General features: G+C 56.7%; 52 protein-coding genes. 39 read left to right on the top strand and 13 right to left on the bottom strand.

The features are described from left to right. The first annotated feature begins 10 nt into the window (after positions 1 to 10). The 4 genes from BEN30_RS18085 to BEN30_RS16025 all read left to right on the top strand — a co-directional run bounded on the left by BEN30_RS18085 (position 11) and on the right by BEN30_RS16025 (position 4,447). A protein-coding gene (locus BEN30_RS18085; protein WP_211563440.1) for an IS5 family transposase occupies positions 11 to 768 on the top strand; the annotation gives its coding sequence in 2 pieces (ribosomal slippage) (positions 11 to 344 and positions 344 to 768; 759 coding nt in all). A gap of 366 nt (positions 769 to 1,134) precedes the next feature. Continuing rightward, the gene (locus BEN30_RS16035; RefSeq protein ID WP_069959326.1) at positions 1,135 to 2,694 is read left to right on the top strand and encodes an AmpG family muropeptide MFS transporter; all 1,560 of its coding nucleotides are present in this window, start codon (positions 1,135 to 1,137) and stop codon (positions 2,692 to 2,694) included. Positions 2,695 to 2,817: 123 nt separating this feature from the next. After that, positions 2,818 to 3,351, top strand: a complete 534-nt coding sequence (ppa, locus tag BEN30_RS16030; RefSeq protein WP_069959325.1) for an inorganic diphosphatase — start codon at positions 2,818 to 2,820, stop codon at positions 3,349 to 3,351. 127 nt (positions 3,352 to 3,478) lie between these two features. Next, a complete protein-coding gene (locus tag BEN30_RS16025; RefSeq protein ID WP_069959324.1) occupies positions 3,479 to 4,447 on the top strand; it encodes a hypothetical protein in 969 nt (322 codons plus the stop codon). A 68-nt stretch (positions 4,448 to 4,515) separates the two neighbouring features. On the opposite strand, the gene BEN30_RS16020 is transcribed toward BEN30_RS16025, so the two are convergent. The 4 genes from BEN30_RS16020 to BEN30_RS16005 all read right to left on the bottom strand — a co-directional run bounded on the left by BEN30_RS16020 (position 4,516) and on the right by BEN30_RS16005 (position 9,736). Continuing rightward, the gene (locus BEN30_RS16020) at positions 4,516 to 6,159 is read right to left on the bottom strand and encodes an inorganic phosphate transporter (protein ID WP_084005647.1); all 1,644 of its coding nucleotides are present in this window, start codon (positions 6,157 to 6,159) and stop codon (positions 4,516 to 4,518) included. Positions 6,160 to 6,326: 167 nt separating this feature from the next. Then, positions 6,327 to 6,884 carry a pyridoxamine 5'-phosphate oxidase family protein gene (locus BEN30_RS16015; protein WP_069959323.1) on the bottom strand — a complete coding sequence of 186 codons (558 nt, stop codon included), beginning with the start codon at positions 6,882 to 6,884 and terminating at the stop codon, positions 6,327 to 6,329. A 31-nt stretch (positions 6,885 to 6,915) separates the two neighbouring features. Continuing rightward, positions 6,916 to 9,180, bottom strand: coding sequence for an NADP-dependent malic enzyme (locus tag BEN30_RS16010; protein WP_069959335.1), 2,265 nt, complete (start codon positions 9,178 to 9,180; stop codon positions 6,916 to 6,918). 64 nt (positions 9,181 to 9,244) lie between these two features. After that, a complete protein-coding gene (locus BEN30_RS16005) occupies positions 9,245 to 9,736 on the bottom strand; it encodes a hypothetical protein (protein ID WP_069959322.1) in 492 nt (163 codons plus the stop codon). Between the two features lie 185 nt (positions 9,737 to 9,921). Here BEN30_RS16005 and mutS point away from each other — a divergent pair, with 185 nt between their 5' ends. Continuing rightward, on the top strand, positions 9,922 to 12,600 hold the full coding sequence (mutS, locus tag BEN30_RS16000; RefSeq protein WP_069959321.1) for a DNA mismatch repair protein MutS: 2,679 nt from the start codon (positions 9,922 to 9,924) through the stop codon (positions 12,598 to 12,600). Here mutS and BEN30_RS15995 read toward each other — a convergent pair. From BEN30_RS15995 to BEN30_RS15985, 3 genes are read right to left on the bottom strand one after another with little or no spacing between them, the layout of a single operon-like run. Then, the gene (locus tag BEN30_RS15995) at positions 12,584 to 13,336 is read right to left on the bottom strand and encodes an MBL fold metallo-hydrolase (RefSeq protein WP_069959320.1); all 753 of its coding nucleotides are present in this window, start codon (positions 13,334 to 13,336) and stop codon (positions 12,584 to 12,586) included. The two genes, mutS and BEN30_RS15995, sit on opposite strands and share 17 nt — an antisense overlap. 12 nt (positions 13,337 to 13,348) lie before the next feature. Then, the gene (locus BEN30_RS15990; RefSeq protein ID WP_069959319.1) at positions 13,349 to 14,002 is read right to left on the bottom strand and encodes a glutathione S-transferase; all 654 of its coding nucleotides are present in this window, start codon (positions 14,000 to 14,002) and stop codon (positions 13,349 to 13,351) included. Continuing rightward, the gene (locus BEN30_RS15985) at positions 13,999 to 15,504 is read right to left on the bottom strand and encodes a hypothetical protein (protein ID WP_069959318.1); all 1,506 of its coding nucleotides are present in this window, start codon (positions 15,502 to 15,504) and stop codon (positions 13,999 to 14,001) included. Before BEN30_RS15985 ends, BEN30_RS15990 begins: the two co-directional genes overlap by 4 nt. A 188-nt stretch (positions 15,505 to 15,692) precedes the next feature. On the opposite strand from BEN30_RS15985, the gene BEN30_RS15980 reads away from it, so the two are divergent. Together BEN30_RS15980 and BEN30_RS15975 are read left to right on the top strand one after the other, a co-directional pair. After that, a complete protein-coding gene (locus BEN30_RS15980) occupies positions 15,693 to 18,476 on the top strand; it encodes a [protein-PII] uridylyltransferase (RefSeq protein ID WP_069959317.1) in 2,784 nt (927 codons plus the stop codon). A 74-nt stretch (positions 18,477 to 18,550) separates the two neighbouring features. After that, complete coding sequence (locus BEN30_RS15975) at positions 18,551 to 19,732, top strand: YbfB/YjiJ family MFS transporter (protein WP_069959316.1); 1,182 nt, start codon at positions 18,551 to 18,553, stop codon at positions 19,730 to 19,732. A gap of 15 nt (positions 19,733 to 19,747) precedes the next feature. On the opposite strand, the gene BEN30_RS15970 is transcribed toward BEN30_RS15975, so the two are convergent. Beyond that, positions 19,748 to 20,848, bottom strand: coding sequence for an NAD(P)/FAD-dependent oxidoreductase (locus BEN30_RS15970; RefSeq protein ID WP_069959315.1), 1,101 nt, complete (start codon positions 20,846 to 20,848; stop codon positions 19,748 to 19,750). 162 nt (positions 20,849 to 21,010) lie between these two features. Here BEN30_RS15970 and murJ point away from each other — a divergent pair, with 162 nt between their 5' ends. The 4 genes from murJ (at position 21,011) to BEN30_RS18080 (ending at position 25,812) form a co-directional block, all read left to right on the top strand. Further along, complete coding sequence (murJ, locus tag BEN30_RS15965; protein ID WP_281201849.1) at positions 21,011 to 22,585, top strand: murein biosynthesis integral membrane protein MurJ; 1,575 nt, start codon at positions 21,011 to 21,013, stop codon at positions 22,583 to 22,585. 117 nt (positions 22,586 to 22,702) lie between these two features. Next, on the top strand, positions 22,703 to 23,704 hold the full coding sequence (trpS, locus tag BEN30_RS15960; protein ID WP_069959314.1) for a tryptophan--tRNA ligase: 1,002 nt from the start codon (positions 22,703 to 22,705) through the stop codon (positions 23,702 to 23,704). Positions 23,705 to 23,804: 100 nt separating this feature from the next. Continuing rightward, positions 23,805 to 24,353 carry a NifU family protein gene (locus BEN30_RS15955; protein ID WP_069959313.1) on the top strand — a complete coding sequence of 183 codons (549 nt, stop codon included), beginning with the start codon at positions 23,805 to 23,807 and terminating at the stop codon, positions 24,351 to 24,353. A 376-nt stretch (positions 24,354 to 24,729) separates the two neighbouring features. Beyond that, positions 24,730 to 25,812: a glucosaminidase domain-containing protein gene (locus BEN30_RS18080; RefSeq protein ID WP_084005644.1), complete on the top strand. Its 1,083-nt coding sequence runs from the start codon at positions 24,730 to 24,732 to the stop codon at positions 25,810 to 25,812. Between the two features lie 2 nt (positions 25,813 to 25,814). Here the strand turns inward: BEN30_RS18080 and BEN30_RS15945 are convergent, their stop codons facing one another. Beyond that, positions 25,815 to 26,615: a hypothetical protein gene (locus tag BEN30_RS15945; RefSeq protein ID WP_069959312.1), complete on the bottom strand. Its 801-nt coding sequence runs from the start codon at positions 26,613 to 26,615 to the stop codon at positions 25,815 to 25,817. 103 nt (positions 26,616 to 26,718) lie between these two features. Further along, positions 26,719 to 27,786, bottom strand: a complete 1,068-nt coding sequence (locus BEN30_RS15940; RefSeq protein ID WP_069959311.1) for a polysaccharide deacetylase family protein — start codon at positions 27,784 to 27,786, stop codon at positions 26,719 to 26,721. A gap of 168 nt (positions 27,787 to 27,954) precedes the next feature. On the opposite strand from BEN30_RS15940, the gene BEN30_RS15935 reads away from it, so the two are divergent. Next, positions 27,955 to 28,542, top strand: a complete 588-nt coding sequence (locus BEN30_RS15935) for a malonic semialdehyde reductase (RefSeq protein ID WP_069959310.1) — start codon at positions 27,955 to 27,957, stop codon at positions 28,540 to 28,542. Positions 28,543 to 28,553: 11 nt separating this feature from the next. Here the strand turns inward: BEN30_RS15935 and ddpX are convergent, their stop codons facing one another. Further along, positions 28,554 to 29,114, bottom strand: a complete 561-nt coding sequence (ddpX, locus tag BEN30_RS15930) for a D-alanyl-D-alanine dipeptidase (RefSeq protein ID WP_069959309.1) — start codon at positions 29,112 to 29,114, stop codon at positions 28,554 to 28,556. Between the two features lie 93 nt (positions 29,115 to 29,207). Here ddpX and tsaB point away from each other — a divergent pair, with 93 nt between their 5' ends. Together tsaB and BEN30_RS15920 are read left to right on the top strand one after the other, a co-directional pair. Continuing rightward, on the top strand, positions 29,208 to 29,912 hold the full coding sequence (gene tsaB / locus BEN30_RS15925) for a tRNA (adenosine(37)-N6)-threonylcarbamoyltransferase complex dimerization subunit type 1 TsaB (protein ID WP_084005643.1): 705 nt from the start codon (positions 29,208 to 29,210) through the stop codon (positions 29,910 to 29,912). Further along, positions 29,909 to 30,427: a GNAT family N-acetyltransferase gene (locus BEN30_RS15920; protein WP_084005642.1), complete on the top strand. Its 519-nt coding sequence runs from the start codon at positions 29,909 to 29,911 to the stop codon at positions 30,425 to 30,427. Before tsaB ends, BEN30_RS15920 begins: the two co-directional genes overlap by 4 nt. A 19-nt stretch (positions 30,428 to 30,446) precedes the next feature. On the opposite strand, the gene BEN30_RS15915 is transcribed toward BEN30_RS15920, so the two are convergent. Further along, positions 30,447 to 30,716 (bottom strand): sulfurtransferase TusA family protein, encoded by a 270-nt coding sequence (locus BEN30_RS15915; protein WP_069959308.1) that lies wholly within the window; start codon positions 30,714 to 30,716, stop codon positions 30,447 to 30,449. A 141-nt stretch (positions 30,717 to 30,857) separates the two neighbouring features. Between BEN30_RS15915 and BEN30_RS15910 the strand changes: the two genes are divergently transcribed. The 24 genes from BEN30_RS15910 (at position 30,858) to BEN30_RS18435 (ending at position 55,710) form a co-directional block, all read left to right on the top strand. After that, the gene (locus BEN30_RS15910; protein ID WP_069959307.1) at positions 30,858 to 31,310 is read left to right on the top strand and encodes a MucR family transcriptional regulator; all 453 of its coding nucleotides are present in this window, start codon (positions 30,858 to 30,860) and stop codon (positions 31,308 to 31,310) included. Positions 31,311 to 31,457: 147 nt separating this feature from the next. Then, positions 31,458 to 31,919, top strand: a complete 462-nt coding sequence (locus BEN30_RS15905) for a Fur family transcriptional regulator (RefSeq protein WP_069959306.1) — start codon at positions 31,458 to 31,460, stop codon at positions 31,917 to 31,919. Between the two features lie 135 nt (positions 31,920 to 32,054). After that, complete coding sequence (miaB, locus tag BEN30_RS15900) at positions 32,055 to 33,410, top strand: tRNA (N6-isopentenyl adenosine(37)-C2)-methylthiotransferase MiaB (RefSeq protein ID WP_084005641.1); 1,356 nt, start codon at positions 32,055 to 32,057, stop codon at positions 33,408 to 33,410. Beyond that, positions 33,407 to 34,492: a PhoH family protein gene (locus tag BEN30_RS15895; protein ID WP_456085420.1), complete on the top strand. Its 1,086-nt coding sequence runs from the start codon at positions 33,407 to 33,409 to the stop codon at positions 34,490 to 34,492. Before miaB ends, BEN30_RS15895 begins: the two co-directional genes overlap by 4 nt. Then, complete coding sequence (ybeY, locus tag BEN30_RS15890; protein WP_069959303.1) at positions 34,489 to 35,016, top strand: rRNA maturation RNase YbeY; 528 nt, start codon at positions 34,489 to 34,491, stop codon at positions 35,014 to 35,016. Before BEN30_RS15895 ends, ybeY begins: the two co-directional genes overlap by 4 nt. Positions 35,017 to 35,076: 60 nt before the next feature. Beyond that, on the top strand, positions 35,077 to 36,048 hold the full coding sequence (locus BEN30_RS15885) for a hemolysin family protein (RefSeq protein WP_245649073.1): 972 nt from the start codon (positions 35,077 to 35,079) through the stop codon (positions 36,046 to 36,048). A 12-nt stretch (positions 36,049 to 36,060) separates the two neighbouring features. Then, positions 36,061 to 37,656 (top strand): apolipoprotein N-acyltransferase, encoded by a 1,596-nt coding sequence (gene lnt / locus BEN30_RS15880; RefSeq protein ID WP_084005640.1) that lies wholly within the window; start codon positions 36,061 to 36,063, stop codon positions 37,654 to 37,656. Between the two features lie 169 nt (positions 37,657 to 37,825). Next, positions 37,826 to 38,320, top strand: a complete 495-nt coding sequence (locus tag BEN30_RS15875; RefSeq protein ID WP_069959302.1) for a helix-turn-helix domain-containing protein — start codon at positions 37,826 to 37,828, stop codon at positions 38,318 to 38,320. Positions 38,321 to 38,541: 221 nt separating this feature from the next. Beyond that, on the top strand, positions 38,542 to 39,729 hold the full coding sequence (gene metK / locus BEN30_RS15870; RefSeq protein ID WP_069959301.1) for a methionine adenosyltransferase: 1,188 nt from the start codon (positions 38,542 to 38,544) through the stop codon (positions 39,727 to 39,729). 13 nt (positions 39,730 to 39,742) lie between these two features. Then, entirely contained in the window at positions 39,743 to 40,444 is a 702-nt protein-coding gene (gene trmB, locus BEN30_RS15865) for a tRNA (guanosine(46)-N7)-methyltransferase TrmB (protein ID WP_069959300.1), read from the top strand. Between the two features lie 200 nt (positions 40,445 to 40,644). Continuing rightward, positions 40,645 to 41,142: a ribosome maturation factor RimP gene (gene rimP, locus BEN30_RS15860; RefSeq protein ID WP_069959299.1), complete on the top strand. Its 498-nt coding sequence runs from the start codon at positions 40,645 to 40,647 to the stop codon at positions 41,140 to 41,142. Next, on the top strand, positions 41,139 to 42,707 hold the full coding sequence (gene nusA, locus BEN30_RS15855; protein ID WP_069959298.1) for a transcription termination factor NusA: 1,569 nt from the start codon (positions 41,139 to 41,141) through the stop codon (positions 42,705 to 42,707). The genes rimP and nusA overlap by 4 nt, the downstream gene beginning before the upstream one ends. A 28-nt stretch (positions 42,708 to 42,735) precedes the next feature. Continuing rightward, a complete protein-coding gene (locus BEN30_RS15850; protein WP_170827095.1) occupies positions 42,736 to 43,404 on the top strand; it encodes an RNA-binding protein in 669 nt (222 codons plus the stop codon). A gap of 1 nt (position 43,405) precedes the next feature. After that, positions 43,406 to 46,048: a translation initiation factor IF-2 gene (gene infB, locus BEN30_RS15845; RefSeq protein ID WP_069959296.1), complete on the top strand. Its 2,643-nt coding sequence runs from the start codon at positions 43,406 to 43,408 to the stop codon at positions 46,046 to 46,048. 109 nt (positions 46,049 to 46,157) lie between these two features. Beyond that, positions 46,158 to 46,601 carry a 30S ribosome-binding factor RbfA gene (rbfA, locus tag BEN30_RS15840; protein WP_069959295.1) on the top strand — a complete coding sequence of 148 codons (444 nt, stop codon included), beginning with the start codon at positions 46,158 to 46,160 and terminating at the stop codon, positions 46,599 to 46,601. Positions 46,602 to 46,732: 131 nt separating this feature from the next. Beyond that, positions 46,733 to 47,683, top strand: coding sequence for a tRNA pseudouridine(55) synthase TruB (truB, locus tag BEN30_RS15835; RefSeq protein ID WP_069959294.1), 951 nt, complete (start codon positions 46,733 to 46,735; stop codon positions 47,681 to 47,683). A gap of 15 nt (positions 47,684 to 47,698) precedes the next feature. Then, entirely contained in the window at positions 47,699 to 47,968 is a 270-nt protein-coding gene (rpsO, locus tag BEN30_RS15830) for a 30S ribosomal protein S15 (protein WP_069959293.1), read from the top strand. Between the two features lie 246 nt (positions 47,969 to 48,214). Then, entirely contained in the window at positions 48,215 to 50,350 is a 2,136-nt protein-coding gene (pnp, locus tag BEN30_RS15825) for a polyribonucleotide nucleotidyltransferase (RefSeq protein WP_069959292.1), read from the top strand. A gap of 155 nt (positions 50,351 to 50,505) precedes the next feature. After that, on the top strand, positions 50,506 to 51,906 hold the full coding sequence (locus BEN30_RS15820) for an NAD(P)H-dependent flavin oxidoreductase (RefSeq protein WP_407655977.1): 1,401 nt from the start codon (positions 50,506 to 50,508) through the stop codon (positions 51,904 to 51,906). A gap of 199 nt (positions 51,907 to 52,105) precedes the next feature. After that, complete coding sequence (irrA, locus tag BEN30_RS15815; RefSeq protein ID WP_069959291.1) at positions 52,106 to 52,513, top strand: iron response transcriptional regulator IrrA; 408 nt, start codon at positions 52,106 to 52,108, stop codon at positions 52,511 to 52,513. Positions 52,514 to 52,667: 154 nt separating this feature from the next. Then, complete coding sequence (locus BEN30_RS15810; protein ID WP_069959290.1) at positions 52,668 to 53,084, top strand: rubrerythrin family protein; 417 nt, start codon at positions 52,668 to 52,670, stop codon at positions 53,082 to 53,084. 106 nt (positions 53,085 to 53,190) lie between these two features. Beyond that, the gene (locus BEN30_RS15805) at positions 53,191 to 54,549 is read left to right on the top strand and encodes a (Fe-S)-binding protein (RefSeq protein ID WP_069959289.1); all 1,359 of its coding nucleotides are present in this window, start codon (positions 53,191 to 53,193) and stop codon (positions 54,547 to 54,549) included. Between the two features lies 1 nt (position 54,550). After that, positions 54,551 to 55,159 carry a DUF3501 family protein gene (locus BEN30_RS15800; protein ID WP_069959288.1) on the top strand — a complete coding sequence of 203 codons (609 nt, stop codon included), beginning with the start codon at positions 54,551 to 54,553 and terminating at the stop codon, positions 55,157 to 55,159. 368 nt (positions 55,160 to 55,527) lie between these two features. Beyond that, positions 55,528 to 55,710, top strand: a complete 183-nt coding sequence (locus tag BEN30_RS18435; RefSeq protein WP_139135083.1) for a hypothetical protein — start codon at positions 55,528 to 55,530, stop codon at positions 55,708 to 55,710. A 65-nt stretch (positions 55,711 to 55,775) separates the two neighbouring features. Here the strand turns inward: BEN30_RS18435 and BEN30_RS15795 are convergent, their stop codons facing one another. After that, positions 55,776 to 56,348, bottom strand: coding sequence for an SH3 domain-containing protein (locus BEN30_RS15795; RefSeq protein WP_084005638.1), 573 nt, complete (start codon positions 56,346 to 56,348; stop codon positions 55,776 to 55,778). A 275-nt stretch (positions 56,349 to 56,623) separates the two neighbouring features. On the opposite strand from BEN30_RS15795, the gene BEN30_RS15790 reads away from it, so the two are divergent. Further along, a complete protein-coding gene (locus tag BEN30_RS15790; protein WP_069959287.1) occupies positions 56,624 to 57,610 on the top strand; it encodes a 2-hydroxyacid dehydrogenase in 987 nt (328 codons plus the stop codon). Positions 57,611 to 57,671: the final 61 nt, after the last annotated feature.

Below are 57,671 nucleotides of genomic sequence, written 5' to 3'. Positions count from 1 at the left end.
TTTTCAGGCTATGAAGTGCAATTTCTGGCTCTCTGACGAACAATTTTCACTGATTGAACCGCATTTACCTTACCGTGCCGCCGGCAAGCGTCGCAAGGATGATCGGCGCATTATCAGTGGTATCATTCATGTTCTGCAATCCGGTTGCCGTTGGCAGGATTGTCCGCCGGAATACGGACCATCGACGACGGTTTACAACCGTTATAACCGCTGGTCGCAGAAAGGGATCTGGCAGTACATGTTTGCGGAACTGACGGCAGCCCTGTCGGGAACACCAGAACAAATCTCCATCGACGCCTCTCATGTCAAAGCCCACCGTTGCGCTGGCGGCGGAAAAGGGGGGCTTCTGCTCAGGCCATCGGTCGCACAAAAGGAGGTCGCAACACCAAGGTTCATGCCATAAGCGACGAGCAATGCCGCCCTCTGGCCTTTTACCTGACACCTGGTCACGTCCACGATATCAAGGGCGCTGTCATGCTCGGCGCATCACTGCCAAACACCCGATACCTGCTCGCCGATAAAGCCTATGACGCCGATCATTGGAGGGACTACCTGAAATCCCAACGTATCCTGCCGGTGATCCCAAACAAGTCCAACAGAAAGCAGCCGCACCCGTTCAACAAGGCCCGATACAAAGGACGCAACGTCATTGAGAGAATGTTTGGCCGTCTTAAGGACTTCCGTCGCATTGCCACGCGATACGACAAGAATGCTGAAAACTTTCTCGCTGCACTATGCCTCGCAGCACTCATTTGCTACTGGATTTGAATGAGTCTGGACCCTAAATTGTGTCCACAGCTTTTCCACATAAAGATGCACAATTTGATTAGAAAGACAGAAAGCAGCATTGAATCTTTATCCGGGATTCGCAAGAGGTTATTTGCTAATTAAAGGGCATAAATCATTGTTTTTGAATCTCTTTTTGAATCCAACCTCTTAGGCTAGATAATATCAGAAATATGAATTTGGAATACTTAGTACTTACGGTTTATTGCACCTATCTTTAGCAAAGGACTCGTTATGGATGTGGGTTCTGACGGGGAATCGGCACACTTTATACTCCTGCCCCTTAACCCGATTTCAACTCCCGCCATCGCACACTGACTTTTTTGCACCATTAAGGACGCCGCTTAGATGACGGATGGGCTTGAATTATTGAATGATAAGCCGCGCCGGTCTTGGGCGGAAAGTGCCCGTGCGTTTTTGCACCCAAAGGTTTTGGCGCTGTTATTTTTGGGCTTTTCGGCGGGGGTTCCGCTGTATTTGGTGTTTTCCACGCTTTCCGTGTGGCTGCGCGAGGCGGGCATCGAGCGCGCCACCATCGGCTTTTTCAGCTGGGCGGCGCTGGCTTACGGTTTTAAGTTTGTGTGGTCGCCGCTGATCGACCGCCTTCCGGTGCCGGTGTTGGCCCGGTGGTTGGGGCGCAGACGGGCGTGGTTGTTGGTGGCGCAGGCGGGCATCATCGGGGCGCTGAGCTTTATGGCGTTGACCGACCCGTCCGGTTCCGAGACCCATTTGGTGGCCATGGCGCTGGGCGCGGTGGGGCTGGCATTTTGTTCTGCCACCCAAGACATCGTTATTGATGCTTACCGCATCGAAAGCGCCGACGAAGATCTGCAAGGTTTGATGTCGGCCACATACATTGCCGGCTATCGATTGGGCATGCTTGTGGCGGGCGCGGGGGCGTTGGAGCTGGCGGGGTTCCTGGACCACGTTCAAGGCTATGACTACGCGGCGTGGCGGGGGACCTATTTCGCCATGGCGGGTGTGATGGGCATCGGCATCCTCACCACGTTTGTCATTTCAGAGCCGCCCTACGTCAAACCCTTGGGCGTGGTGATGGACAAGGGCGAAGATTATCTGCGCTTCATCGTCTTGTTTGGATTGGTTGCGGCGGCCTTCGCCGGGGGCTTTATCGTGATGCCCGATGTGTCCGCAGGGCTAACGGAGCCGTTGGGCGAAGCGTTGGCCGGGTTTGTCTCCGGCGCCTTGCGTCTCAGCGGCGCGTTGGCCGCAGCGGTGGTGGCGGGTGTGGCACTGGTGCAGCTGGGATTGGTCGCCAAGGATATGGCGTATGAAACTTACGTTGCCCCGTTTGCCGATTTTTTCACCCGTTATGGCCGCACCGCGTTGGTCATTTTGGCGCTGATCATGACGTACCGCATTTCCGACATTGTCATGGGTGTCATGGCAAACGTGTTTTATTTGGATTTGGGTTTCGACAAGGAACAGATCGGCCTCATCTCCAAGGGCTTTGGCTTGGGGGCCACCATTGTCGGCGGTTTCATCGGCGGGCTGGTGACGGTGCGCTACGGCGTGATGAAGACCATGTGGATGGGCGGCATTTTGGTGGTGGCGTCCAACGCGTTGTTCGCGGTCATGGTCGGGGTCAGCCCGCACATCTGGGTGTTGATGGCGGTGATCAGCGCTGACAATTTATCGGGCGGCATTTCGTCGGCGGCGTTCGTGGCTTACCTGTCAGGTCTGACGTCAAAAAGCTTCACCGCCACTCAATATGCGTTGTTCAGTTCCCTGATGATGTTGCTGCCCAAATTGATTGCGGGCTATTCCGGGGTTGCCGTGGATGCGTTTGGTTATGTGGCGTTTTTCATCGGCACCGCGTTGATGGGGCTGGTGCCGCTGGTGCTGATCTTGGTGGTGGCGTGGAAAGGCCGTGCCGCGTTGCAACGCTAAAATCGGTCTAAAAAACTAGACGCCCCCGATAATCCGTGGCATATAGCCATTTGTGCGCTGCAGCATACATGCAGCCTGCCTTCGAAATCCCCTCAGAACCCACCAGAAGAGCGGCATAAAATCATGGACATCACAAAGCTTTCCATCGGCGAAAACGCCCCCGACGAATTCAACGTAATCATCGAAGTGCCCATGGGCGGCAACCCGGTGAAATACGAAATGGACAAAGAATCTGGCGCCATGTTTGTCGACCGCTTTTTGCACACCGCCATGCATTATCCGTGTAATTACGGCTTTATCCCCCACACGCTTTCTGACGATGGCGACCCCGTTGACGCCGCCGTGCTGGGTCAGCACACGGTTGCCCCGGGCACCGTCATTCCGTCGCGCCCCATCGGTGTGTTGATCATGGAAGACGAAAGCGGCATCGATGAAAAGATTCTCTGCGTGCCGGTGCACCGCTTGCACCCTTATTATGAAAACGTTGAATCTTATACCGACGTGCGCCCCATCTTGGTCGAACAAATCGCCCACTTTTTTGCCCACTACAAAGATTTGGAAGAAGGCAAATGGGTGAAGGTGACGGGCTGGGAAGGCCCCGAGCGCGCCAAAGCTTTGATTGTTGAAGGCATTGAGCGCGCCAAAGCCGAAAAATAGCGCGTGTTCTCGATCTGCTAAAAAGGCGGTACCTTGTGGGGCCGCCTTTTTTTTGGGGTCCATTTTTTTGGCCGTTTCTCGTCAAGGCTTGCTAAACTTCCCAAAACCAATCGGGAGTTTTTCGCCTATGACCAAATCCACCCTGCGCCGTCTTTTGATCTCCACCTCCTTTATGGCTGTGTTGCCCGCGTTGTCGGCTCTGCCCGGTCCCGCCTTGGCTGATAGTCGCTATACAGCGTGGACGCCGCCAACGGCGGGAACGCAGGCCCAAACGGAGGGCTTGTTGAAAGACCTTAAAGCCCTGGTGGATGAGGCCGAAAAGGCCCGTGCTGCGGATGGCGTGTTTTTGCGTGACTTGCGCGATTTGATGGCGCGGTATTCGGTCACCGGTGCGGCGACCCCGCAAACCATGCAAATCCTGATCGACGATTTTTCCGATGGCGACATCACCCGCAACCCCACCTGGACGATCCAATCGGGTGAATTCTGGGTCCAGCAGGGCTACGGCTTGCGCTCTAAAATGAGCGAAACCGCAGCGGCTCAACCGGAACCGCAAAAAGTCTCCAAGGAACAACTGGCCCTGTCGATCTTGGGTGCGGTGCTGCAAGGGCGGAACAAAAACACCAACGATACGGCTCCGGCGACCACCACGACCAACGCGGAACCCGCCGCCCCCGCCGTGCTCAGCGCCGGGGCCCGTGTCTCCAACGCCTTTGCGTTGACCTCCACTTTTTCGTCATGGACAGGAATGGGCAGCTTTGCTTACGGCGTCGCGCAAGGCACCTCGGGGGCTGGATACCGGGTGGTCTACGGCCCCAAACAAACCGCCCGCGCCGCAACCTTGCAGTTGGTGCGCTTCACCAGCCGCGGTGAAAGCACGCTCGACAGCGCCTCCATCACCGAACTGGAAGATCAGAAAAACCATAGCTTGGAATGGATGCGCGATAAGTACGGCCAGATGCAGGTAAACCTGGACGGCAAAAAAATCCTCAGCTCCCGCGATACCTCCTTCCGCGATCCGTTCGACGCCGTCACCCTGCACAACTCAGGCGCCGACGTTATCGTGCAAAAAATCGAAGTCACAGGAACAAACTAAACCTAAGCGCAGGGCGCTTAACCTCGGTTGTTTATGTGGGGTCTGGTGTGGGGTGGTGAGGCCGGAACTTACGGCTTCACGCCCAGCGCCATCATGATGAAGTACAATCCGGCGGCCAGGGCGGCGGCGAGCGGGACCGTGATGATCCACGCGGCGGCGATGGTCCAGGCGTGTTGGCGGCGCACCAGCATGCGGTTGCGGGCTTTTTGTTCCGAATGAATTTTGGGCATATGTTGCAATTCGGGGGTCGCATTTTCGACCGCGTGCAGGCCTTCGGTGGTGCCGACGGCCATCGCCGCGATGGCGCTCAAGCGGTTGCGTTTGGTTTCGCGGTGCGCCAGGTACTCGCGCAAGAATCCAACCCCGAACACGCCGCCCACCGCAATATGGGTCGAGCTGACAGGCAGACCCAGGGCCGACGCTATGATCACCGTTATGGCCGCAGACAGGGCCACGCAAAAGGCCCGAACCGGGTTGAGCTTGGTGATTTCCTGACCGACGGTTTTGATCAAGCGCGGGCCGAACAGCATCAAGCCGATGGAAATGCCCACCGCGCCCACCAGCATCACCCACAAAGGAATGCCCGCCTTGGTGACGATTTGACCGCTGTCGGCAGCCGACACGATCGCCGCCAATGGGCCCACCGCGTTGGCCACATCGTTGGCCCCATGGGCAAACGACAACAGGGCTGCGGAAATGATCAGCGGCATGACGAACAACGCGTTGACCGACTTGCGGCGATTTTCCATATTTTTAGAGCGCACCCGAACGCGCGCGCGCGACGCAAACCAGGCTAAGGCATAAACCACCACGCCAGCGATGACGATTTCGGTCCAGCTGGATTTATAAAGATGCTTGATGCCTTTGTTCATGATGTACATGGTGAACGCGCCCGCCATGACCGCCACCACCAACGGCACCCACTTTTCAGCCGCTTTGATTTTATCGACTTTGTGCAGCACGTTGACTTTCAAGAAATACAAAAACGCCGCCGCGATGATGCCGCCCATCAATGGCGAAATCACCCAGCTGGCAGCGATCTTGCTCATGGTCGGCCAGTTGACAGCGCCAAATCCCGTGGCGGCGATGCCTGCACCCATCACGCCACCGACGATGGCATGGGTGGTGGATACGGGTGCGCCCAAATAGGTCGCCAGATTCAACCACAAGGCCGCCGCCAACAGGGCCGCCATCATGGACGTCATAAAGGTTGCGGCGTCGGGCATCAGACTGGGATCGATGATGCCGCTTTTGATGGTCGAGACCACGTCGCCGCCCGCAATCAACGCACCGCCCGCTTCAAAAATGGCGGCAATGATGATGGCGCCTGTCAGCGTCAGCGCCTTGGAGCCCACCGCCGGACCGACGTTGTTGGCGACGTCGTTGGCCCCGATGTTCATGGCCATGTAGCCGCCAATGACGGCTGCCGCGACCACAAACGGGCTCACCACCAGACCTTGGCCGGTTAACCCTTGGGTCGAGGTGAAAATCCACACCGCGACCAAAAACAAAACGGACAATCCGATGCGCGCAAACACCTGTCCTTGAACCAAAGCCGCAGTTTCGACCTTGGTGATTTTTTTGAGATCTTTGTCGAGGGTGGTTTTGTGTTTAGACGGATGGGGCGTCGATGCTGCTGCCGATGAAGATGTCGGAGCCGCTGAAGGTGTCGTGTCGTTTGTGGGCGTGTTTGATGGGGGCGTGTCGGTCATAATCAAAAATTTCCCTCAACAGGCACCGTTCACGCGCCCAAAATAATGACCTGCCAAGCGGCAGGAATGTCCCGATTTGTAACAAATATATGACACGGAGACCAGCGGGAATCGTAAGCCTGAAATGAGGCCTTAAAATATACAATGCTGACTATGTAAAGTGAGGCTCAATCGGCGTCAGAATCGGTCAGCGGAACGGCTTCAAGTCCATCCATGCTCACAGTATTTTTCTTGGTCCAATAGTCCTTAACCCCGTCGGGTCCAAGCTTGTCCCAGTGATCGACCAACTGGTTGCGCTGCGCTTCAAAACGGTACAGCGGAACGGTCATGCCGCAGCTGTCTTGGGTCTTGTCCACATTGATAACGATGATCTGACGGGTGCCGGGGAAGTCTGGAAAAAGCGGTGCAAACTGGGGCCAATCGGTATCATGGCGGGTTACGACGCGGCCTTGACCGAACAAACGCACAATCCTTGGGCCCCCTTCGAAGGCACAAAACATCACTGTGATGCGACCATTTTGACGCAGATGCGCCGAGGTCTCATTGGCGCTTCCGGTCAGGTCCAGATAGGCGACGCGATTGGGTCCGAGGATGGTAAAACTGTCCATGCCCTTGGGTGACAGGTTGACCCGACCCGCATCGGGCGCGCTGGCGACGAAATAGATTTTCTGCTGAACGATCCACGCTTGTTGGGAGTCCGTCAGAGCGTCATAAAAAGTAGCCACGTCAAATCCTCTAACCTCAAAAGGACCAAGATTAAATTGCGTCGTGCGCCGCCAGAGCGGCCAAGTTGACCAGATCGGACACGGTCGCGCTCATGTGGGCAATTTGCACCGGCTTGGAAAGACCCAACAACAATGGACCGATGACCGTGCCGCCGCCCAACTGTTGAACCAGGCCGGACGCGATGCTGGCGGAATTGAGCCCTGGCAGAACCAGCACATTGGCCGCCGCCGACAACCGTGTGAACGGATACACGCGGCGTTGCAGTTCGTAATTGAGCGCCACATCGGCGGCCATTTCGCCTTCATATTCAAACGTCACCTTGCTGTCGTCGAGAATCTGCATCGCTTCGCGCACCACGCGGGTGCGTTCCGGCATGGGATTGCCGAAATTGGCGAAGGACAGCAACGCCACGCGCGGTTCTTGACCCAACTGGCGGACCTTGGCTGCGGCTTGAATGGCGGTGTCGGCCAACTGTTGGGCATCGGGCATGACGTTGACGGCGGTGTCGGATAAAAACACCGTGCGTCCTTGAGCCACCAGCAATGTCAAACCGACCACCGACTGATCAACACTGGGTTCGATGATTTGCTTAATTTCGCTTAACGCGGCGTGGTAGTTGCGGGTCAACCCCGTCACCATGGCGTCGGCATCGCCTTGGGCCACCATGCATGCGGCAAAGGTGTTGCGGTTTTGGTTGACCATGCGCTGACAATCGCGAAACAGTTTGCCGTGACGTTGCAAGCGGTCGTAGACGTCACTGACGTAGCGTTCCGTCGCGTCGGACAGTTTGGCGTTGGTGATGGTGACGCCATCCAGCTTGGGCAGACCCAGTTCGCGTAACTTTTCCAGAACCTGGTTTTCGCGACCCACCAAGACGGGAAAACCATAGCCAGCATTGTAAAAGGCAACGGCGGCGCGGATGGATTTTTCCTCTTCGCCCTCGGCAAACACCACGCGCCTAGGGTTCAGATGAATCTCTTCGAAAATGGCTTGCAAGGACGGCTGGGTGGGGTCCAGGCGAGCGGACAGTTCGTTACGATAAGCATCCATGTCGATGATCGGGCGCAGCGCCACACCGGAATCCATGGCGGCATAAGCAACGGCGGGTGGTACGGTGGTGATCAGGCGCGGATCAAACGGTGCGGGAATAATGTATTCCGGGCCATAGCGGAGATGCAGACCCGCATAGGCCATATCGACTTCATCGGGAACGTCTTCGCGGGCCAACGATGCAATGGCGTGGGCGGCGGCCATTTTCATTTCTTCATTGATGGTGGTGGCGCGCACGTCCAAGGCTCCACGGAAGATGTAGGGAAAACCCAACACATTGTTCACCTGGTTGGGATAATCCGATCGCCCGGTGGCGATGATGGCGTTGGGCCGCACCGACTTGGCTTCTTCGGGGGTGATTTCCGGATCCGGGTTGGCCATGGCGAAAATGATCGGGTTGTCGGACATGCCTTCGACCATTTTGGCCGTCAAGGCGCCCTTGACCGACAGACCCAAAAAGACGTCTGCGCCCTTTAGCGCTTCTTCCAAGGTGCGGGCATCTGTGGCGGCGGCGTGCGCTGCTTTCCACTGGTTCATGCCGACTTCTCGGCCTTGGAAAATGACTCCCTTGGAATCGCACATGATGGTGTTCTCAGAACGAACGCCTAAGCATTGCACCAATTCAATACACGCAATGGCCGCTGCGCCCGCGCCGTTGACGACGATTTTCAGATCCTTCATGTCGCGCCCGGTTAAATCGCATGCGTTGATGAGGCCGGCGGCTGTGATGATGGCGGTGCCGTGCTGGTCGTCGTGAAACACCGGAATGTCCATCAGCTCGCGCAGTTGTTGTTCGATGATGAAGCAATCGGGTGCGGCAATGTCTTCCAGATTGATGCCGCCAAAGGTCGGCCCCAGCAATTTGACGCAGTTGATGAATTCGTCAACGTCGCGGGTGTCGACTTCCAGATCGATGCCGTCGATGTCGGCGAAGCGCTTAAACAACACGGCCTTGCCTTCCATGACGGGCTTGGACGCTTGGGCCCCCAAATCGCCCAGGCCCAAAACGGCGGTGCCGTTGGAAATGATCGCCACCAAGTTGCCTTTGGCGGTGTAGTCATAGGCCAGTTGCGGGTCGCGCTGGATTTCACGACACGGCGCGGCGACACCGGGGCTGTAAGCCAAGGCCAGGTCATGTTGGGTGGTGAGCGGCTTGGTTGGATGAATTTCAAATTTACCGGGCCGACCACGGGCGTGCATGATCAAGGATTCTTTGTCGATGGAGCTCATGGTGTCGTCGTTCATGGGGTCGCTCATGGTGCGGGGGCTTTCAAGGAGAAGTTCGGTAGGGCTCAGGGAAAAGTTTGGGTTATACGGTGCGTTCGGTCACATGGACGTTGCTGCCATCGCTTTGCTGTAAGGTCAAAAGGGCTTCGGCTTCTTGTGAAAAATCATTGCAGCGGACCCACAAGATCAAGCCGCCTGCCGCCAAGGCATTGGCGAAATCGGCGCTGTCGGGGGTGGAGGTGACTTCGTCCAAAACCTCTTTGGCGGCAACGCCTGCGGTGGCCGCACCGATGATGCTGGCGATCAGCGCCGCGGTCGGTCCACCCGCCAGCAAAATTGCCCCGGCTGCAACCAGCGGCCCTTCGTATTTGATTTCACCCACCATCGCGGTCAAGACGTCTTTCCACGGTTTGCCGGGTTCGCCTGCGACTTCCAGGGATTCATGGCCGTCCAGAACCGAAAGATCGGGGCGTTCAAAGCCGGCCTTCAACAGTCGTTCAACGGCGTTCTCAAAAGTTGGGCGGTCTTTGAACACGCCGACGGCTTCGCGGACGATTTCAGATGTTTGGTTCACAGGTGGCCTCCAGGCAGATCGGGTATTTATGTAAAATCTTGACTATGTTAGGCCCCTTCGGGCCTCACGCCAAGTTGCTTTGGTGATTGTCTTTCCCATTGCCCCTTGGGATGATGTGTTGATCTTCGGGGCTCGGCTTGGGTAAGGTGTGGCTTCTTTTAACGCCGGATTTCGATAAAGCCAAGATGAGCCAGCTCTCGCCTCCACCCGCGCCTGAAGATCCATCCTCGGTCACGCCGATGATGGCGCAATTTTTGACGATTAAACAAGACCATCCCGACGCGCTGCTGTTTTACCGCATGGGCGATTTTTACGAGATGTTTTTTTCGGACGCCGAACAAGCCTCGCGCGCGCTGGACATCACTCTGACCAAACGCGGCAAGCACAACGGTGACGATATCCCCATGTGTGGGGTTCCGGTGCACGCCCACGAACAATATCTGTCCAAGCTGATCCGCAAGGGCTTTCGCGTCGCCGTGTGCGAACAAACCGAAGACCCGGCAGAAGCCAAAAAGCGCGGTGCCAAGTCGGTGGTAAAGCGCGCCGTGGTGCGGGTGGTAACGCCGGGCACCATCACCGAAGATTCGCTGCTGGACGCGCGGTCCAACAATTATCTGGCCGCCATCGCCGAGGCCCAGGGCGAATTGGGGCTGGCGTGGATCGATGTGTCCACCGGGCAGTTTTTCACCCAAAGCTCATCACCCGAACACATCGGCGCGCAGTTGGCGCGGCTCAACCCGGGCGAAGTTCTGCATCCGGACAGTTTGCTGAACCGCGACGCCTATCTGCATGTGTTGGATGACTGGCGCGATGCGTTGACGCCGCAACCGGCATCGCGATTCGACAGCACCAACGGCGCAAAACGCTTGCAGGCCGTTTTCCATGTGGCGACCTTGGATGCCTTTGGCGGGTTCAGCCGCGCCGAAGTGGCGGCGGCGGGCGGCTTGCTGGATTATGTGGAGCTGACGCAAAAAGGCAAACTGCCGCGCATATCGCCGCCGGTGCGGATCTCGGCGGGCGGGGTGATGGAAATCGACGCCGCGACCCGGCGCAATCTGGAGCTGTCGCAAACCTTAACCGGGGCGCGCAAGGGGTCGCTGTTGGCGGCCATCGATTTGACCATAACGGGGGCCGGGGCGCGCTTGTTGAGTGACCGCTTGGCAGCGCCGTTGACCGATGTCGCTTTAATTGAAAATCGCTTTTGCGATGTGCAGTTTTGTTTGACGCAAACGCGTCTGCGCGAAGATGTGCGCGCCCAGCTGGCGCACAGCCCCGATTTGGAACGCGCGCTCTCGCGCCTGACCTTGGGCCGGGGGGGACCGCGGGATTTGGCCGCCGTGCAAACCGGCTTGGCATTGACGGCGGTCGTGCGCGATCTTTTTGGGGCCAAAGACATTCCCCAGGGCCTCACCAAAAGCTTGGACGAATTGGGTGCACACGGCGCTTTGGTGGGGGCGCTGGGAACCGCGTTGGCCGATGAATTGCCGATCCAGGCGCGCGACGGTGGCTTTATCCGTCCCGGCTATCGCCCCGACCTGGATGAATTGCGCATGATGCGCGACGAAAGCCGCCGCTTGATCGCGGGCTTGCAGGGCGATTATCAAAAACATACCGGGCTTGCCGCGCTGAAGGTGAAGCACAACAACGTGCTGGGCTACTTCATCGAAGTCTCCGCCAAGCACGCCGACAAGCTGATGGGCGCGGAAGGGCCGTACATTCACCGCCAGACCATGGCCAACGTTGTACGGTTTTCCACCGTTGAGCTGTCGGAGCTGGAAAGCAAGATTGCCCGCGCCGCGGACGGGGGCGTGGTGCTGGAACTGGAAATCTTCGACCAGTTGTGTGCTCAGGTCATTGCGGATGGCGACGCCATTGCCTTGGCGGCCCGCGCCTTGGCCCAATTGGACGTGGCCATGGGGTTGGCGGAATTGGCCCAGCGCCGCCGCCTCACCCGGCCCATTGTGGACGACAGTGTCGATTTTGAAATCATCCAAGGCCGTCATCCGGTGGTCGAAGCGGCGCTGGAAGCGGGTGCAGGCGAAAAGTTCGTCGCCAACGATTGCCGTCAAGACGACGACCTGGGCCGCTTGTGGTTGCTGACCGGGCCCAACATGGCGGGTAAATCGACCTTTTTGCGGCAAAACGCGCTGATCGCCGTGTTGGCGCAGATGGGCTCCTTCGTGCCCGCAGAACGCGCCCGCATCGGCGTTGTCGATCGGTTGTTTTCACGCGTGGGCGCGGCCGACGATTTGGCTCGTGGACGCTCCACGTTCATGGTGGAAATGGTTGAAACCGCAGCCATCTTGAATCAAGCGGGACCGCGCGCGTTGGTGATTTTGGACGAAATCGGGCGCGGCACCTCGACCTTCGACGGCCTGTCCATCGCCTGGGCGGTGATCGAACACCTGCACGAAGTGAACACGTGTCGGGCGTTGTTCGCCACCCACTATCACGAACTCACCGCTCTGCAAGCCAAGCTGTCGGGGCTTTCGTGCCATGCCATGAAGGTCAAAGAATGGCAGGGCGAAGTGGTGTTTTTGCACGAAGTCGGCGCAGGGGCTGCGGACCGCTCCTACGGCATTCATGTGGGCAAGCTGGCGGGTCTTCCCGCCGCCGTGGTGGCGCGCGCCGAACAGATTTTGAAATCCCTGGAAGCGGGGGAGCAATCGAGCACCGTCACCAAACTGGCCGACGACTTGCCGCTGTTTTCCCACGCGCCAGCGCAATCAGCCACACCCGCATCCGGCCCGCGCAAAGCTTCCGAAGTCGAAGTGGCGGTGAAAAACGTGTTGCCCGACGAAATGACGCCGCGTGAAGCGTTGGATTTTCTTTATCGCCTGAAAACCCTCAGCCCTGATGACTGATCTCACACAGCCGTTCTAAATCCGCCGGCAGATGCTCGGGGCATTGCCCGCACAGCATGTTGGCGGGTACGGCCAAATCCATCTTTTTGGGATACGCCAAATCCAACTCGGTCATGATTTTGGTGAAGGCCTCAACATCGGTGCCGTCTTTGAGGCGCGGATTGCGGGTGCGTTCTTGGGCGACGGTGGATACAAAGCGGCCGTGATAATCATGACCGGGATAGATCAAGGTGTCGTCTGCAAGTGTGAATAGCTTGCTGTGAATGGAACGGTAAAGGTCCGTTGAGGAGCCGCCCTGAAAATCGGTGCGGCCGCATCCGTCGATCAGCAAGCAATCCCCGCTGAGCACCGCCGACGTGTTTCCGGCGTCAAAGTGGTAACAATGGTGGTGGTCGGTGTGGCCGGGGGTGAACAGGGCGTCGATTGTCAAATAGCCGACTTCGATGGGCGCTTTGTCGGTGACCTGCACATCGGCGCAGGCGACGCCCGCCGCTTGGGGCACGGCAATCAAACAGCCGGTCAGGCTTTTGAGTTTTAACGCGGACGTTAAGTGGTCGGCGTGGATGTGGGTGTCCAAGGTGAGCGCCAGCTCCAGGCCAAGCTCTTGCACCACGTCCAAATCGCGGGAAAAGGTTTCCAGAACCGGGTCAATCAGCACCGCCTTGCGGGTCTCTTCACAGCCCAAAAGATATGTGTAGGTGGACGATTGTGGCTCAAACAATTGACGAAACAGCACGGTTCAAAATCCTCAGTGTGGGGGTGGGTTGACCAGCGTGTCTTCGTCGCCATCGCGCCAAGGGGGGCGTTTGTCCATCACCTGGGCAAACGCGGCGCTGCTGATAAAAGCGTTGAGCCAGCCTTGTACGTGTACATATGGGGTGTGAAAAAACCATTCCCAGTCCGGCAAGGCAAATTGGCGCACGAACGGGGCGATGGCCATGTCGGTGAGGCGTGGGTGGAGGCCGCCTAAAAAAGGTTGCGCAGTGAGGCGTTGGTCGAGGCCCAACACAAACGCTTCGCCCAAGCTGCGGTGTTCTAAGGGATCACTGTTGTCATAGCGGGTGGCGTATTTGTAGCGATCCAGATGAAATTTAAAATCCGTATCGCACGCTCGGATCAGGTCGTCGTCTCGGTGGTCTCGCCAACCCAGCGGATCATGTTCGGTCAAAGCCCAGGCCATTATGTCGAGGCTTTCGTCAATCACTTCGCCGCTGGGAAGGTGTAACACCGGCACCGTGCCCTTGGGCGACAGGGTCAACATGGTCTGGGGCTTGTTCGCCAGCACCACTTCACGCAGCACATAAGGCATGCCGCTGGCCCAGAGTCCTAAGCGTGCGCGCATGGCAAACGGGCAGCGGCGAAAGCTGTATAAAACAGGCAAGGCTTGAGTCGAGGTGGTCATGATTCTTCATCGACACGGTCTTTGGGCTTGTCTTTGGCCAGTTGAGGATAGGCTTGGCGGAGCGCGGCAAAGTCCGGATAAGCGCACAAATCCTGGAACAGCTTGACGATGCCCTCAATGGAGGGCCCAACACGGGCACCCATGGCAACCCGCAAGGTGGTGTGTTTTAAGTCACCGGAAAAGCCCATCTCGAAGCGGTGGCCGCGAAAGCCAAAGCTTGAGCCGGGAACGAAGCTCAGCTTGCGGGCTCTCGCTTCAAATTCCAACATAGTGCGCATAAACGCTCGGGCGTCGTTTTCGTCGCCTCGGTAGCGCACCGTGACAAAGGGGGCCTGTGCCCAGTCCAGAGCGCGCGACGGTCCCAGACACGGGTGGGAAATTTCCGCGATCAGGCCTTTATTGGCTTTGACGGTGTGCGCCAGGGCCTGGGCGAAACGGCGGTTGTTGGCGAACACGTGTTCAGTGTGTTGAACAAGGCTGGGCTGGTCGAGAAAAAAAGGCACGGTGAGCGCGGCGTATTCGTCTTGCGACACGCCCACGCCCAAAGTTGTGCGGGTGATTTTGAAGCGCTCTTCGATGCGCTCCAGACGCTTTGTGTCGTTGGGGGTGTCGGGCAGCCACACGTGTACCAAGCCAACATTGGCGAACTCCAAACCCTGTTGGTCCAGTTTCAGGCCGGAGCGCATAATGATGACCATGGCGGGCGGGTCGGCGCGCAACGATTGACACAATTTTTCAACCGGAAACACCGGACCGCTGAGCGAGGCATCGATGACGATGGTGCAAGGTCGTTTGACCTTGCGCCGCTGCCACGCAGCGATGAAGGCGTCCAAATCAAAAACGGCCAGGGATATGTCTGCGGCGACGGGTTCGATCAACACCAGATCGGCGCTGCCCTGTTCAACGACCCGGCAGAGATCGTGTTGCTTGGCATGTTTACGGCCGTGGAAAAAATCATCACAGACCAATTGCAGCAATTTGATGATTTCAAAATAGCCGCCAAACCAATGCAGCGATAAAGGCCCCGGCGGGCGCTTCCACATTTTGTGGGTTTGGCTGCGATACATTTGCAAGGTGGCGCTCAGCGCGGCCATGCCGTTGGCGAACACGATGGCGCGCCCGCTCCAACCTCGGGGTGCCGGGCGCTGGGCGTTGAGACGTTCTTCCAGCACGCGCGGTTTGATCCAGCGGTCATAGGGGTAACCGATGCGTTCGCCCACCGGCAAAAGCTTGCGTTGCCCCTGGGGTGGCGTCATCAAATAGGACCCCGACTGGGCGTAGGCGTACTGTAACCAGCGATTGCGCAAATTTAAGGCGAGGACGTCCAGGGCGCGGTCGCCTTCAGGCGTTTCCAGGGTGGGGCTGCTCGCCAAGGTGTTGGCTTGGGCGAACCAATCGCGCAAAAAGGCTTCGTCACCCCCAGCAGAATGCACGGCGGTTTGGAGGCGTCTCGCCAGAGCTTTCAGATGATTGCATTCGCTCAAGCCGGGGGTGTTGGACATAACGAGCCTAAAAGGGATGTACAAAAAACAAGTGAGGTTACATTAGAACCAAAAGCGCGCCCTGAAACAAGTCGAGTTGGACGGGAAAGCTCCACTTTAAGAAATGCCGCTCGTTTCACGGGCGCAATTCCTATATACCCCAAAGACTCAATCTATCCTTTTGTTGAGACGAGCACACAGGAAACACGATGCTTTTGAAGATCAAAAACCCGCGCGCGGTCATTAACCGAAAGACGTTTATGTTGGCGTTGTGCGAAATCGCCAATGCCGCCAGCGGTGAAGGTATTGATCTCAAAAAGCCCAAGGTGCGCGGTAAAATCCTCAAAGTGTTTAAAGACGGCCTTGAAAACGGGCGGGCAGAAATTCAACGTCGCTTTGAAGCAAAAGAGGCCTCGGGCGCGGCCACCCTGCTGGCGGGGGCCTATTTGCTCGATCAGCTGATCCGCACCCTGCACGAATTCACCATCACCCATGTTTACGTCTTGCCTGACGACGCCATGGGCTTGATCGCGACCGGGGGCTATGGGCGTGCCGAGATTTCACCCCAGTCCGACTTGGACATCATGTTTTTGTTGCCCAAGAAGGCGAACCCGACGAGCAGCACCGCGGTGGAATGGATGCTCTACATGTTGTGGGACATGGGCCTGAAGGTTGGTCACGCGACCCGCAGCATTGAAGAAGCCGTGAAGATGGCGAAGTCCGACATCACCATTTCCACCAGCTTGCTGGAAGCCCGTTGGATTTGTGGCAATCATGACTTGTTTACGGATTTTGAAGCCCGCTTTGAACGCGACGCCATCAAGGGACAAGAGGCGGAATTTGTCCGCGCCAAGTTGGAAGAACGCGATCTGCGCCATGACCGCATGGGCGATTCGCGCTACGTGTTGGAACCCAACTTGAAAGACGGTAAAGGCGGTTTGCGCGATTTGCAGACGCTGTTTTGGATCGCTAAATTTTTGTACCGCGTCAATGACATTGCCGGGTTGGTGGACAAGGGTGTGTTGGATAAATCCGACGCCCGGCGTTTCATCAAAGCGCAAAGGTTCCTGTGGACGGTGCGCTGCCATCTGCATTATCTGGCGGGTCGCCCCGATGAAACCATCAGCTTCAACGTGCAAAACGATTTGGCCCAGCGCATGGACTACACCGACCGCGAAGGCGTCAGCGCGGTTGAGCGGTTCATGAAGCACTATTTTTTGGTGGCCAAAGACGTCGGCGATTTGACCCGCGTGATCTGTGCGGTGCTGGAAGATCAACACACCAAAAAACCGATGCTGTCGTTTCCGTCGTTTAATTTCCGCCGTCGGATATCCGCCGGATTTAAAGTGGACGGCGGGCGTCTGACCGTTGAACACGAAGATGTGTTTAAAGACGATCCGGTGAACTTGTTGCGGTTGTTTGTCGAGGCCGAAAAATATGATCTCGACATTCACCCCGAAGCGTTGCGCCTGGTGCAAAAGAACCTCAAGCGAATCAACAAGAGGGTGCAAAAGGACCCGGTGGCCAACGCGTTGTTTTTGGAGCTGTTGACCAATATCAAAGGTCCCATGCGGGGTTTGATGCGGCTGAACGAATCGGGTGTGTTTGGGCGTTTTTTGCCGGACTTCGGGCGGGTCGTGGCGCAGATGCAATATGACATGTATCACGTCTATACGGTCGATGAGCACACCATTCGCGCCATCGACATTTTGTGGAAAATTGAACAAGGTCTGTTGGCGAAAGACCATCCGCTCAGCACCGAAGTCATCAAAGATTTGCAGTCGCGCCGGGTCTTGTACGTTGCGGTTTTGCTGCATGACATCGCCAAGGGACGGGGCGGCGATCACAGCGTCGTGGGGGCGGAAGTCGCCACCGAATTGTGTCCCCGATTTGGTTTGAATGAATGGGAAACGGAAACGGTTGCATGGTTGGTGCTGCGCCATTTGGACATGAACCGCACCGCCTATAAACGCGATTTGGACGATCCCAAAACCATCAAGGATTTTGTCGCCCAGGTGCAGTCGCCGGAACGATTGCGTTTGCTGTTGATCCTGACGGTCGCCGACACCCGCGCGGTGGGACCGACGGTGTGGAACAATTGGAAGGCCTCATTGTTGCGTGAACTGTATTACAGCGCGCAAGAACTCATGACCGGCGGGTTGCCGACCCAGCGCCGCGAAGCGCGGGCTGATCGGGTGCGCAAAAAGCTCATCGATAAACTGGATCATTGGTCTGACGCCGATGTCGATTGGTATTTGGCGCAAGGCCACGCCAATTACTTTTTGTCTTATCCGGCAGAAGAATTGGCGCATCACGCCGAGATCGTTCTCAATGCCCACAACAGCGACACAAAACTGTATTTGGAAACCCGTGCGGTGGAAAACATTGATGTCACCGAAGTGCTGATTCATACCCTCGATCATCCGGGTTTGTTTGCGTCTATCGCCGGTGCGATGTCGTTGTCGGGGGCAAACGTCGTGGATGCAAAGATCACCACCTTGGGCAACGGCATGGCGTTGGATACGTTTTGGGTTCAAGACGGTGAAGAGCACGCCATTGCCGCTCCGGAAAAAATCAAACGTCTTAAAGACCGCATCGAAGCGGCCTTGACCGGACGATTGCGTCCGGCGCGTGAATTGGCGGAGGAACGCATTCGCCGTTTGCCGTCGCGCACCAACGTGTTTGAAGTGGCGCCCCGCGTGCTGGTCAACAATGAAGCCTCGCAGTCTGCGACGGTCATTGAAGTGAACGGGCGAAACCGTCAGGGATTCTTGTACGACGTCACCCGGGCGCTCACGGACTTTGGTTTGCAAATCACGTCTGCGCACATTTCGACTTATGGCGAACGCGCCGTCGACGTGTTTTATGTGCGCGACGTGTTTGGCCTAAAAGTCGATTCGCCATCAAAAATTGCGGCTCTGAAAAAGACCGTCATGCAAGCGATCGGCACGGCCAAAGGTGAACCCATCGCCAAGGTCAAACAAACCCAATAAGTTTTGAGTGTACGGCCTCGCTCGTGGTTAGAATCGAACGGAAGGCACGTACACCAACCAGATAAGGCCTCCCCATGTCGACCAATGCAGTCCGTTTGAAAGTCCTCTTGGCAGGCGTGTGCAGCCAATTGGTCTGTGTCGGCATCGCCCGCTTCGCCTACACCCCGCTTTTGCCGTTGATGCAAGAGCAGACCTGGCTCGGAGACGCCTCGGGCGGGTGGCTGGCGACGGTCAACTATATGGGATACATGGTCGGCGCGTTGATCGCCGCCTCGGTCAGTAACTTAAAGACCAAGGACACACTCTATCGTCTCGCGCTCATCATTGCTGTGCTCACCACCTTCGGGATGAGTTTCACAGATAACATGGTTGTGTGGCTGGTGCTGCGGTTCTTCTCGGGCCTCAGCAGCGCCGGTGCGATGTTGATTGCCGCCGGACTGATCCTCAACTGGTTGCTGCGTCACCATTTTCGCAGCGAGCTCGGCTTGCATTTCGCCGGGATCGGGCTTGGCATCGTCCTTGCCGCTCTGGCTGTCGAGGGCATGTTGAGGTTTGATTTGCGATGGGACCAGCAATGGGGTTGGCTGGCGACTATGGCGGCGGTGCTGGCGGTTCCCGCCTGGGTCTGGTTGCCGCCACCCGACACCAGCGCCATGACCCGCACAGGCGAAGCCTTGGTCGACCGCCCGCCGTCGCAACGTTTTCAGGGCATTCTGCTCGCCGGCTATTTCTGCGCCGGATATGGCTACGTCGTCAGTGCTACGTTTATCGTCGCGATTGTCGAGCGCCAACCGGCCTTGAGCGGGCTCGGCTCGATGACCTTTTTGATTGTCGGTTTGGCTGCGGCGATGGCGGTGATGCTGTGGGATCGCTGGGCGCGGCGGGTTGGGATGTTTGGCGCCTTGATCTTGGCCTATGGGCTCCAGGTGTTTGGCATCGTGTTGCCGGTGTTTTTCGAAAACCTCTGGACGGTGCTGGGGAGCGCATTGATCTTCGGTGCGACCTTCGTCGGCTGCGTCAGCCTGGTGTTGACCATGGCGGGGCGCTTCTACCCGACCAAGCCCGCCAAGCTCATGGGCAAGATGACCCTAGCCTACGGCGCCGCCCAGATCATCGCCCCGGCCCTGACCGGTACACTGGCTGAGATCACCGGCACCTACAACGGCGGCCTGCTGATGGCGGGCGGCTTCGTTACGGTGGGAACCGGTTTGATGGTGTGGCTGTGGCGCGAGGAGAGGTGCGGGTGTGTGCGTTAACCCGACGGGCTAGGCTTAAACCATATCGGCCACATACGCACCAATGGCCAACGACGACGTTAGCCCCGGCGATTCGATACCGTATAAATTGACCAAACCTTTGATGCCGTGAACGGCGGGGCCTTGGATGGAAAAATCTTGGGTGCCTTCACCGGGGGCTTGCAGCTTGGGCCGCATGCCCGAATACGCGGGCGTCAACGCACCGTCTTTCAGGCCCGGCCAATAGCGGCGAATTTCCGCGTAAAAGGCGTCGGCGCGTCGGGCGTCCACATCGTAGTTGATGGCCTCGACCCATTCGGCGTCCGGACCAAAACGCCCTTGGCCGCCCAGATCGCGAGTGTAATGACAGCCCAGCGACGCGGTGCCCGGAACCGGATACACCAGACGGGAAAACGGCGCGCGGCCGCTCAGCGAAAAATAATTGCCCTTGCACAAATGACGCTTGGGTATGAGGTGGGGATCAAATCCTTTGATCCGCCCGGCAACGGCTTGGGCGTCCAGTCCGGCGCTGTTGATCAAGGTGGTGCATTCAATGTCCATAGGCTCAGTACCGCCGATGGTCATCAAAAATCCGTCTTTGCGCACTTCGCCGCTGAGGGCCGGGCTCGACAGCGCCACCCAGCCGCCATGGGCTTCCAGCTCCCCTAGCAAGCTGAGCATAAAACCGTGCGTGTCGATGATGCCCGTGGTGGGCGACGACAGGGCGGCCAGACAGGTGAGCTCGGGTTCCAACGCACGGGCCTCGGGACCTTCCAGCCAGTCGAGTTTCGTGCAGCCGTTGGCGGCGGCTTTGCCCACCACGCCTTTGAGCACGGCAACTTCATCATCAGATGTGGCGACCACCAATTTTCCGCAGCGCTGATGGTTGATGCCGGAGTGTTCGACATAGTCATAGAGCAGCGCGTTGCCCTGGACGCACAGCTGCCCCTTGAGACTTCCCGGCGGATAATACAGGCCCGCGTGAATGACTTCGGAATTGCGCGCGCTGGTGATGGTGCCGATAGCGGGTTCAGCCTCGACGACGATGACGTCGTGGCCTCTCAGCGCCAAAGTGCGGGCGATGGCCAATCCCACCACCCCGGCGCCGATGACCAAGCATTCTATTTTTTCCGTCATGATAAGGGGTCTTTCCAAAGGTCCAAGACAGCAGTTTGCGGGCAGCCAAACATTCGGTCAAGACGTTGCCATTTTTCCGCCCTGAATTGGGCGCTAAAACCGTATACTGCGCCGTACACAGTGGATTCTCATTCACCCTCGCCGTTCTTAAAGGAGCCTGTTGTGCTGATCCGTTCCATCGCCACCGTTGGGTCCATGACCTTGATTTCGCGCCTGCTGGGGTTTGTGCGCGATGTCTCGGTGGCATGGATTTTGGGCGCGGGGTGGATGGCGGACGTTTTTTTTGTCGCCTTCAAATTGCCCAATCTGTTTCGTCGGCTGTTTGCCGAAGGGGCGTTTAACTTGGCCTTCGTGCCGATTTTTGCCGGTAAGCTGGAAACCGAGAGCCGAGATGACACCCGGCTGTTCGCCGCCCAAGCGCAGAGCGGTTTGCTGGTGGTGTTGCTGGTGTTTACGGTGGTTGTTGAACTGTTGATGCCGTGGGTGGTGAGCGCCATCGCGCCGGGTTTTGTGGATGAGCCGGAAAAGTTCAACTTGGCCGTAGAGCTGGTGCGGATCACCTTTCCCTATTTGATTTTTATTTCGCTGGTGTCATTGCTGGCGGGCATATTGAATTCGCTGGGCAAGTTTTGGGCCGCGGCGGCGACGCCGATTTTGCTCAACATCACATTGATCGCGGCGGTGTTTGGCCTCAGCCCGTTGATGGCTTCACCGGCCTACGCGCTCAGCTGGGGTGTGTCGATTGCGGGCGGCGTGCAATTGGCTTGGATGGTGTGGCACACCTGGCGCGCCGGGTGGATGCCGCGCTTGGTGCGCCCGCGCTTGACCGATGACGTGAAACGCCTGCTCAAGCGCATCGCCCCGGTGGCCGTGGGTGCCGGGATCTATCAAATCAGTTTGCTGATCGACACCATCATTGCCTCCCTGTTGGTGTCGGGATCGATCTCGTATCTGTTTTACGCCGACCGGGTGGTGCAGTTGCCGTTGGGCGTGGTGGGCGTGGCGGTGGGCACCGCGTTGTTGCCGCTGCTCAGCCGTCAGATCAAAGCGGGCGACACCAAAAGCGCCATCGACAGTCAAAACCGCGCCGTGGAATTTGCCTTGCTGTTGACCCTGCCCGCCGCCGTGGCGTTGTTTGTGCTGCCCGAAACCATCACCTCGGTGCTGTTTCAACGCGGCGAATTTTCCCCCAGCGACACCGCCAAAACCGCCTTGGCGCTCAAAGTGTTCGCCTGTGGCCTGCCGGCTTACGTGTTGGTGAAAGCCTTTGCGCCGGGCTATTTCGCCCGCGAAGACATGTCCACACCGATCAAGATCGGCGCTGTGTGCGTGGGTGTGAACATCGCCGTGGCGCTGGCGCTGATGGGGCCGTTGGCGCATGTGGGCTTGGCGGCGGCGACGGTGGTGAGTCAATGGCTGAATGCGGGCTTGCTGGCGTTTTTCTTGATCCGGCGCGGGCAGTTTCATTTTGACGCCCGGTTTTTCCGCCGCACCGCACGCACGTCGGCGGCGGTTGGCGGAATGGCGATTGTCGTGATGGCGTGCGACTGGGTGCTGATGGACAAATTCAGCGGTTGGCTGGGCGGTGGTTCTGCGGAAAAGGCCATCGCATTGGCGGTCATCATCGTATCTGGCATGGCAAGCTATGCACTTTTTGCTCATGTCCTGGGCGCGGCCTCTCTGGGCGATGTGAAACGCTGGATGAGACGACCTGCGAAACAAACGCCGCCAGTCTAGGTCCTGACCCTAAAGCAGCCATCTTGACCCGGCTGGCGGAGCGGTTCATAACCTTTTCACCTTAAACGACCATCGGGTCCATACGGCCATCCGGTCCACACGGAAGGACATAGATTTATGTCACGCATTTTTTCGGGCATTCAGCCCACGGGCAATCTTCATCTGGGCAACTATCTGGGTGCGGTGCGCAACTGGGTGAAGCTGCAAGACGACTTTGAATGCATTTTTTGCGTCGTCGACATGCACGCCATCACCATGTGGCAAGAGCCCGCCGAGCTGACCGCGTCCACCCGCGAAGTGGCGGCGGCGATGATTGCATCCGGCGTCGATGCGAAACAACACATCATCTTCAATCAAAGCCAAGTGTCGGGCCATGCCGAACTGGCGTGGATTTTTAACTGCGTGGCGCGGCTGGGCTGGCTCAACCGCATGACCCAGTTTAAGGACAAGGCGGGCAAAAACAAAGAAAACGCCTCGGTGGGGCTGTACGCGTACCCGAACCTGATGGCGGCTGACATATTGCTCTATAAAGCCACCCACGTTCCGGTTGGCGAAGATCAAAAGCAGCATTTGGAACTGGCCCGTGATATTGCCGCAAAATTCAATAACGACTTTGGCGTGGAAAACTTTTTTCCCCAGCCCGAACCGTTGATTTTGGGCACGGCGACTCGCGTGATGAGCTTGAAGGACGGCACCAAAAAGATGTCCAAGTCCGACCCTTCAGACCTGTCGCGCATCAACATGACCGACGACGCCGATACCATCGTGAAAAAAATCCGCAAGGCCAAAACCGACGCGGAAGCCTTGCCGGGCGACGTCAAAGGCTTTGAAGGCCGCCCCGAAGTGGCCAACCTGATGGGCATTTACGCGGCCCTGTCCGATGCCACCATGGATGAAACCCTCACCAAGTTCGCCGGTGAAGGCTTTGGCACCTTCAAACAACACCTCGCCGATTTGGCGGTGGCGAAGCTGGGCCCCATCCAAGACGAAATGCGTCGCCTGATGGCCGCGCCCGATCATGTCGACCAAGTGCTGAGAGACGGCGCAGAGCGCGCCCGCGCGATTTCGGAACCGATCATGCAAGACATCAAAAAAACGGTGGGCTTTTTGAACGTGTAAGAGAGGCGCTCGCTTTACCCCCACTACCAAACGGGTTGATTGGCGGGGGGTTTGGCCCCATATTCTGGGCAACAGAGATTTAACCAGTGAGAGTACGGCTATGTTCATTCAAACCGAAGCGACGCCAAATCCGGCAACTTTGAAGTTTTTGCCTGGCACCCAGGTGATGACGTCCGGTACGGCGAATTTTACCGACGCGGCCAGTGCGAGCCAATCGCCCTTGGCTTTGCGCTTGTTCGAAATTGACGGCGTGGACGGCATTTTCTTGGGCGGTGATTTTGTCACCGTGACCAAGGGTGACGACGCCGCGTGGGACGTGGTGAAACCGCGCGTTTTGGCCGCGGTCATGGACCATTTCACTCAGGGTTTGGCGGTCATGAACAGCTCTGGCGATGCAGCGGACGATGGTGAGGGTGATTCCGAAACCGTCAAGCAAATCAAGGAATTGATTGAAACGCGGGTGCGTCCGGCCGTGGCTCAAGACGGCGGCGACATCGTTTTCCGTTCGTTTGAAGAGGGCGTGGTTTACCTGCACATGCAAGGCTCCTGCGCGGGCTGTCCCAGCTCCACCGCGACGCTGAAAAACGGCATTGAAAACATGCTGCGCCATTATGTGCCCGAAGTTGTTGAAGTTCGCGCCGTTAACTGAGTGCGCTTAAACGGGTCGCGAATCGGCTTATTTTAGAAAAAACTAAAACCGCCCCCGGTTGATTAAGCCGGGGGCAGTTCACTTTTTCACATACAATTCAGGTACTTCTGGGGTGTGGAAAAAAGAAGCTGGAATCGCGCATTTTTTTGACGTAGAAGTTCGGCCAAGATTTGCCCCAGCACGATCTCGAATGAGACATGGGTGAGCAAACGAAGATCCGTCGGTCGAACGTCTCGTCATAAGAGACCGATCGAGGAGGGGACAGGCAGATGGCCCAAACGTGGCCAGATCCAAGAGGATAGGCCCAATGTGGTCGACCCAAACGTGGTCATTAGCCTTAAGACCTTTGTAACGGCAGATCGAGACGAATTAAAACATGAAAACATTTCATTGGAGCTCATTGGGCGCCACCGTCGGTATGGTGGGCGTCTTGTTCGGCACAGCATGGCTGATGCCGGCCCCCAGCGGAACGTCTTTGGCCCAGGCCAGTTTTCCCGCCAATGGCGGCGCAGAGCGAGGCGCGACGGCAGATGGTTCTGGATATGGATTTGGCCGCAGCATTGCCAGCGATGTTTCTCTGGTCAGTTTGTTTGCCGGCCAAGACGGTGAATTTGACCCCCAATTCGATGATGCGTTGGAGCTTGCGTCTATGCAAACCGCGTCCGGACCCGCAGATGGGGGTTTGGATGGGGCCATGGATCGGGGTCTGGATTACGATTTGAATGCGGTCATTCAAGGCGACACGGGCGTGCCGCGCTTGAACTTGGCGAGCTTGCCCGATGATTTGCAATCCATTCGCGAAACGGCTGAGCGCAAGGCGGTGTTTTTTAAATCCGTGCTGCCGTTGGTTTTGCAAGTGAACGAACAAATCGTTGAGGATCGCGCCCGGCTGTGGGATTTGCGCACGCAAAAACAGGTTGGGTCCAAACTAAATGCGCTGGATCGCTTGTGGCTGGCAGGGCTGGCAGATCGCTACGGCGCGGATCGGGACAATATCGGGGCGCTGTTGAGCCATCACGATGTGGTGCCGCCGTCCTTGGCGTTGGCACAAGCCGCCACGGAAAGCGCCTGGGGCACATCGCGCTTTGTGCGCGAAGGCAACGCCATCTTTGGCGAATGGACCTTTGCCACTGACCACAAAGGCATCGTACCGAACCAGCGCGATGAGGATAAATCGCACCGTGTACGGGCGTTTGATAGTCTGCGCGATTCGGTTGAGTCTTATGTCGATAATTTAAACAAGCATAGGGCTTATAAGGAATTCCGCGCGGCGCGCGCCGAAATGCGCACCAAAGGCCAAATCGTTGATGGTATGCGGTTGGCGAACACGTTGTATCGCTATTCGGAACGCGGTGCGGACTATGTGTCGGAATTGCACGCCATCATCAGCGGCAATGAGCTTGATATGCTCGACGGCGCACGGCTCAGTCGCGATGGTGCTTTTGAACCGCTGATCTAAAATCAAGCTACCGGTTCTGTGACCAAAGGTGGCCCAACGATCTCATAAATCCGCCGCAAAGCCCGGTCACGCGCTTCCAAAATACGCGCCTGGGATAAAACGACAGCATCGGTAATGGCCTTGCTGGCCGCGTCGGTGGTGGCGTGGAGGTTGGCAATGGAATGCTCGGCCACTTGACGCAGTTCAAGCGACGATACATGGACGGTGTCGGTGATGAACTGTTTTTGTTTTTCGGCTTCGACAATCAGCTCTTCCGTGGTGCGTATATGACGTTTGGCTTGGTCTAGCTTTTCCTTTGCCTTTTCAGCACTTTCGGTAACACGCGTTGAAATTTCAGCAGACAGGCTTTTGATCATCAAGATGGCATTCGTCGCGTTTTGTTTAAGGTGCGTAATGGCCTCTGACGCCTCATTCTGGATAGCCTGAACGGCTTCTTGGGCATTGTTTGTGATGACTTCGGTTGTGCTGCGACCAATTTCACTGATCATATCGGCTTGAAGCGCGATTTCTTCGGCGCTTTGTTGATCTTGTATCTTGATGTCGAGCACCGCCAGTTCGGCCTTGGCGATCAGATGGGTGGACGCAATTTCCGCATCGGTCATCATTTTGGCAGCCGCAACTTGACTGTCGGCCATAATGCGCGCGTTGGCGATTTGATTGATTTCGCCAATGTTGGTGATGGCGGTCGAGACTTCGTGATTGAGCACCGTTGCCGCAATTTTTATGGCCGCAATACGGTCTTGTTCAAACAACGCGTCAAGCTCGTCGATGGTGCGGTTGTTTTTGAGGTAGTCGCTGACCATGATTGCCCCCCTAAGGCGTTTGATCCGTTAAGTTTAAACCTGAATGAACCGGGGGTCTATGAACAAAACAAAAAGGGTATGCGGGTATTCTTTTGGGGGGATTTTATTTGACGTAAAGCAGTCGTCCGAACCACCGCCAGCGACCGTCATTTCCGGGTCCAGATGCAGGTTGGGTGCAATTGAGGCGGGTGCGACCCTGGGGCAGTTTTTGCGTCATGCGCACTTCGATGCGCGGCCCCAATCGTTCGATGGCGAGCTTACCCTCGGTGTTGGAAAAACACGCCAGTTGATCGGACCGTGGGAACTCGTCGGGTATCGTAAAGCCGATGTAGGGTGGGTTTGCGTCTGGATCGACCAAGGTATCCAGCGGGCTCACATCTTGAACCGGCAGGGGCAGGGCGCTGGCTGCGGTTTTCAACCGGGACAAATCGCCGTAGGTCTCGTTCAGGGCAAAACGCGGCAAGCGGTAAAGCTCATCGCTGATGTTGGTGTTGGTGCCAAAGGCTCCGGATTGTTGACCGAACCCGGCGATAAAGCCTGCCTTTTTAACGACTTCGATGACCGGCGTGGAAAACTCACCATAGGGATAGGCGATAAGGTTCGGCACAAATCCCAACTCGGCCTGAAAGCGCTGATTGGACAAGACCAAGTCGGCGACATTTTGCTCGGTGGTGCTGTCGATCATGTGCAGGTGGGTGGCGGTTTGCGATCCGATGGTGACCAACGGATCAGCGGCCATCTCGCGGATTTGAGCCCATGACATGTAGTGGCTAAAGCCCCGGTCGACCGGGTCGGTGGCAACAAAGACGGTGAACGGAATCCCGGCCTTTTTAAAGCGCGGCCAGGCTTCGGTGTAGACTGAAAGATAGGCGTCATCGATGCTCACCCCGACAGATTGAAAGGGAAAGCCTTCCTGCGATTTAAGGCGGCTGATCATTTCGCTTAAGGGCAAAATGGTGTATTCGCCGTTGGTGAGCTCGGCGATGTGCTCATCGAGTTGGCTGAGCAAAGTGTTGGTGGAGGGGTATTCGTCTTCACCAAAACGATGGTACATAACGACAGACGCGCCATCGTCAGGCGTCAATTCTTCAGCCCAAGCGGGCTGCGCAAACATCTCAAATAAAATCAGCAGCACAAAGGCTGCCACCCACAAACCAAATGATTTAAACATTGTGTACGTCCTGCCTGTACGCCCCCGTACATTTAAGTCTACAAATAATTTTGCAATTAAAGTCCTGGCCTTGACCTTGTGCCCTATTGTTTCCATTTAGGGGCAAACAACAAGTGATTTTCATCACACCACACAAACCTTATGTAGCACTTTTGAGGAGACCCTTTTATGACCCAGCTCACCGACGATGCTTTGAATGTTTTGTTCCGCGAAGCCCGCACTCACAATGGCTGGCAAAACAAACCCGTGGCAGAAGAAATGTTGGTGGCGCTTTGGGACTTGGTCAAAATGGCCCCCACCAGTGCCAACTGCCTGCCCGCGCGGATTGTTTTTGTGACCTCGGATGAAGGCCGTGAGCGCTTAAAACCGCACCTGATGGAGGGCAATGTCGCCAAAACCATGGCCGCCCCGGTCACCGCTATCATTGGCTTTGACATGGAATTTTATAACCATCTGCCCGACTTGTTTCCCCATGCGGACGCAAAATCCTGGTTCGTCGGCAATGATCAACTGATTTATGACACGGCATTTCGCAATTCCACCTTGCAAGGCGGCTATTTGATCATGGCGGCGCGGGCACTGGGTTTGAATTGTGGTCCCATGTCGGGCTTTAACCCAGAGGGCGTGACGAAAGAATTTTTCCCCGGCACATCTGTGAAGGTGAACTTCTTGTGCAACATCGGCTATGGCAACGATGAAAATCTGTTTCCCCGCAGCCCGCGCCCGGATTTTGAAAAATTCTGCTCGATTGTCTAAAGGACGGGTGTTTAAGGCGCGGTGAGCGGCTCAGACAGGTCCGCGTCGCCGAGCACGGCAAAATCGCGGGCATCGAACAACTGATAGTGCCACCACTCATTTCTGTAAAAGTCCCAACCGGCGGTGGTCATCAGCCCCATCAACAGCATGCGATTCTTTTGTGCGGCGGCACTTATTTCGGTGTTGCCGTGATGACTCAGCGGGGTAAAGGCATCGAACCCGGTGCCCATGTCCAAAACCTTACCGGTGGCGCTGTCGATCAGCGTCAGATCCAAAGCAACACCCCGGGAATGGGGTGAACCGCGCCGGGGGTCGGCGAGAAAATCCGGATCAGGGGTGTGGTGCCACAATTTCCACTGGGCTTCGCTGGGGCGAAAGGCGTCAAAGATGTGCAGGCGATAGCCCTGAATGGCGGCCAGCTCGCGCGCCAGGATCATGCACTTTTCGGCTTCGGGATGCAGATAACAAGCGGCGCGGGCGTACACGGGCTTTCCGGTAAAATTATCCGCCGTGGCATACTTCAAATCCAGATTCACGTTGTGGCTGGCTTCGGTGATTTCGACCAAAGACATCGGTTCTTGTACTCCTCAACTGGCATTGGTATCAGCACCGGAGTATAAACCAGATCCTGACACTGCACAGCACCGACAAAAGGGTAAGGCGGAATGCACGCACCACTGCGCATATTGGCACTTGATACCGCGACGACGGGTTGTTCGGTTTCCCTGTGTTGCGGCGACGACGTGCTGGTCCATGACGCCCGCGACATGAGCCGCGGTCAGGCCCAAGTTTTGCTGCCCATGGCGGTTGAGGCGCTGCGCCAAGCGGGCCTTGCGCCCCAAGATTTAGACGCCATTGCCATCACCCGCGGACCGGGCGCGTTCACGGGCCTGCGCATCGGACTGGCGGCGGCGCGCGGTTTGGCCCTGGCGTTGGGGATACCGTGCATCGGCGTGACGACCTTGGAAGTCATCGCCCACGGCGTCAGCGGCCAAGATCGTCACGGCAAGACCGTCCTGGCGGCGGTGGAAAGCAAACGCGAAGATTTGTACGTGCAGACCTTTGACGATGCGCTCAACCCTTTAAGCAAACCGCTGGCCGCCGACGCACCGGGGCTTGCCGCCTTGGTGGGTACGGCGGAAGCCGTCTTGGTGGTTGGCGATGGCGGTTTGCGCGCCATCGATATGTTGCGAAGTGAAGGGATTGAGGCCGAGATGAGCACGGCGGCGGCCTTGCCCGATACCCGCATCGTGGCCACCTTGGCGGCAACCCGGTTTGACGCACACACAAAAGCCCCGGCCCCTGCGCCGCTTTACCTGCGCCCCCCCGACGCCAAGATGCCCAAGAACGAAGGTCGCGCCAGACCATGACGGGTTCCATGACGGGTTCCATGACGGGTTCCATGACGGCTCCTCTGTTTGCCCTCACCCAGGTGGACGGCACGTACGCTGAAGTGTTGGCTGAATTGCACGCGGAAAGTTTTGATGAAGGGTGGAGCGCGGCGTCGTTTCAAGCCACGTTGGAGACACCGGGCAGCTTTGGCTATATCGCCGTCCGTGCAGAGGACCAGGAACCCTTGGGCTTTGGTGTGTTTCGCGTCTGTTGCGAGGAAGGCGGCGGCGGCGAAGGGGAGGTGCTGTGCATCGCGACCCGTCCGTCAGCGCGGGGCACCGGCGTCGCCAAAGCCATAATGCACACGGCGCTCAGCGAAGCGCGCCGCGTTGGTATCGAAACGATCTTTTTGGAAGTGGCCGTCGACAATGGGAACGCCATCGGGCTTTATCAAACCTTGGGCTTTGTCGAGACCGGGCGGCGACCGGGGTATTATGTGCGGGAAAATGGCCCCCGGGTGGACGCCTTGATTATGGCCTTCATGCTGGTGTAATCGGTGCTGGGATCACCATCTACGTCTTGGTGCGAATAACCAGTCGGTGCACACCATCATCGGGGCCGTTCGGGTCTTCGGGCTCTAGGGACAAAATCTCATGACCAATTTCGCGCACGCTGCGGGGCACGTTTTGTAACGGCTCACCGTGTTGCAAGCGAACTTCCGCCGTCTGCCCCGGTTGCATGGACTCGATCAACAGCTTGGTGCGCACAAACGTCATCGGACAAACATCATTTGTAATGTCGATAAAGTAATCAGATTGAGTATTGGCGGTATTTTTGGTCATTTTTATTTTGAGACTTTCCCTTGCATGTTGATGTAATGCTCATTTATATAAGCACCATAGTTCTTTAAATAAACACTTCGTTGTCGATTGCGCCTTAATTGAATTCGTTTGTGCGCTTTAGAGTTGATAGAGAGAAAGATTATGACCGACAAAATGGAAGCCGTTGCCGTGCTTGAACTGACGACTGAAATCGTTGCTTCTTACATCAGCAACAATGCCGTGACTGCCGCAGACTTGCCTGGCGTTATTCAAGAGGTCTACAAAACGTTGACCAACCTGGGCACCCAGTCGGCGCTGCCGGAACGCCCCAGCCCTGTTGTTCCGGTGAAAAAATCGGTTACCCCGGACTTTATCATTTGTCTCGAAGACGGCAAAAAGCTGAAGATGCTGAAACGTCACTTAAAGACCGCCTACAACATGACCCCGGAAGATTACCGGGAGCGTTGGGGTTTGCCCGTGGATTATCCCATGGTGGCCCCCAATTACGCCAAACACCGCAGTTCGTTGGCGAAAAAAATCGGTCTGGGTACCAAGCCGCGTAAAGCCGCTGCCCCGAAAGCGGCCGCCTCGGCCACACGGGCGCGCAAAAAATAATTTGTCCCAGTTGCCAACTTGGGCTTTACCTGAGCGAGCGGGGATGGAAATATAACCAACGGCATCTTCAACCTGGGTGCCGTTGGTTTTTTATCAGGCTGACACCAACCGTTTTTTGCAGAACGGCTAAATGAAGGGGGACGGAACATGGGTTCCGATCAGGCATCGCGCATAGAAGATCTCTGCCACAAACAAGGCATGAAGATGACCGGCCAGCGTCGGGTCATCGCGCGGGTGCTGTCCAATGCGACGGACCATCCCGACGTGGAAGAGCTGCACCGTCGCGCCATTCTTGAAGATCCTCATATTTCCATCGCCACCGTTTACCGCACCGTGCGCCTGTTCGAAGAAGCGGGCATTTTGGATCGTTTGGATTTCGGCGATGGTCGGGCGCGCTACGAAGAGGCGGGTGGCGATCATCACGATCATTTGATCGACGTCCAATCGGGGCGGGTGATTGAATTTCACAACGCCGCCATCGAAGCTTTGCAAGAAAAAATTGCGGCAGAAAACGGCTTTCGTTTGGTGGGCCACAAGTTGGAACTGTTTGGTGTGCCGTTAGACGCCAATGCCGACACCAGCCCCAGCGAAGATGCGGACGGCGATTGAGGCGAGAATTCGCGGGGTGTGTTTTCGGCTTCACGTCTCTTGACTTAAGTGAGATGGGTGCTAATTTCGCGGAAATCTGGGGCTTCGGCCCCTATTTGCATTTTTATGGTTTGAGTTTGTGAGGACAAAAGCGGCGTGGCGAAGAAGCTCCACATAAAGACCTATGGCTGTCAGATGAACGTCTACGATTCCGAGCGAATCGCCGAGGTTTTGAGCCCGCTTGGGTTTGTCCCGTGGGACACCACCGACGGCGCCGACATGGTCATCTTGAACACCTGTCACATCCGCGAAAAAGCGGCCGAAAAGGTGTATTCAGAACTGGGTCGGCTGCGCAAACAAAAAGAAGCCATGGCCGCCGATGGTCGGCGTATGGTGCTGGCGGTGACCGGCTGCGTGGCCCAGGCGGAAGGCGAAGAGGTTTTGAAACGCGCGCCTTATGTCGATATGGTGTTCGGTCCGCAAACCTATCATCGTTTGCCGCAAATGGTCGCCGAAGCCACCCGTGCCAGCGGCCAACAACTGGATACGGACTTTCCCGAAGAAAGCAAATTCGACGCTCTGCCCCAAGACCGCACGGTCGACGGTGCCACCGCATTTTTGGCCATTCAAGAAGGCTGCGACAAGTTCTGCACCTATTGTGTGGTGCCCTATACGCGCGGGGCCGAATATTCCCGCCCCGCCGGCGCGGTGTTGAGTGAGGCCCGCAATTTGGTTCAGGCGGGGGCGCTGGAAATCACCTTTTTGGGACAAAACGTCAACAACTATCACGGCGAAGCATCCGATGGCTCGACCTGGAGCTTGGCGCGTTTGATCCGCGAAGCCGCCGAAATCGATGGCCTGGAACGGTTGCGTTTCACCACCAGTTATCCGGCCGAAGTCGATGATGATTTGATTGCGGCGCACAAAGACGTGGCCAAGTTGATGCCCTATTTGCATTTGCCGGTGCAGGCGGGATCAGACCGGGTGCTCAAAGCCATGAACCGCAATCACAGCGTTGATGAGTATCGCGCTCTGGTCGATAAATTGCGTATTGCCCGCCCCGATCTGGCGTTGTCGTCGGATTTCATCGTCGGCTTTCCGGGCGAAACGGATGCGGATTTTCGCGCCACCTTAAAACTGATCGAAGACGTGACCTTTATTCAGGCTTATTCATTTAAGTATTCACCACGCCCCGGCACCCCGGCGGCGCTGATGGATTTACAAATCGACGAAGCGGTCAAAACGGAGAGGTTGGCCGAATTGCAAGCTGTGCTCAATGCGCAAACGCTGGCGTTCAATGCGGCGTGTGTGGGCAAAACCTTGCCGGTATTGCTGGACCGAACGGGCAAAAAACCCGGTCAGCTGATCGGTCGCAGCCCCTATATGCAAGCCGTGGTGGTGAACACGTCTGAGCCATTGATGAACCGCATCGTTGATGTCACCATAACGTCTGCGGGCCCAAATTCTCTGCTGGGGACGTTGGAAAAAGATAACCAGAAAGCGTGCGCGTGAGCAAACAACCCAGACTGGCCACCAAGGCCAAAGCCAAGCCCAAGCCCATTATGGGCACCAAAAGAGAATCGGCTGAACCGCAAACCGCCCGTTTGACCTTTGCCGACAATCAATTGGCACAAGCGCTGTTCGGTGCGCACTCGGTCCATCTGGTGCAGCTGGAAACCGGGCTGGGCGTCACAATCGCGCCGCGCGGCGCGGATTTGGCCATCACCGGCACGGCGTCCGCGGTGACCATGGCCGAACGCATTTTGGTGCGGCTCTATGATCGCTTGGCCCAAGGCGGAATGGTCGGTACAGATGAAGTCGCGGCGGCTTTGCGCATGAGCGCGCAGCCCGGTGGAAAGATTTCCGACGTGAACGTCGAAGTGCACACCAAGCGGCGTGTGATCTCGCCGCGCTCCACCACCCAGGCGGCGTACTTAAAAGCCATTGATGAGTGTGAATTGGTGTTCGGCTCCGGTCCGGCGGGCACCGGCAAAACCTATTTGGCGGTGGCCAAGGCGGTGGAATTGCTGGTGCGCGGCGACGTGGACCGGATCATCCTGTCGCGCCCGGCGGTCGAAGCGGGCGAGCAGTTGGGCTTTTTGCCCGGCGACATGCAGGAAAAAGTCGATCCCTATCTGCGCCCCTTGTATGACGCGCTGTATGACATGCTGCCCGCCGATCAAGTGGAAAAACGACTGGAAAACGGGGAAATTGAAGTGGCGCCGCTGGCGTTTATGCGCGGGCGCACCTTGGCCAATGCATTCGTTATTTTGGATGAAGCGCAAAACACCACCGCGGTGCAGATGAAGATGTTTTTGACCCGCCTGGGCGAAAACGCCCGCATGGTGGTGACGGGTGATTTGAGCCAGGTCGATTTGCCGCGCGGCATTCGCTCCGGCCTGCGCGATGCGTGGGACATTTTGACTGATGTTAAAGGCATTGCGTTTGTTGAATTCAACGCTTCCGACGTGGTTCGTCATCCTATTGTGACGCGCATCGTCAATGCTTACGACGCCGTCGAAAAACGTCGCCGCTCCAGTGCGCCATACGAACACGAAAACGAAGTCGATAGAAAGAGCGACAAAAAATCATGAACCCCACCTCACACCTGGCGCCGACCCCTGACCTTTGGATTGATATTGCCGTTGATGCAGGCGGGTGGAGCGAGGCTCTGCCCGATTTTGACAAACGGTGTCGCGTCGCCATCACCGCCGCCGTGGCGGCGGGTGCGGAAGTTGAAGACGAAGACGAAGCGCAGTGGGAAATCAGCGTGCTGCTCACCAATGACGCCGCCGTCCAGGTGATGAACAAAAACTGGCGCGCGCAAGACAAACCGACCAACGTGCTGTCGTTTGCGGCACCGCCCAGCGATGACTTGCCCGACGGCGCACCGATGTTGTTGGGCGACATCGTGCTGGCGTTTGAGACGTTGGTGCAAGAAGCCCAAGAGCAAGGCAAGCCGCTGGCGGACCATTTTTCTCACCTGATGGTTCATGGTATGCTGCACTTGTTGGGCTTCGATCATGAAAGCGAGGCTCAGGCCCAAGAGATGGAGCCGTTGGAAGTGAGCATCTTGGCGGGCCTCGGGATCAGCAGCCCGTACGAAGACAAAGATTGAAGACCTTAAACGACGACGTTATTTTAGACCAAGACGACAGAAAAGGACGACCCGAACCCGATGAACGATGAGCCATCGTCTATTGAGCCGACGCGTGTTGATACAGATCAAGACGGTCGGCATGAAAAATCCGCCTTTAAAACCATGCTCAACCGCATTTGGGGTCGCAACGGCGAGAGCGCGCGCGATGTGCTGGAAGATCTGATCGAAGATGCCGAAATCGGTGAGGAATCGCTCGGCGCTGATGAACGTCAGCTGCTGCTCAACATTTTGGAGCTGAAAGACCAAACCGTTGCCGATGTGATGGTGCCGCGCGCCGATATCATTGCCGCCAAGGTCGATGCCTCTCTGGCCGACCTGGTCGCGTTGATCACCGAAGAAGCGCACTCGCGCATGCCGCTGTACCGGGAAACCTTGGACGATGCGTTCGGCATTGTTCACGTCAAAGATGTTTTGGTGTGGCGGGGGCGCGATGCCGATTTCAGCGCCTCGACGATTGTGCGTCCGGTGCTGTTTGTGTCGCCGTCCATGCATGTTTTGGAACTGCTTTTGGAAATGCGGGTGAAGCGCGTTCACATGGCGTTGGTGGTTGACGAATTTGGTGGTGTTGACGGCCTGTTGACCATTGAAGATTTGGTCGAAGAAATCGTCGGTGAAATCGAAGACGAATTTGATGAAGACGAAAAGCCGTCGATGGAAAAACGTGCCGACGGCACCTGGATTGCCGGCGCGCGCACACCGCTGGAAGAAATGGAAGCCGCGTTGGGGGTGAAGGTCTTTAGTGAAGACGAGCAAGACGAAATCGACACCTTGGGCGGTTTGGTTTTTTCCATCGCCGGGCGGGTTCCGTCGCGGGGCGAACTGCTGACCCATGCCAGCGGCCTGGAATTCGAAGTGTTGGACGTTGATCCGCGTCGCATCAAAAAGTTACGGGTCCGCGTTCCGGACTCTTTGTCGGGCTTCGATCCTGAAAACCCCGACCTCATCACAGACACCTTAAAGTCCATGCCCGCTAAAATGAGCGGGGACTAAGCCTTGATCCAGGTGCGCACGGTTCTGGTTCGGGGGCTGTCCCGCGTGCACACATGGGTGCGCGGGTTGGGTCGTTGGCAAGCGCGCGCACTGGCGTTTGTGTTGGGCGCGCTGGCGGTATTGGCGATGCCGCCAACGTATCAAATTTATCTTTTGATCCCCGCCTTTAGCGGTTTCTTGTGGCTGATTGGGAATGCGTCCAGTCGGTGGCGGGCGTTTGTTCTGGGATGGTGGTTCGGCGCAGGCTTTTTTGGCGCCAGCCTGTATTGGGTGTCGTTCGCGCTGTTGGTCGAGGCCGATAAGTTCGCCTGGTTGATTCCGATTTCCATGTTCGGCTTTGCCTTTGGTCTGGGCCTGTTTGGGGCCGTGAATGCGTGGGTTGTGCAGGTGATCCCCGGCACATTCAGCGCCAAGGCGCTGGTTTTGGCCGGATCGTGGACGCTGTTGGAATGGGTCCGCAGTTGGATCTTTACAGGTCTGCCATGGAACCCGGTGGGCAGCGTCTGGGCGGTGTCCGCTGAGATGATGCAAGGGGCGGCGTATGTGGGCGTTTTTGGTCAAAGTTTGCTCACCGTGCTGGTGGCAGCCTCTTTTGCCGCGCTGATAGAGCCGGGACGCAGTGCCCGGCTGCTTACGGGCTTTTCACTGTTGGGCTTGGTGTTCATGTGGGGTGTGGGCGAACAGCGGTTGGCCCCCGGTTTGATCCCGGTAAGTACGGCCGTCGTGCCCGACGTGCGGTTGCGCCTGATCCAGCCCAACATTTCTCAGCGCGAAAAGTGGAAACCGGAACTGCGCGAACGCAATATGTTTGCCCAGATTGATTTGGCGACGGCCCCGCCCAAGAACGGCGGGCCGCCACCCACTCACATCATTTGGGCGGAAACCGCAGCCCCGTTTTTCATCGAAAATCAGGCCCAGTGGCGCAAGGTGGTGGCCTCAACCACGCCCCCCGGTGGCTTGACCATTTTGGGTGCGCCGCGCGCCGTGTCGGCCCAAGGAGAACCCTTTAAGGTTGCAAATTCACTATTGGCTTTTGACAGTGATGGCGCCCTCACCGCACATTATGACAAGTTCCACTTGGTGCCGTTCGGCGAATACGTGCCGTTTGCCGATTGGCTGCCCTTGGATAAAATCACCCAAGGACAAGGCGGTTTTACGCCGGGTGCCGGGCCTCGGACGCTGATGCTCAAGGGCTTGCCACCGGTGGCGCCGCTGATTTGTTATGAGGTTATTTTTCCCCATGCCATCACCGATCCACTGCAGCGACCCCAGTGGATTTTGAACCTGACCAATGATGCCTGGTACGGAAAGACCGCCGGGCCTCATCAACACTTCGTGAGTGCGCGCCTGCGTGCGGTTGAAGAAGGCCTGCCTCTGGTGCGGGTTGCGTTTACGGGAATTTCGGCCATTGTCGATGCCTACGGGCGGGTTCGGGAAAGCCTGCCTTTAAGTGAAAAAGGCTTTATCGACGGTGACTTACCCGTTGCTTTGGACCATCCGGGATTGTACGCGCAGTTGGGAAACGGACTGCCCGTGGGGCTGTCTATTGCAATGCTCTTGGGTGGAATTTTTGTGGGCCGCCGACGTCCTGCCCAAAAAAGAGTATAAATCACGCATTGCGTAACCAAAGATTGCATACCATATAATGAACAGGAGAGGGAAACGGTCCTTGACCAACACACGTGTCAGGGGTAAGACGAAGCTACCAAAAGCCAGACACTTTAGTGTTGTTATAATTTACCGCATACTCTCATAGACCAAAAGGATCCCCCCACAAATGGCTGCGAACTCATCCGCTTTAAAGCCAGAAGATAGGCCCCCCCTTGGCACACCGCGTCCCGTTGATGTTCATGTTGGGGCACGTCTCCGTCAACGCCGTACGCTGCTTGGCATGAGCCAGGAAAAGCTGGGCGAGGCTGTCGGTCTGACGTTTCAGCAAATTCAAAAGTACGAGCGCGGCGCAAACCGTATCGGTGCCAGTCGTCTGTACCAGTTGAGCAACGTGCTTGACGTTTCGGTCAGCTACTTTTTCGAGGAAATGCCCGGCGAAGTGCAAAAGACGCGCGGCGATTACGCCATGGCCAGCCGCGCCGAAGAAATTGAAGTCGTGCAAGCAGGTGACCCAATGGCGCGCCGCGAAACCTTGGAATTGGTGCGGGCCTACTACCGCATCGAAGATCCCAAAGTGCGCAAGCGGGTGTTTGAATTGACCAAGTCGATTGCCAACGCTGCCGGAGTTGACGGCGGGGCGGATCTTGATCTGGACGATTGATCAACAGCCTTAAAATATGTAACAAGTGCGGGCGTCGGGCTTGAAACCTCGGCGTTCGTGCTGTATTTGCATGTGTACCTAAGACAAGACGTGGACGGATTTGGACCGCTTGCCACCACGTAAAAAAAGGCTAAGTGGGTGTGGTATGGCACCGGGCTTCGGCTCATATTCAGCACACACCCCGGGTCCGTTGGACTTAACTTTTTGACGGGGAAAATGCCGTGTCTAAAAACGATTATCTCTTTACATCCGAATCCGTTTCCGAAGGTCACCCAGATAAGGTCTGTGATCGCATCTCCGACGGCGTGGTCGACGCTTTTTTGGCTGCCGACCCAGAAGCCCGCGTGGCTTGCGAAACACTCACCACCACCAACCGCATTGTGTTGGCCGGTGAAGTCCGTGGCCCGGCTCCCTTGGTGGATGCCAAAGGCAACGTCGACAAAGACCGTATCGAACAAATTGCTCGCGAATGCGTGAAAGACATCGGCTATGAGCAAGATGGCTTTCATTGGGAAACCGCCAGCGTCGAAATTCACTTGCATGCGCAATCTGCGGACATTGCCCAGGGCGTGGATGCCAGCGGCAACAAGGACGAAGGGGCCGGCGATCAAGGCATCATGTTTGGCTTTGCGTGTCGCGAAACCGAAGTTTTGATGCCCGCACCCATTTATTTCTCGCACGAAATTCTGCGCTCCATGGCGGATGCCCGTCATTCCGACGCGGATGCGGGGATCGGTCCCGATTCGAAAAGCCAGGTGACGCTGCAATATGTGAACGGCAAACCGGTTGGCGCGACCTCAGTCGTTGTGTCGACCCAGCACGCCGAAGGGTTGAGCCAAGAAGAAGTGGCCGCCATCGTGATGCCGCACATCAAGCATGTGTTGCCCGAAGGATGGATGCCGCCGCGCGAAGAAATCTACATCAACCCGACCGGCAAGTTCGTGATCGGCGGACCCGATGGCGATTGCGGCCTGACCGGGCGCAAAATCATCGTCGACACTTACGGCGGTGCGGCTCCGCATGGCGGCGGCGCGTTCTCGGGCAAAGATCCCACCAAGGTCGACCGCTCGGCGGCTTACGTTTCGCGTTATTTGGCGAAAAACGTGGTGGCGTCCGGGGTGGCCGACAAGTGCACCATCCAGCTGGCTTACGCCATCGGCGTGTCGCATCCGTTGTCGGTTTATGTCGATACCCATGGCACCGGAAGCGTGGATGAAGACAAGTTGTCGAAAATTCTTCAAGAATTGGTCGATTTGTCGCCGCGCGGCATTCGCACCCATTTAGGGCTCAACCGGGCGATTTATGCGCGCACCGCGGCGTATGGCCATTTTGGTCGTCAGCCGGACGGCGACGGCGGCTTCTCATGGGAAAAGACCGACATCGCGGACGCCATCAAAGGGGCGTTCTAAGAACGAACCGTTGATGACTTCCGACAGCCCTAACACAGATCCTGGATATCTGCGTTCCTACGGCCGGCGGCGTGGCAAAAAGCAACGTCCCGGCCGCGAACGTTTGATGGACGATCTGTTGCCGCGTCTTCAAGTGAAAAGCGGCACGCCGATACCCGATCAATTTCCGCCCGGCACAAAAGCGTTGTGGCTGGAAATCGGTTTTGGCGGCGGTGAACATCTGTCTCAGCAAGCCAAAGCCCATCCCGACATCGGCTTTATCGGCTGTGAACCGTTTTTGAACGGGGTCGGCAAGCTTTTGAGCCAGCTCGATAACGACGGTTCCGAAAACGTGCGCATCCACGCCGATGACGCGCGCGATATTTTTCCGGACTTTCCAGACGGTTCTCTGGCGCGGGTGTTTGTACTGTTTCCCGATCCGTGGCCCAAGACCAAGCATCACAAGCGGCGCTTGATCCAGACGCCGTTTTTGGACGATCTGGCGCGGATGCTTGAAGACGGCGGCGAATTTCGCCTGGCCTCTGATCATATGGGCTATGTGCGTTGGGCCTTGGCCCACGTCAGCCGCCACCCGGATTTTGAGTGGATGGCCGAAGGCCCCGAAGATTGGCGCGAACCGCCCGAAGACTGGATCGGTACCCGCTACGAACAAAAGCGTCTGGCGGGTGACACCATTGTGTATCTGCGCTTTCGCCGTAAGCCCCGAACCGGATAACGCAGGGGCTGAGGGGCCAGAGTACCGTGCAACAAGCTCTTGCGTTTCGCCTGTCTTGGGTGTAGAAACCCCTCACGTTAATCAAGTCTCGCTGTCTGGCAGGGATCAGACAATGGGGTGGGTCCCGAAAGGGCCCCGCCTTTTTTGTTACCTAAACGACAGCGTGAATGTTCGTTAAAACGTTAAGGCACTCGGCACTCATGGATCTGGCCCAACGCATTCAAAAGATGATCACGCCCACGATTAAAGATCAGGGTTATGAAATCGTGCGCGTGCAGATCACGGGGGCCAAGCATCCAAGGCTGCAAATCATGGCGGAACGCGCCGACGGCACCTGCATAGATGTCGAAGATTGCGCCACCATCAGCCGGTCCATATCGGCTGTTTTGGATGTGGAAGACCCGATCGAAGGGGAATTTACCTTAGAGGTCAGTTCTCCGGGCATCGATCGTCCGCTGACGCGTTTGCAAGACTATCAGACCTGGGCTGGGTTTGATGTGAAGATTGAATTGAAGACGGGCATTGATGGGCGCAAACGTTATTTAGGGCGCCTGTTGGGGCTTGATGAAGAGCAAAGAATTTTAATCGAGTGCGAAGAAGATGAACCACACACGCTCGCATTCGAAGACGTACAACGTGCGAAACTGATGCTGACCGACGAATTGATCGCGGCGGCCGCCACGGAGCAGACCAAATGAGCAACACCATTCAGACCACCGGCGTTCACGTGCGCCCCGAACTTTTGACCGTCGCCGATACGGTGGCCCGCGATAAAGGCATTCATCGCGACGAAGTTTTGGACGCTATGGAGCAAGCGATTCAACGTGCAGGTCGTTCAAAATACGGCCACGAGCACGACATTCGCGCCCACATTGACAGGAACACCGGTGAGATCACGCTGGCGCGCTACTTGGAAGTGGTGGCTGATGATGCGGAAATCGAAAACGATCATACCCAGCAGCCATTGGCGCGCGCGCTGCGCAAAAAGCCCGATGCCGTGGTTGGCGAATTTATCATCGATCCTTTGCCGCCTATCGATTTTGGCCGCATTGCCGCACAAACCGCCAAGCAAGTGATCGTGCAAAAAGTGCGTGAAGCCGAACGCAAGCGTCAATACGAAGAATACAAAGATCGCATCGGCGAAGTGGTCAACGGCATCGTCAAGCGCATCGAATTTGGCAATGTGGTGGTCGATTTGGGCCGCAGCGAAGCGTTGATGCGCCGCGATGAAACAATTCCGCGCGAACATTTCAACAATGGCGACCGGGTTCGTGCCTACATCATGGACGTGCGCGAAGAACAACGCGGTCCGCAGATTTTCCTGTCGCGCACCCATCCCGATTTCATGGTCAAATTGTTTGCCCAGGAAGTCCCGGAAATTTATGACGGCGTGATCGAAATCATGTCCGCCGCCCGCGATCCCGGATCGCGTGCGAAAATCGCCGTGAAAAGCAACGACAGCTCCATCGATCCGGTCGGTCCGTGTATCGGTATGCGCGGTTCGCGCGTGCAGGCCGTGGTGGGCGAATTGCAGGGTGAAAAAATCGACATCATCCAGTATTCCCCCGATCCCGCGACCTTCATCGTCAACGCTTTGGCCCCGGCAGAAGTGGTCAAGGTGGTGTTGGACGAAGAAAAGAACACCATCGAAGTGGTGGTGCCCGACGATCAGTTGAGCCTGGCCATCGGGCGGCGCGGCCAGAACGTGCGCTTGGCGTCCCAGCTTTCGGGTTGGAACATCGACATTCTGACCGAGGCCGAAGAATCTGAACGTCGTCAGCTTGAATTCCAAGCCCGCACCCAGTTGATCATCGAAGCGCTCGACGTGGACGATGTGATTGCCCACCTGTTGGTGACCGAAGGCTTCACGTCCATCGAAGAAGTGGCATTCGTGCCGGTGGAAGAATTGACCTCCATCGAAGGCTTTGACGAAGATGTGGCCGAAGAGCTGCGCATGCGCGCACGGGGCTACCTGGAACGTCGCGACGAAGAACTGAACGAAAAGCGCCGGGATTTGGGTGTTGCCGATGAGTTGTTCGAAATCGCAGGCGTAACGGCGGAAATTGCCGTGGCGCTCGGCGAAAAGGGTGTCAAAACCCGTGACGACTTGGCCGATTTGGCCGGTGACGAGCTGGTCGAAATGATGCCGCCGCTGGTGAAATTGAACGAAGAGCAAGCCAACGCGATCATCATGTTGGCGCGCGCGCACTGGTTTGAAGACGAAAATGCTGGTGAAGCCGCCAGCGAAGGTGAAGGCGAATAAGGCACCTGGCAGGGCGGAGGGTTCAAGAGTGAGCAAGGCTCTTGGTCCAGAGCGTCGCTGCCTCGTTTCGGGAGAGACAAAACCGTGCGCAGAAATGCTTCGTTTTGTCATCGGACCGGACGACGTTGTGGTGTTTGATGTTGCCGGAAAACTGCCGGGTCGGGGATTATGGTTGTCCGCGCGGCTGGATATGCTAAAAACGGCGGCAGCCAAAGGGTCTTTTGCCCGTGCGGCGAAGGCTCGGGCCAAAGTGACCGATACGTTGGTTGCCGATGTCGCCCGGTTGTTGCGGGCGCGCTGTTTGGACCGGATCGGTCTGGCGCGCCGCGCCGGTGACTTGGTGCAGGGCTATGACAATGTCCGCGCCAGCGTCAAAGGCAAAGGTACAGCCAAGGGCAACGCCCCTGGTGTTTTGATCGAAGCCGCCGATGGCGGTGAAGACGGACGTGAAAAAGTGATGCGCCTGGCCCCCGGTGTGGCGGTTGTGGCGTTGTTTACGGCCGAAGAAATAGGCCGGGCCATTGGCCGCGATAATGCCGTGCATGCGGTGATATCGCAGGGCAAAATGGCCAAAGCATTTTTGCAAGACGCCCGCCGCTTGGCAGGTGTTTTGGACCAACCGCTCGCAGGTAACGTGAACCTGGGCGGACCAGAAAATAAAGCCGACCAATTCGGGCTAAGCTCGAAAACGGAGTGACATGAGCGATACAAACGACAGCAAGACAAACGGCAGCGAAGCAGGCGAAACCGGAAAAAAACCGCTGACTCTTAAGCGGCCCGGCACGCTCGAGCTGAAAAAGACTGTTGACGCCGGGACGGTGAAGCAGAGTTTTTCGCATGGCCGCTCCAAAATGGTCGCGGTTGAGGTGAAGAAAAAACGCACCTACGCTCAGGACGCCAACGGCAAGATGGCGCAGGTTCGCGAACCGTCGCCCTTTGCCCCGATCGAGGCCCCTGCGGCGCCCGTTCAGCAGCCGGCTCATGTGACCCCGCCGACGCCGCCCGTTCAGCATGACGACAATCTGACCGACAGCGAACGCGAAGCCCGCGCCAAGGCGCTTGAAGGGTCCAAGATCCGCGCCATCGAAGAACAAAAGCGTGCTGCCGAAGAAGCCGAACGTCGCGCCATCGAAGAAGCTGAAAAAGCCAAACAAGCCGCGGCCGAAGCGGCCCAGGCGAAAGCCGAGGGAAGCCAGAGCGCTGAGCCCGTTGTTAACGAGGCTCCGGCGGCTGCGAGCGGCCCGGTGCGTGCGGCTCCTGCGCGCCCGGCACCGCGTTCCCAAGACGTTGATCCGGCCTCTTTGCCCGATCCGGAAAAAGCCAAAGAAGACGCCAAAAAAGCCAAAAAAGTCAAAAAGCCGAAAGGTGATGCCAAAGGCGACAACAAGGGCGAAGGTGCCGTTGTGCCGCCGTCGCGCAGCCGTGGCGATGAACGCCGTCGTGCGGGCAAGCTGACCATTTCATCGGCTTTGAGCGAAGGCGCGACCGAAGAACGTCAGCGGTCTTTGGCGTCGGTCAAACGCAAGCGTGAAAAAGAAAAACAGCGCCAGCAAATGGCGCGCGCGGAAAACAAGAAAATCGTCCGTGACGTGGTCGTTCCCGAAACCATCACCGTGCAAGAGCTGGCCAATCGTATGGCCGAGCGGGGCGTGGACGTGGTGCGTGAACTGATGAAGATGGGGGTCATGGCGACCGTCAATCAAATCATCGACGCCGACACTGCGGAACTGGTTGTGACGGAATTCGGTCATAACCTGCAACGCGTTTCCGACGCCGACGTTGAAACCGGCCTCGGCGGGATCGTTGATGAGGATGCGGACATGATCCGCCGTCCTCCGGTGGTCACCGTTATGGGTCACGTCGATCATGGTAAAACGTCCTTGCTTGATGCGCTGCGCACCACCGATGTGGCGGGCGGCGAAGCGGGCGGCATCACCCAGCACATCGGTGCCTATCAGGTGAGACTGGAAAGTGGCGCGAAGATCACCTTCGTCGATACGCCGGGTCACGCCGCGTTCACCGACATGCGTGCACGTGGCGCCAAAGTCACCGATATCGTTATTTTGGTGGTGGCAGCTGACGACAGCGTGATGCCACAAACCATTGAAGCCATTCACCACGCCAAGGCCGCAAACGTGCCGATCATCGTCGCCATCAACAAATGCGACAAGCCCGACGCCAACCCGGGCAAAGTGCGCCAACAGTTGTTGCAGCACGAAATCGTGGTGGAAGAAATGGGCGGCGAAGTGTTGGCCGTGGACGTTTCGGCGAAATCGCGCACCGGCTTGGACAAGCTGGAAGAAGCGATTTTGTTGCAGGCGGAAATCCTTGATCTTAAGGCCAACCCGAACCGTCCTGCCGAAGGCGTTATTGTTGAAGCCAAAGTTGAACAGGGCCGTGGCTCGGTTGCCACCGCGCTTATTCAACGCGGCACCTTGCGGCGCGGCGATATCTTTGTTGCAGGTTCCGAATGGGGCCGTGTGCGCGCCTTGATCGATGATCACGGCCAGCAAATCGAAGAAGCCGTGCCTGGGATGCCGGTGGAAATTCTCGGCCTCAACGGCACCCCTGACGCAGGCGATGAAGTGGTTGTGGTCGTCGACGAAGCGCGCGCCCGTGAAGTCACCGAATACCGCACCCGCAAAAAACGTGATCTGCGTTCTGCTGCGGGACGTCGCGGAACCTTGGAACAAATGTTCGAAAAGATCAAAGAAGGCGAAGCCCAAACCTTGCCGATCGTCGTCAAAGCCGACGTGCACGGGTCTTTGGAAGCCATTTCTGCGGCCTTGGAAAAAATGGGCACCGACGAAGTCAAAGCGCAAATTCTCCACGGTGCGGTCGGCGGCATCAACGAATCGGACGTCATTTTGGCCCGCGCATCGGGGGGCTTCATCATGGGCTTCAACGTGCGCGCCAATGCGCAGGCCCGTGATTTGGCCAAGCGCGATGGCGTCGATATTCGCTACTACTCGATCATCTATGACGCCATTGACGACATGCGCAACGCGTTGAGCGGTATGTTGGCGCCGACGTTGAAAGAACAATTCCTCGGCTACGCCCAAATTCGCGAAGTGTTTGCGGTGTCCAAGGTTGGCAAGGTTGCCGGCTGTATGGTCACCGACGGCATGGTCAAGCGCGGCTCCAAGGTTCGCTTGCTGCGCAACGATGTGGTTATTCATGAAGGCGAGTTGAGCCAGCTCAAACGCTTTAAGGATGATGCGAAGGAAGTGAAAGAAGGCACCGAATGCGGGATGTCTTTCGCCAACTACGATGACATCAAACAAGGCGATATCATTGAGTGCTTCGACGTGATCGAAGTGGCACGCAAGCTTGAAGAATAATTTAGACGTCGTGAGCTCCGCAACCGGTTCGGATGCGGAGCTCACAGCGTTTTCGCTGCGAACATGTGCTCAGGCATTCACCGCCAGAGCAATCGATAGGGCAATCGTCATGACCCGCCACGGCACCCATCATACGGCCAAAGGCCCCAGCCAGCGCCAGTTGCGCGTGGGCGAAGAAGTGCGCCATGCGTTGGCATGGATTTTGGAGCGCGGCGATTTGCGCGATCCGACCTTGGCGAGCACGCCGGTCACCGTCACCGAAGTGCGCACCAGTCCCGATTTGAAGCACGCCACCTGTTTTGTGACGCCGTTGGGCGGCGGTGATGGGGAAGCGGTGAAAGAAGTTCTCGACGCGCTCCGTCGGGCGTCAAAATTCTTGCGCCACGAAGTGGTGCGCAAGGTGAACTTGCGCTACGCCCCGATCTTGCATTTCGAACACGACCCGTCGTTTGATTTTGCCGGTCACATCGACGCGTTGCTGCACAGCCCAGAGGTCGCGCGCGATCTTCATCACGACGACGAGCTCGACGATGGGGCGAATGAAGAAGAGTAAGAGTTCGGCTCTGGATTGCTTCGTCGCGTTGCTCCTCGCAATGACGACGCAATCCATATAGCGATTTAATGCGATGTTTGTGACCTGCCGCCGACCGTGCGGCCCACGCATTTGGGGCAGAGATAAAATTCATGGCGCGTAAACGCAAAGGCCTGCCGGTTCACGGTTGGGTCGCTTTCGACAAACCCAAGGGCATGAGTTCCAGCCAGGCGGTGGGCAAGGTGCGGTTTTTGCTGAATGCGCAAAAGGCCGGCCACGGCGGCACCCTTGACCCGCTGGCAACCGGCGTGTTGCCCATTGCGCTGGGCGAAGCCACCAAAACCATGTCGTTTGTGATGGACGGTCAAAAAGCCTATCGCTGCTGGGTGCGGTTTGGCGAGGCCCGCACCACCTTGGATGCGGAAGGCCAAGTCACCGAAACCTCCGACGTGCGTCCGACGGCAGAAGAAATCGAAGCCGTGTTGCCCGAGTTCGAAGGCGATATTGAACAAGTTCCTCCCATTTTCTCGGCCCTCAAAATTGATGGCGAGCGCGCCTATAAACTGGCCCGAAAATTGGCCCACGCGCAAAATGGGGACGAACCCGCGCTGGAAATGAAGTCCCGCGCCGTGCACATCGACAAAATCACCTTGGTTGAGATGCCCGAGGCGGATCTGGCCGTGATCGATGTAAAATGTGGAAAAGGTACTTATATCAGGTCGTTAGCCCGCGATTTGGCGGCGCGCCTGGGGACTGTTGGCTATGTTGCCGATTTGCGTCGCACCCAAGCCGGTCCGTTCACCGAAAACCAAGTTATTTCGCTGGATTCCTTAGAGTCCATGGGGCATAGTGCGCGCCTCGAAGAAGCTGTGCTTCCGATTATGACCGCGCTGGACGACATCCCGGCGCTGGCCTTGACGGAAGCCGAGGCCGGAAACATGCGACACGGCATGCCCGCTCCGGCAATGGCGGTTCTCAGTCGATCACCCGATGTGAAGGTGGCGTTTGGACAAACCGTTGTTGTTATGGAGGGCACTGTGCCGCTGGCTCTGGCTAGGATCGAAGGCGGGGAAATCCGTCCGATCCGTGTCCTTAATCTTTAAATATAGGAGTACACGATGTCGATTACCGCAGAGCGCAAACAAGAGCTCATCAAAGAATACGCCATTAAGCCGGAAGATACCGGTTCTCCCGAAGTTCAAGTCGCTGTTCTCACCGAACGGATTTTGAACTTGACCGAACATCTCAAGATCCACAAAAAAGATCACCACTCGCGCCGCGGGTTGCTGATCATGGTTGGTCTGCGCCGTCGCCTTTTGGATTACACCAAACGGAAAGACCAAACGCGCTATCAGACCCTGATCAAGCGCCTCGGCCTGCGCCGTTAAGGTGCTTGCGGCCAGCTCTCCAAAGGAGCTGGCCGTTGGTCTTTTTGTTGACGCGCGGCATTTAACACTTCAGCCCGAATGAAAAGACCAAGACTTGGATGGCCAGGACCTGCAGGGTATGGACCCCAAAGGGTTATGGCCTGAATAGTCGCACCCGTTACCGGATGGCCGGGACGGGCAAGGCAGGAACCATTGGTAGGCAAAACAGCAATAGGCCTGCCTTATTCTTATGAAGGAAAGCTAAGTATGTTTAAAGAATTCAGGAAAGAACTCGAATGGGGTGGCCGCACGCTGGTGCTGGAAACCGGCAAGATCGCTCGTCAGGCCAGTGGTGCCGTGATGGTGACCTACGGCGAAACGAAAGTGTTGTGCACCGTGGTCGCGGAAAAGACCGAACGCCCCGGCATCGACTTCTTCCCCTTGTCCGTTCACTACCAAGAAAAAACCTATGCCGCCGGTCGCATTCCGGGTGGCTTCTTCAAGCGCGAAGGCCGTCCTTCGGAAAAAGAAACGTTGACCTCGCGCCTGATCGATCGCCCCATCCGTCCGTTGTTCGCCAAAGGCTTCAAAAATGAAGTTCAGGTCATCTGCACCGTGATGCAGCACGACATGGAAAACGATCCCGATATCGTGGCCATGGTCGGCACCTCGGCGGCGTTGTGCATTTCCGGTGCGCCCTTCATGGGTCCCATCGGTGGCGCACGCGTGGGCCGCATCAACGGCGAATACGTGCTCAATCCGATGCTGGACGTGTTGCCTGAATCCGATCTCGACCTGGTGGTCGCGGGCACCAAAGACGGCGTGTTGATGGTTGAATCCGAAGCTTCCGAGCTCAGCGAAGAAGTGATGTTGGGCGCGGTGGCTTTTGGTCACACAGGCTTCCAGCCGGTGATCGAAGCCATCATCGAATTGGCCGAACATTGTGCCAAAGAACCGATGGAAATCCCCGGTGCTCCCGAAGGCGTCGATGGCCTCAAAGCCAAAGTTAAAGAATTGGCCGAAGCTGGCTTGCGTTCTGCTTACACGATTTCCGATAAGCTCGAACGTCAAGGCGCTGTGGCCGCGGTCAAAGACACCGTTACCCAAACCGTCAGCGAATCTGGCGATTTTGCCAAAGAATTGCTCGAAACGACTTTGGGCGATGCCTTTAAGTCCGTGGAAAAAAGCATTGTGCGTTTGTCCATCCTGGAAACCGGCGTGCGCATCGATGGCCGCGACACCAAGACGGTGCGTCCCATCGTGACCGAAGTCGGCGTGTTGCCGCGTTCGCACGGTTCGGCGTTGTTCACCCGTGGCGAAACCCAATCCATTGGCGTTGCGACGCTGGGCACGGGTTCGGACGAGCAGATCATCGATTCCCTCGAAGGTTCGTATCGCACCAACTTCATGCTGCACTACAACTTCCCGCCCTACTCGGTCGGTGAAGCGGGGCGCTTTGGCGCAACGGGTCGTCGTGAAGTCGGCCATGGCAAGCTCGCTTGGCGTGCCATCCATCCGGTGTTGCCGTCCAAGGAAGATTTCCCCTACACCATCCGCGTGGTGTCTGAAATCACCGAATCCAACGGCTCTTCGTCGATGGCTTCCGTGTGCTCGGCCTCTTTGGCGCTGATGGATGCGGGCGTTCCGCTGCTGCGTCCGGTGGCGGGTATCGCCATGGGCTTGATCAAAGAAGAAACCGGCGTTGCGATTTTGTCGGACATCTTGGGTGATGAAGATCACCTGGGCGACATGGATTTCAAGGTTGCCGGTACGGAAAAGGGCATCACGTCCTTGCAGATGGACATCAAAATCACGTCCATCACGCCGAAAATCATGGAAGATGCTTTGGATCAAGCGAAGGCTGGGCGTATGCACATCCTTGGCGAAATGGGTCACACCATCGATCATGGCCGTGACAGCGTTGCCGCGACGGCACCGCGCATCGAAACCTTCAAGATCAACAAAGACAAAATCCGCGACGTTATCGGCGCGGGCGGCAAGGTTATTCGCGAAATTTGCGAAACCACCGGCGCTAAAATTGATCTCGACGACGACGGCACCGTGAAAGTTGCCGCTGTTGACGCCACCGCCATGCAAGCGGCCATCGATTGGGTCAAAGGCATTGTGGCAGAGCCGGAAGTCGGCGCGATCTATAACGGCAAAGTCGTGAAAATCATGGACTTTGGCGCGTTTGTGAACTTCATGGGTCCGCGCGATGGCCTGGTGCACATTTCCGAACTGGCCAACCGCCGGGTCGAAAAAGTCACCGACGTGCTGAGCGAAGGCCAGCAGATTAAGGTCAAGTTGATCGGAATCGACGATCGCGGCAAAGTGAAGCTGTCCATGAAAGTGGTCGATCAAGAAACTGGCCTCGAAATTGTGCCGGAACAAAAAGCCGATTGATCCGTAGAAAAGTGTGGGGCGGCTTCCTATGATAAAGGTGGCCGCCCCGTATTTTATGGACATAGCCGAAAAGTGACCACATTCTATTGTCATAGTTATGTATGCTCATACTGTGACCCCCCTTCAGAGGAAGGGGCCGATGACCCGGAGGTTCCGTGAAAACGCTCAATTCCTTTAAAATGTCGGGAAAAGAAGTCTTGCCCCTGGTTGAAGGCGGCAAAGGTGTTGCCGTGTCCAATGGAACAACGGCCGGGGCGTGGGCCAAGGCAGGTGGCATTGGCACATTTTCATGCGTGAACCCAGACAGTTATGCCGAAGACGGCACTTATATTCCTCAGGTTTATCATGGAAAAACCCGCTCTGAGCGGTTTGAAGAGCTGAAAACCTACGCCATTCAAGGCGGTATCGAACAAGCGAAGATTGCCCGCGACGTCTCCGGCGGTGCAGGCCGTATCCATATGAACGTGTTGTGGGAAGCCGGCGGCACCGTGCCGATTTTGCACGGCGTTTTGGAACAAGTGGGCGAATTGGTCCACGGCATCACGTGCGGTGCGGGGATGCCTTACAAAGTGGCTGAAATCGCTGCGCAATACGGCATTCATTATTATCCGATCGTTTCGTCCGGGCGTGCGTTCAATGCCTTGTGGCGGCGCTCTTACAAAGATTATGCAGAGCTGTTGGGCGGCGTGGTCTACGAAGACCCGTGGCTGGCTGGCGGCCATAATGGCCTGTCCAACGCCGAAAACCCCAATGAGCCGCAAGACCCGTATCAGCGCTGTGTCGATTTGCGCAAGGTGATGAACGGCTATGGCTTGAACCGCGTGCCCATCGTCATGGCGGGCGGGGTGTGGTTCCTGCGCGACTGGGAAAACTGGTTGGACAATGACGAGCTGGGCCCGGTGGCGTTCCAATTTGGCACCCGTCCGCTGTTGACCCAGGAAAGCCCGATCATGCAGGCGTGGAAAGATCGTCTTTTGACGCTTAAAGATGGCGATGTGTACCTAAATCAATTCAGTCCGACGGGCTTTTATTCGTCCGCCGTGCGAAATCCGTTCCTGCAAGATTTGGTGGAACGTTCCGAGCGCCAGATTGAATACCGGGCCAAGGCCGGCGAAGCGCCCTTTACGGCAGAATTGCCGTTGGGCCCGCGCCAGCGCATTCATTATGTGAAGCCTGAAGATCTGCCCCGCGCCCAAGCCTGGATTGCAGCGGGCCAGTCCGAAGCCATGAAAACGCCGGACGAGACCATGGTGTTTGTGACCCCGGAGAAATCTCAAGAAATATTGAAAAGCCAAGCGGAATGCATGTGTTGTTTGAGCCAGTGCCGGTTTTCCAATTGGGCTGACAACGCCGAAGGCACCACCGGCAAACGCGCCGACCCGCGCTCATTTTGCATTCAAAAAGCTCTGCAATTGGCGGCTCATGGCGGTGATCTGGACAAAAGTTTGATGTTTGCAGGTCACAATGCCTACAAATTTGCTCAGGATCCATTTTATGCGAACGGCTTTATTCCCACCGTTAAGCAGTTGGTGGATCGGATCGTCACGGGCGATTGATTGGTTCCGCAAATAACCATAAATTAATAATGGTTTTTTATTTTTGCGTGGTAAATCAATATATGCTTAAGTGAACTACAATGAGTATAATCTCAAGGTACCTGTTTAGAACTTTGAGAAAGTGGAGTGTGTTTGATCCGGGTCAAGGCCAGGGGGGGTCAGGATCAAGCATAATGCCGTCAGTCAGATGGGAGTTATCATGAGACCTTACGCACAAGTCCTCGAACAGCTTCGCTCCGCAGGTTTGCGGCCCACCCGCCAACGCTTGGCGTTAGCCAAGCTGTTGTTTGAAAATGGCGCACGCCACGTCACGGCTGAAATGCTTCACGCCGAAGCCCAAGATAGCGCCATTCGCGTTTCGCTTGCCACGGTTTACAACACCCTGCACCAGTTTACGGAAGCAAGTCTTTTGCGCGAAATCGTGGTTGACCCGACCCGGTCGTATTTCGACACCACAACCACCGAGCACGGCCATTTTTTCCATGAAGGTTCAGGCTATTTGGAAGACATTCCCGGTGGTCAGGTCCAGCTGTCACAGCTCCCCAACGTTCCCGAAGGCACAAAGATTGCCGGTATTGACGTTGTGATTCGCTTGGCTGCAGCTTAAAAACTATTTAATTTCAATGGATAGAGCGCCTTTTTAGAGGCGCTCTATCTTTTTGTTGACCCATTCACTCAAAGGGTTATAGTTCTGGGATGGACGCCATCATAATGGCGTGCCAATCTTATTATTTGCATTCATGCGTTCAGAGGAGGCCACTATGGGCTTAAAAGACAGCAAAACCGAAGAAAACCTGAAAGCGGCATTTGCCGGTGAATCCCAGGCAAATCGCCGTTATTTGTATTTTGCTCAAAAGGCTGACATTGAAGGTTACAACGATGTCGCAACGGTTTTCCGTTCCACCGCTGAAGGCGAAACCGGTCATGCACACGGCCACCTGGAATTTTTGGAAGAAACCGGCGATCCTGCAACCGGTCTGCCCATCGGCGCCACCGGCGAAAACCTGAAGGCTTCGATTGCTGGCGAAACCCACGAATACACCGACATGTATCCGGGTATGGCGAAAACCGCACGCGATGAAGGTTTTGACGAAATCGCCGATTGGTTTGAAACCTTGGCGAAAGCCGAAAAATCACACGCCGGACGCTTCCAAAAAGCGCTCGACAACCTGGATTAAGTTCTTCGGTTGAATGGTTCTGAGTGCGGGGGGCTTTGTTGCAAAGTCCCCCGCGCTGCGTTTAAGCTTGAGATCACATTTATTTTAGAGTTTTTGAGGTGGGGATATGAGCGAAGGCAGCATGGGTGCACCGACACGTCATACGATCAAATGGCGTGACGCGGATTTCGTCGATGAAACCAAATTGTTCACGGAACTCGAACGGGTGTTCGACCTGTGTCACGGGTGTCGGCGCTGTTTTAACCTTTGTGACAGTTTTCCCCGCTTGTTTGACCTGATCGACAATTCGCCCTCGGAAGAAATCGACGGGGTGGCCAAGGCCGATTACTGGAAGGTCGTGGATGCCTGCACCTTGTGCGATTTGTGCTTCATGACCAAATGTCCCTACGTCCCGCCCCATGAATGGGATTTGGATTTCCCGCACTTGATGCTGCGCGCCCGCGCGTATCAGTTTAAGCACGGCAAAGGCCACAAAAAGCAAGAGCAGCTTGGCGAAATGGACAAAAATGGTCCCCTGGGCGTCAAGCTTTCCGGTCTGGCGAACTGGGCAACCGAACGCTCCAACACCATGACGCGCACGGTGATGCAAGTCACCCACGGCGTTCACAAAGACGCCGCGCTGCCAACCTTTGCCAAGCAAACCTGCCGCACCCAAGCCAAAGCGCAAGTCCTTGAAATCAACACAACGGCCCCGGCCCATGGGGTGCGCAAAGCGGTGATTTATGCGTCGTGTTTCGGCGAATACAACGATCCGGCCATTGTTTTGGACACCCGCGCCGTGCTGGCGAAAAACGGCATTGATGCCGAAATCGTCTACCCCGAATGCTGTGGCATGCCGCAACTGGAACAGGGTGATTTGGCCCGGGTGGCGGGCAAGGCCCGCGCCATTGCCTTGTCGCTTAAGCCATATGTTACAGAAGGTTACGATATCGTTGTGCCGGTGGCCAGCTGCGCGTTGATGCTGAAATTCGAATGGCCGTTGATTGAGCCGGACGATGAAAACGTGAAAGCCTTGAGCCAGGCGACCTTCGACGTCACCGAATACGTGGTCGATTTGGCTGCCAAACAGGGCTTGGCCGATGGTCTTAAACCCTTGAAAGGTGGCGTGACAGCGCACATCGCGTGTCATGCGCGGGCGCAAAATATGGGCCGCAAGGCGCAAGAATTGCTGAAACTGATCCCGGAAATGGACATCACCGTCATTGAGCGGTGCTCCGGCCATGGCGGGTCTTGGGGCGTCACCAAAGAATTTTTTGAAGTCGGCATGAAAATCGGCGCGCCGGTGTTTCGTGATGCGGCCAAAGTCGATAACGCCTATGTGGTGTCCGAATGCCCCTTGGCCCGCGATCAAATCCTTCAAGGCTTGGAACGCAAAGACAAAACCATTGAAGGCCCCGGCAAGGCGTTGCGCCATCCGGTGCAACTTTTGGCCCGCGCCTATGGTCTGACGACGGAGGAATCTTAAGATGTCCCGTGAAGCCCACGAAATCACCCGCGACGATATCATGCCCATGGCCGACTACGAACCGGTGCGCAAAGAGCGCCGCAAAGCCGTAACGGTGCTGAAAAAAGATCGCCGTTTGCACATCGGTCCGGACGCCACCGCGTATTTTGAAAGCTACGACACCATGTGGCATCAAATCCATGAAATGCTGTTCATTGAAAAAGGCGGCGACGCTCAAATTGAAGACGAACTCAGAGCCTACAATCCGCTTGTTCCGAATGGCCGCGAGTTGATCTGCACGCTGATGTTCGAAATTGACGATGAAGTCCGTCGCGCCAAGTTTCTGGCCGGATTGGGCGGTGTTGAAAACACGGTCAGCTTGTCTGTGACGGACGCAGCGGGGGCGACCTTTAAGATCGACGCCGTCCCGGAAGCCGACGTGGACCGCACCACGGCAGAGGGCAAAGCGTCGTCCATCCAGTTCCTGCATTTTCCCTTCACCGATGCCCAGGCCGAAGCCTTCAAACAATCCGATGCCGTCGCCATCCTCGCCATCGGTCACGACGCTTACGGTCATATGGTCAAGCTGCCCAATCCCGTGCGCGCCGCCTTGGCGGCTGATTTGGACTGAGGGTTTTCGCGAGTCTTTATCGGCTGTTTACGGAATCTCTGCGCTAAAGATTCAGACACTCCAGTTGCGTCATCGTCATCGGCACCCTCAACGTAAAGCGTGAATAGCCTGTTCAAAAAGGCTGCTCGGGGCGTATTGGGGGTGTCCTGCTGGGTCAGTATCTTTGCCATCGGTTAGCCGCTATATCCGACCTCAGCTCGCGGCGGCACCCGTGCGCTCACAACAATGATTGCGGGATCGAAGCGATCTTTGACAAGGGCCTGAGGGAAAATTCTGGCCCAGATTTGGTGGCGGTGGTGGTCTCTAACCCATTGAAATTAGGGTTGTAACGAATTTATAAATATCCATGGTGCAGTTTGGAAAGTCTGTTGTCAAAACATAATGGCGGTGACGGGGTTGCTCGTCAGTTGCTTCCTGTACACGGCGAATATGCAAAAATTAACGGATTATTAACCATAAAATCTGCGGGTAACGGTTGGCTGGAAGCGGACTGTCTATTGCCGCTGCGTCGCGCGAGACTGGATCAAATGGGGATTGTGGCTAAAGAGTGAATCTATCAATATATTCAATATTTTATTGGTGATGCTTATGGACCGGAAAAAATCATAAGAAAATTTTATTCAAAGTCTTCGCCCTTCAAAATTCCCCAGAAATCTGCGCGATTGAGCCATCCCTCGAAGCCCTCGACATCGATGCGACAAAATTCGTTTCCGCTGGGGCACGCGATCAATTGACCGGACACGCCCACTTGCACGCTGGCGACCGGGTGCGACTTGGAATCGGCTTGGGTGTGAATGGTGCGGGTCCCGCCGGTGATGATGAAGCTGCGTTTGGATGACAACATGGTTTGGTGGACCCAACCCTGGCTGCCTTCCCAGTCGCTGACCTTGCGCCAGGTTTTGTACTCGGCGATGATTTCCAGCGGCAGACCCGATTTGCGATACACCCATTCGACCGGATATTGAACGCCCGGTCCGGTGCGCAAATTGACTTCCCCGGCCCGCAACGACACGAAGCGCGGCAGCGGTAAGCCAGACCCGGCCGTTTGCGCCTGGGCCTGAAAAGCAAAACCCATTCCGACAGCGGCGTTGAGTGCAAAGACGAGCAAAACGGATTTGGTACAGAAGAATTGAGTGCGGAAGCGAAACACGGGGTAAAGCCCTCCCATGGGCTGGTCGAGTAACGGCATGATATACCTCAACGGCTTACCACAAGCGCATGAAGAGCAGGTTAACGCGGGCTCATAAACGTGACGTTTGGGCAGGACGAAAACCTCATTTGTAAGGAGGAAACGCGTGTATCTATAAAAATATTCGGGCACCAGAAACGGACACGACAAAAAAAGCGTTATGGTTCTGGACAGTCTTTGACTTTGCTGGTACCCAAACAAGGACGTGCGCTTCTGGGAGGAGGCGCTTTATCCCCAGGTAGAGATGAAAGAGCCCTACATCAGGGCGGGCCAAAATGAAGAGCACCCAAAAGCCCAAAGTGGTCGTTACACGCAAGCTTCCCGATCCGGTCGAAACCCGCATGATGGAATTGTTCGACGTTCGCCTGAACTTGGACGATGTCCCCATGACGCAGGCCGAATTGGCCGACGCCGTGCGCACCTGTGACGTGCTTGTGCCGACCGTTACCGACAACATTGACGCAGGCGTCCTGGCTCAGGCTGGCGAACAGTTTCGTCTGGTGGCCAATTACGGTACAGGCGTCGATCACATCGATCTGGCAACCGCCCGCCAGCGCGGCATCATGGTCACGAACACCCCGGACGTTCTCACCGAAGACACCGCCGACATGACCATGTCGTTGTTGCTGGCGGTGCCCAGGCGTTTGGTCGAAGGGGAACGCGCGCTTCGCGATGGCCTGTGGACCGGATGGAAACCCACCTGGATGTTGGGTCATCGCATTCACGGCAAGCGTTTGGGCATTGTCGGCATGGGCCGCATTGGACGCGCGGTGGCCAAACGGGCCAAAGGCTTTGGCTTGTCGATCCACTATCACAACCGCAACCGTGTGCACGCCGACGTCGAACGGGAATTGGAGGCCACCTATTGGGAAAGCCTCGACCAGATGCTGGCGCGTATGGACATCATTTCGGTGAACTGCCCGCACACGCCCGCGACGTACCATTTGTTGTCGGCCCGGCGCTTGAAGCTGATGCAGCCGCATTCCTACATCGTCAACACCGCACGCGGTGAAATCATCGACGAAAATGCGCTGATCCGCATGTTGAAGGCAGGCGACATCGCGGGTGCGGGTTTGGACGTTTACGAAAATGAGCCCGCCATCAATCCGAAATTTCTCAGCCTCACCAATGTGACGCTGTTGCCGCACATGGGTTCGGCCACCTGCGAAGGTCGCATCGACATGGGCGAAAAAGTGCTGATCAACATCAAAACCTTCGCCGATGGGCACTCCCCACCTGATCGGGTTTTGGCGGATATCTAATTTATTTGCAGAAAAAAATGAGCGGCGCGCAAATGAAAATTTGCGCGCCGCTTTTTTGATT

This window comes from Magnetovibrio blakemorei (assembly GCF_001746755.1).
Classification (GTDB): domain Bacteria; phylum Pseudomonadota; class Alphaproteobacteria; order Rhodospirillales; family Magnetovibrionaceae; genus Magnetovibrio; species Magnetovibrio blakemorei.
This window is presented reverse-complemented; position numbering and strand designations above follow the sequence as displayed.

What these genes read in the sequence shown, in the direction of transcription:
- BEN30_RS16035 (WP_069959326.1), top strand. Translation starts at nt 1,135, where the DNA reads ATGACGGATGGGCTTGAATTATTGAATGATAAGCCGCGCCGGTCTTGG.
- ppa (WP_069959325.1), top strand. Translation starts at nt 2,818, where the DNA reads ATGGACATCACAAAGCTTTCCATCGGCGAAAACGCCCCCGACGAATTC.
- BEN30_RS16025 (WP_069959324.1), top strand. Translation starts at nt 3,479, where the DNA reads ATGACCAAATCCACCCTGCGCCGTCTTTTGATCTCCACCTCCTTTATG.
- BEN30_RS16020 (WP_084005647.1), bottom strand. Translation starts at nt 6,159, where the DNA reads ATGACCGACACGCCCCCATCAAACACGCCCACAAACGACACGACACCT.
- BEN30_RS16010 (WP_069959335.1), bottom strand. Translation starts at nt 9,180, where the DNA reads ATGAACGACGACACCATGAGCTCCATCGACAAAGAATCCTTGATCATG.
- mutS (WP_069959321.1), top strand. Translation starts at nt 9,922, where the DNA reads ATGAGCCAGCTCTCGCCTCCACCCGCGCCTGAAGATCCATCCTCGGTC.
- BEN30_RS15990 (WP_069959319.1), bottom strand. Translation starts at nt 14,002, where the DNA reads ATGACCACCTCGACTCAAGCCTTGCCTGTTTTATACAGCTTTCGCCGC.
- BEN30_RS15985 (WP_069959318.1), bottom strand. Translation starts at nt 15,504, where the DNA reads ATGTCCAACACCCCCGGCTTGAGCGAATGCAATCATCTGAAAGCTCTG.
- BEN30_RS15980 (WP_069959317.1), top strand. Translation starts at nt 15,693, where the DNA reads ATGCTTTTGAAGATCAAAAACCCGCGCGCGGTCATTAACCGAAAGACG.
- BEN30_RS15975 (WP_069959316.1), top strand. Translation starts at nt 18,551, where the DNA reads ATGTCGACCAATGCAGTCCGTTTGAAAGTCCTCTTGGCAGGCGTGTGC.
- BEN30_RS15970 (WP_069959315.1), bottom strand. Translation starts at nt 20,848, where the DNA reads ATGACGGAAAAAATAGAATGCTTGGTCATCGGCGCCGGGGTGGTGGGA.
- trpS (WP_069959314.1), top strand. Translation starts at nt 22,703, where the DNA reads ATGTCACGCATTTTTTCGGGCATTCAGCCCACGGGCAATCTTCATCTG.
- BEN30_RS15955 (WP_069959313.1), top strand. Translation starts at nt 23,805, where the DNA reads ATGTTCATTCAAACCGAAGCGACGCCAAATCCGGCAACTTTGAAGTTT.
- BEN30_RS18080 (WP_084005644.1), top strand. Translation starts at nt 24,730, where the DNA reads ATGAAAACATTTCATTGGAGCTCATTGGGCGCCACCGTCGGTATGGTG.
- BEN30_RS15945 (WP_069959312.1), bottom strand. Translation starts at nt 26,615, where the DNA reads ATGGTCAGCGACTACCTCAAAAACAACCGCACCATCGACGAGCTTGAC.
- BEN30_RS15940 (WP_069959311.1), bottom strand. Translation starts at nt 27,786, where the DNA reads ATGTTTAAATCATTTGGTTTGTGGGTGGCAGCCTTTGTGCTGCTGATT.
- BEN30_RS15935 (WP_069959310.1), top strand. Translation starts at nt 27,955, where the DNA reads ATGACCCAGCTCACCGACGATGCTTTGAATGTTTTGTTCCGCGAAGCC.
- ddpX (WP_069959309.1), bottom strand. Translation starts at nt 29,114, where the DNA reads ATGTCTTTGGTCGAAATCACCGAAGCCAGCCACAACGTGAATCTGGAT.
- tsaB (WP_084005643.1), top strand. Translation starts at nt 29,208, where the DNA reads ATGCACGCACCACTGCGCATATTGGCACTTGATACCGCGACGACGGGT.
- BEN30_RS15920 (WP_084005642.1), top strand. Translation starts at nt 29,909, where the DNA reads ATGACGGGTTCCATGACGGGTTCCATGACGGGTTCCATGACGGCTCCT.
- BEN30_RS15915 (WP_069959308.1), bottom strand. Translation starts at nt 30,716, where the DNA reads ATGACCAAAAATACCGCCAATACTCAATCTGATTACTTTATCGACATT.
- BEN30_RS15910 (WP_069959307.1), top strand. Translation starts at nt 30,858, where the DNA reads ATGACCGACAAAATGGAAGCCGTTGCCGTGCTTGAACTGACGACTGAA.
- BEN30_RS15905 (WP_069959306.1), top strand. Translation starts at nt 31,458, where the DNA reads ATGGGTTCCGATCAGGCATCGCGCATAGAAGATCTCTGCCACAAACAA.
- ybeY (WP_069959303.1), top strand. Translation starts at nt 34,489, where the DNA reads ATGAACCCCACCTCACACCTGGCGCCGACCCCTGACCTTTGGATTGAT.
- BEN30_RS15885 (WP_245649073.1), top strand. Translation starts at nt 35,077, where the DNA reads ATGAACGATGAGCCATCGTCTATTGAGCCGACGCGTGTTGATACAGAT.
- BEN30_RS15875 (WP_069959302.1), top strand. Translation starts at nt 37,826, where the DNA reads ATGGCTGCGAACTCATCCGCTTTAAAGCCAGAAGATAGGCCCCCCCTT.
- trmB (WP_069959300.1), top strand. Translation starts at nt 39,743, where the DNA reads ATGACTTCCGACAGCCCTAACACAGATCCTGGATATCTGCGTTCCTAC.
- rimP (WP_069959299.1), top strand. Translation starts at nt 40,645, where the DNA reads ATGGATCTGGCCCAACGCATTCAAAAGATGATCACGCCCACGATTAAA.
- nusA (WP_069959298.1), top strand. Translation starts at nt 41,139, where the DNA reads ATGAGCAACACCATTCAGACCACCGGCGTTCACGTGCGCCCCGAACTT.
- infB (WP_069959296.1), top strand. Translation starts at nt 43,406, where the DNA reads ATGAGCGATACAAACGACAGCAAGACAAACGGCAGCGAAGCAGGCGAA.
- rbfA (WP_069959295.1), top strand. Translation starts at nt 46,158, where the DNA reads ATGACCCGCCACGGCACCCATCATACGGCCAAAGGCCCCAGCCAGCGC.
- truB (WP_069959294.1), top strand. Translation starts at nt 46,733, where the DNA reads ATGGCGCGTAAACGCAAAGGCCTGCCGGTTCACGGTTGGGTCGCTTTC.
- rpsO (WP_069959293.1), top strand. Translation starts at nt 47,699, where the DNA reads ATGTCGATTACCGCAGAGCGCAAACAAGAGCTCATCAAAGAATACGCC.
- pnp (WP_069959292.1), top strand. Translation starts at nt 48,215, where the DNA reads ATGTTTAAAGAATTCAGGAAAGAACTCGAATGGGGTGGCCGCACGCTG.
- irrA (WP_069959291.1), top strand. Translation starts at nt 52,106, where the DNA reads ATGAGACCTTACGCACAAGTCCTCGAACAGCTTCGCTCCGCAGGTTTG.
- BEN30_RS15810 (WP_069959290.1), top strand. Translation starts at nt 52,668, where the DNA reads ATGGGCTTAAAAGACAGCAAAACCGAAGAAAACCTGAAAGCGGCATTT.
- BEN30_RS15805 (WP_069959289.1), top strand. Translation starts at nt 53,191, where the DNA reads ATGAGCGAAGGCAGCATGGGTGCACCGACACGTCATACGATCAAATGG.
- BEN30_RS15800 (WP_069959288.1), top strand. Translation starts at nt 54,551, where the DNA reads ATGTCCCGTGAAGCCCACGAAATCACCCGCGACGATATCATGCCCATG.
- BEN30_RS15795 (WP_084005638.1), bottom strand. Translation starts at nt 56,348, where the DNA reads ATGCCGTTACTCGACCAGCCCATGGGAGGGCTTTACCCCGTGTTTCGC.
- BEN30_RS15790 (WP_069959287.1), top strand. Translation starts at nt 56,624, where the DNA reads ATGAAGAGCACCCAAAAGCCCAAAGTGGTCGTTACACGCAAGCTTCCC.